This window comes from Acinetobacter sp. YH12126 (assembly GCF_013418745.1).
In the GTDB taxonomy this organism is placed as follows: Bacteria; Pseudomonadota; Gammaproteobacteria; order Pseudomonadales; family Moraxellaceae; genus Acinetobacter; species Acinetobacter amyesii.
Genome location: NZ_VPBM01000010.1, coordinates 1 through 57671 on the forward strand (window position 1 = coordinate 1; position 57671 = coordinate 57671).

The window sequence follows — 57671 nt, forward strand, 5'->3', positions numbered from 1 at the left end:
AAACTCTTCAGTTTAAAATCAATAGTACATATAGTGTACCAATCTTGGCTCATCAATTACTGACAAAAATTTGCTCAAATAAACTTCGAGTAATTTCTACCATCAATCAATGAAAATAATTTCGATCGATCAATCAGTAAAAATCCACACAAGTTGTTCTTCATAATCTCTTAATGATCTTCTTAATGCTTCGTCAGCAAATAAGAAAACAACATCAAACAACTAAAAACCTTACGTTTATCGCTGTCTGCGTTGGTATGCAGCGTATTCTATAGAGTTTCAAAACAAACACAAGCCCCTATCATAGAAATTTCTATAATATTTTGCTTGAGTGTATATTTTTTAAACTAAAAGCAATTTATTGCTTATTTAAAGATCAATATATCCGTATATTTTGCTTTATGAAAGACGAATTTTATAATTCTTGGTGATTTTTATATTCTTCAATCTAAAAAGCCCGTAATTCAACGGACTTTTCGAATATCACGGATTTTAAGAAAACTAATGAAGTTACAAAAGTGACTTTAGTTTGCTTGCTCAGCCAACCAACTCATAAATTTTTGTCGTTCAGCTTTACTAGCCTTCTGCCAAAGCTGAATTAATTGTTGATCTGCCCCATTTTCATTAATAGTCACATTTTTCGAAGCCGCTACAGGAGATACTACATTCGTTGGCTTTACTGCTACGGATTGTGCATAAACAGGTGCCGGTTGATTTTCTGGCACAGCTTCTTTCTTCGTAAAATCTACAGCATTACCCAATACACCATTAGAGAAAATCAATTTTTGTTCTTTCTTCGCCCCCGCTTGCTGCACAAGTAATTGATTAGATTTGTCATACAAACCAAATATTGGTTGGTCTTTATATTTTTGCGCAGCATCAAAATCTTTTGGTGCATTGACTAGACCCAAACGATACTCTTGACCATCAATCAGTGATGGAGTACGAATAGCGGCAACACCTGACTTTAATATATCGTGCGAATTATCAGCATGTTGAAAAAATTCGCTATAACTTACCGTTAATACGTTTTCACCTGCATCTAGCTTATATTTCTCGGTAGATCGAAATAAACCACCTGTAACTTCTTGATCATTAACTGCAACTATTTTGATTTCTTCCGGAACAGTCAAAGTTACAGCTGCAAATCCTGCACTACTTAACATCAGCGCTGCAGCAGCAACAGTTAATCTTAAAGTCATCATTATCACTCTTTTATCAATTATTTAGTTTCGATTGCACTATGCAATGCATATGTGACAATCTTATGACATCTCACAATCACTGTATATTTAGTTTCAAGACATTATTTTGATATTCATTCAAGAATTTTGCATATAAAAAAAGGATGCTTAATGCATCCTTTTTAATTCAACACACCATCATTACTTGAATGTTTTGAATCGTTCTTCATCTGCAATAAAGGTTTTTTCACCTGCAGGCGCTTCAATCGAACCGAAAACAAGTTGTGCACGTAGTTTCCATTGATCTGGCACATCAAATGCCGCAGCTGTTTCAGCATCAACAATTGGATTGTAATGTTGTAATGACGCACCAATATTTTTTTCAGCCAAAGCAGTCCAAGTAGCAAATTGAGCAATCGCCGTTGAATGTTCAGACCATACTGGGAAATTATCTGCATAAAGTGCAAATTGTTCTTGGAGAGCTTTGACTACAGCCTGATCTTCATAAAATAATGCTGTACCAAAACCTGCTGCAAAACTATTAATCTTGCCATTAGTTCCTTCAAATGCATCTGCAGGTACAATTTTACGTAAAGTTTCACGTACGATATTCCAGAATTTTTGATGTGCATCACCAAACAGAATAACGACACGAGACGTTTGAGAGTTAAATGATGAAGGACTTAAACGTACAGCATCTTTAATAGTTTGCTCAATTTCATCTTGCGATAAAGTAACGTTATTACCAATAGAATAGATTGTGCGACGTTGTTCGATTTGATTCAAGAATGACATTACAAGACCTCTTTTTATTTTCAATTAGCTGACTAAGTTGAGATTTATAATAGGTGAAGTTTTTAACCGTTGCATGACTATATTTACAACATTGTGTCTTATTTCCAGAACAATCAGTTGTAAACATCTAAATACCCACAACTCATTTACATACAGATTTTAGTTTACTGCTCTAAAAGCAGAGATCAAAGCAACTTACAGCACATAAAAATTACTCATAAATTCTAAACTGATCTTGATCTTCTGGTTCTAAACGTTCAGGCGCTTGGCCTTCAATTGAACCAAAGACCAACTGCGCACGTAGCAGCCATTGTTTTGAAATATCAAAGTGTTCGGCAACAGCATAATCAATGTGTGGATTATAGTGCTGTAAACATGCGCCTAGACCTGCATCTGCGATCGAAGTCCATACTGCGAATTGGGCCATGCCAGACGTTTGCTCCGACCACACTGGAAAATCTTCTGCACTTAATGGCACTTTCTTTTGTAATTGTTGAATCACAGCTTGATCTTCATAGAAAAGTACAGTTCCCAGGCCAGCTGCACATTGATCTATTTTGAGCGCCACACCTTCAAAAATATAACTCGCAACATTCTTGCGTTGTACGTCTTTTACAATGTCCCAAAATTTTTGATGAGATTCGCCAAATAAAACCACAATACGTGTGCTTTGCGAATTATATGCAGATGGACAACTTCTTACAGACTCTTGAATCAGTTCCGCCAAATAAGCCTGACTATAATGTACCTTCTTTCCAAGCTCGTAAATACTGCGACGTTTCTTTAGTTGGTCGACAAATGACGCTTCTACTTCTTGGTCAGTATTTTTCTTTTTTAATTTAAAATCTTTAGTGATATCCGCAGTCAATACATGACCAATTTTATCGAGTAACGCCACCCTAAACACCCCAAAGCAATTTTTATATATAAACAACAATTCCTTACTTATTCTAAGGGTTTATTAGGCTGAATTTTGACTATGATTTATTCACATGTTGCTTTTTAAATCAATCAGTAAGCTCAAAAACAAAAAACTCCGCATTTTGCGGAGTTTATGTGACATTTAACACATTTTATTTATCAGTTTCAAATAATGCTGCGACAAATGATTTAGCTGAGAATGGACGTAAGTCATCAATTTTCTCACCTACACCAATAAAACGAATTGGCACATGGGTACGGCTTGCAATATTAAATAACACACCACCTTTCGCAGTACCATCCAGTTTAGTAATGGTTAGACCTGTAAGCCCTACTGCCTCATCAAACATTTCAACTTGGTTAATGGCATTTTGACCTGTACCTGCATCAACCACCAACATCACTTCATGTGGAGCTGTAGCGTCAATTTTTTGCATTACACGTTTTACTTTAGACAACTCTTGCATGAGGTGTCCTTTGTTATGTAAACGACCTGCGGTGTCTGCAATCAGCACGTCTACGCCTTTTGCACGAGCACTTTCAAATGCATCAAAAATAACTGAAGCAGAATCTGCACCATGACCTTGAGCCACAACGGCAATATTATTACGTTCACCCCAAATTTGTAATTGTTCTGTGGCTGCTGCACGAAATGTATCACCAGCAGCCAACATTACTTTTTTACCTTCACCTTGTAAGCGTTTCGCTAATTTACCAATCGTGGTGGTTTTACCCACACCATTCACACCAACAACCAAAATCACATACGGATTTTTATTGCTGTCGATATGTAGCGGTTTAACACGTGGTGCAAGTAATGCCACTAGTTCTTCTTGAAGCGCTTTATATAAAGAGTGCGAGTAAATTAAATCGCCACGTTCAGTACGTTCAGTTAAGTTCGCAATAATCGTTTTGGTTGCATCGACACCAATGTCAGCAACCAAAAGTTGCTCTTCAACTTCCTCTAAAAGTTCATCGTCAATTTCCTTCCCACCGATCAGGATATTCACCATGCCGTCTGCCAAGTTCTTACGTGACTTTGCTAGACCTTCTTTCATACGACTAAAGAAGCCGCCTTTCACCTTCGAATCTTCAGTTTTTGACTCTGTTTCTTGTAATGGTGCAGCAACTTCTTGCTGTACTTTCGGTGTCTCGATAATCGGCACATTTACCGCAGGTAAACTCGGTAGCGTGACATCGTCATCACCGATATCAGCATCAATCAAAAATTTATTCTGCCCATGAGATTGCTGTTGCATGCCGAATCCTTGAAAAGCACTGCGTTAAAAAAACCGATTCTATCATAAGTTATCTTAAATTGAGTCGCTACACGCCTGTCAGAGCAAAGCACACTAAAAAACAACATGTTGAACTTGCAATCAAAATTAACTTTAGGAAAACTAGATAACTATAAAATGCATTTTAATGGATTCCTTTGTGTCCCATAAAAACAGATTTTCTCCTTGTTTTTTTAAAACTTTATTTCGCTCAGTGCTTCCTATCTGTGTCATCACTAGTTGCCTTTGGTGTGCACCCAATCTACATGCAGACACACGTACCCAATTAACACGTAGCACCTTTGAAACCACCCTTAAAAATGGCTTAAAGGTCATTATCCGTGAAGACCACCGTGCGCCGATGGTAATGACCCATATTTGGTATCGTGTTGGCAGTAGTGATGAGTCGGGCAATCTATTAGGGATCTCTCATGCACTTGAACATATGATGTTTAAAGGAACCACCAAAGTTCCTAATGATGAATTTACACGTCTCAGCCGTATCTATGGCGGCAGCATTAACGCCGCAACCTTTACCAATTACACCAATTATTATCAGTTGTATCCTAAAGCCTATTTTCCTATGGCGCTGGAGCTCGAAGCGGATCGTATGAGTAATTTACGATTACAACAACAAGATTTCGACCCTGAAATTAAAGTGGTTATGGAAGAACGCAGACAGCGCACAGATGACAATCCTCGTTCTTTGGCTTATGAACGTTTCAAATGGATCTCTTATCCAACCAGTCACTATCGTCAACCCGTCATTGGACACATGAAAAATCTGCAAAACATCACATTGGCAGATTTAAAACAGTGGTATAAAGATTGGTATACCCCGAACAATGCCATTTTGGTGATTGTCGGTGATGTCGATGCCGAAGCAGCCATTCGTCAAGTTCAAAAATACTTTGGTGATATTCCATCACGTAAAACACCTGATCGTAACGATGTGAGGGAATTCGAGCGTGTGGGCTATCGTCATATGGAACTAAATTTACCCGTACAAGTGCCCAATTTGTATATGGCGTGGAATGTACGCTCACTGGCTACCGCAAAAAACCCACAAGATGCTTATGCTCTCAATATTATTCGCAATATTTTAGACAGCGGCATCTCATCGCGCCTACAAGACAAACTGGTACGCGATAGAAAATTACTTACTGCTGTAAGTGTTTCTTATGATCCATACAATCGTGGAGACAGTTTGTTTACCATTTCAGCACTCCCTGCCGATGGCGTCAAAATGGAACAAGCGCAAAAAGCCATACAAGATGAAATCGACACTTTAAAAACAGAATTAGTCAAAACACCTGAAGTTGAACGTATCACCACACGTTTTGTCTCCAATTTAGTCTATAACCAAGATGACATCAGCAGCCAAGCCAAGACGATCGGTAACTTAGAAGTCAATGGGCTCAGTTTCAGGCTAATGGACGAATTACCAAAACTATATGAAAACGTCAGCGCACAAGATATTCAACGTGTCGCAAATGCGTATTTTGTCAAAGAAAATTTAAGCACCATGTATCTACTTCCAGAACAGACGGAGGTTCCAACAACCTCAAATAAAGCAGATCAAACTACAAAACCAGCTCAAACGGAAGTTGTTACTCCAGAGCAACAGACTAACTCAACCCAAAACACAGAAAGCGTCTTGTAAGGATTAGTGATGACTATTACGAAAATTTTATCTCTAAGCTTACTCACTGCGTTTGGCTCAATCCTTCATGCAGAAACTTATAAGGAAAATGTTCCCGACCTCAACGATAATCCGAGCCAATTACAATCTATCCCCATGCTGCAAAGTTTAAAGAATTTACAGATTGATAAAGACTACCGTGCTCCGCTTGTTCAAGTGCTGAAAAACCGAAATGGCGTAAATAGCCTGTTTGTTGAATCACAAGATCTACCTATGGTGGATATTCAACTGACCTTTAATGCAGGTTCTGCTCGTGATGAAGAAGTCGGAAAAGGCTTGTATGGTGTTGCCAACATGGCTGCACGTTTAATCGATGAAGGCACAGAAAAATACAATGCAACGCAAATTGCCTCGGTTTTTGACCAAACAGGTGCTCAATTTAGCGCACAAGCACATCGAGATATGTTTGTCGTTCGGCTACGCGTATTGTCAGACCCTAAAAAATTAGAACCTGCTTTAAGTATGATGATGGACGTGATTAAAAATGCGACTTTTAAAAACTCCAGCCTCAACTTAGCACTCAGCAATAACCAAGCTGGTCAAAAACAACTCCAAGAAAGTCCAAGTCGCTTAATGAATATTCGTTTCTATCGGGCTGTTTACGGCACACATCCTTATGCAGAACCAATTACAGGAACCAATGGCAGTATCAAAAAAATCACCCCAGACATTTTAAAGAAGTTTCGTAATCAATTTTTAGTTGCTCAAAACATGAATATTGCCATTACAGGTAAACTAAGCAAAAAAGAAGCACAAAACCTTGCAGAACGTATTTCCGGAAACTTAAACCAAGGTGAAAAAGCTAAGGCACTTGCACAACCAGAAGAAAAACAAGGGTTTGATATCATCCATCTTCCCTACAATTCCACCCAAGCCAACGTCATGTTTGGACATTTAGGGACGACACGCGATAACAAAGATCGATTAGCCCTAGAAGTAGCCAATCGAATGTTTGGTGGTGGAGGTTTTAACTCGATCCTCATGCAAGAGCTTCGCGTTAAACGTGGCTATACTTATGGTGCCTATAGTGCATTTAGCTTTAGCCAAGCACCCGGTATCTTTAGTTTTAGCTATGGAACACGTCAAGATCAGCTGATAGATAGTATCCGAGTGGCACATAAGGCTTTTAATGATTTTGTCAAAATGCCTATTGATCAAAGACAAATGGAAGAAACCAAAGCAGGCATGCTGCGTGCTTTTCCAAATAATTACAGCAGTAATGCAACGATCAATGCACAGCTTGGTCTATTGGGCTTTTATCAACAAGATCCAGATTATTTGACCCAGTACCCAAAATTATTAGAAAAAATAACTGTAGCTGATGTACAAAATGCGGTTCGTACCTACATGCACCCTGAAAATATGACGGTGATTGTGGTGAGCAAAACCTTAGATAAAAATGAAGTACAGCAGATATTAGAGGATAATGTACAAGCAACTCCAACCAAGATAATCCCTGCAACTAAGGCTGTTCCTCTGCCAAAGCCGGAAGTTGATGTGCCCGCACAGATTCCATCTGATAAGCATGCATCAATTTAAGATAAGCACCCACACGAATGCGATCTTGCTGTCTCAGCAGCATCGCCATTTCCTGTGTTTCAGGATAACTTTGCTGCAACGCAAGTCGTGACACGTTTTGGTATTGCTGTACAGAAATAGGACGATATAAGGCAATTACAGCCAATACCAAAATCACCACGATCATGACTGAAACAAAGATATTATAAATTTGCTCGAGCTGTATTTTAGATTTGAATTGAATAATTTTTTCTAAATCAATAGTCATACACTACCTCAGGTTCAAAGTAGTGTATGGCTGACGTTCAAGAAGTTCAAGTCACAGCGCTTAAAACTGCATCAGTCCACTGTTTCAGTCTGTGAGTTAGCTAAACAATTTAATGAATAATGGTACGTATCACCGCAAAATAAAGAATCAATGCAATAATCGCCAAAACGATAAATACTGCAAAAATACTCATTCCACCTTCTGCATGCGCAGGATGTAAATCATCATCATCGGCGATTTTGAGTAATTCGCCATTATATGCATTGTAAAATTCTAAGCGCTGTCCCTTATCTAAATCCCGTGTGAAATCATATACACGTTTGCGCTGTGCCAAACCAAAATCCCCCAAATGAATTTCATGATGAAAAATTGCTTCATCAAGATTGCGACGATGTAGATGTGCCAACTCCACAATTTGCGCTAATGTCGGAGGATAATCTAAAGTTAAACCGTCTAAAACTCTTGTCATTTTACTTCTCCTTATTATCTACAACTTCTTATGATAGTATTTTACTCACGAAAACAATTGTCCATTGTTTAATCATGTAAACTATAGCAAATTAGAAATATTTACGTGAATAGTTGACAATTCAAGATAATTGTAATATTAGTTTAATAATACTTAGTTAAATTAGTTAATAGGGCTAAAGAATGGGCCCTTAATGATCATAATTAGAATAAGGAGTTAAATATGATTCAACAATTCTCTCAACATGAACTCGAACATGTATACGCAAATGCGGTAAACACAATTCAATCTCAAATGAACTTCAGCGATGCAGTTCATGAATTGGAAGATGCAGCTCGTGCTGGACATGGTAAAGCAGCGTTATTTTTGGCTGAACTTTATTATCAAGGCTTCCGCGTAGAACGTGACTCACTCAAAGCGCAATATTGGCAGAACATGGCCACTTTGCAAGCATAACAAAACGTCACTAAGGTGGCGTTTTTTACACCCTTCAACTTTTAACTACATAAATTCTTACAATCAAGTTCAAAGCTTACACAGCTTTTTCATAAGAATTTTCTACAATAGGAGCAACATCAACAACACGCTGCATATGATGTCTAAATTAAAGCAATATAAACCTATTCCAAAAGATTTATTTTATAAAATTAGTATTTTAAAAACCATGATGTACTGTGGAGTCCTTTGGGGTCTCTACCACCAACAAGGTTGGGCAATGACCAGCGATCAAGATCATATTATCTTCCCGTTTTGGTTAAATGGCATTCAAGCGCATAAATATGCCAAAAAGCATTGGCCCAACTACACTCCACGACGCATTACACCACAAGATTTTGAGGCATCGCTATTACCGACATTAACACGCCTTAAAGTCATCCCTGCGTTGCATAGCTCTAGCCACATCCGTCTCAAGCTCACAACCTCGCAAATGCGTTTATTCTTTTTTAACCAAGATAAGATTCAAATGGCATAAAACCCTCAGTGCATGTTTGACCTCTGCATGCACTGAAAAGTATTTGCTTTTTTCAAATTTCGCGCTAATTTAAATTAAACAAAAACTACTATAAAGGAATGAAAATATGACTACAGTTGCCCAAGTACTTAAAGACAAAGCTTATCAAGAAATCTACACCATCACTCCAGATGCGACTGTACTCGAAGCCATTTCCCTGATGGCACAAAAAGGCATTGGCGCCCTCGTTGTGACCCATGAAGGCACAGTCGTTGGGATTTTGTCTGAGCGTGATTACACACGTAAAATCGCCCTGATGGAAAGAACCTCTTTCGATACCTCTGTCAGCGAGATTATGACGGGTAGCGTAATCACCGTGACAAGTGCAGCGACTGTCGAAGAATGTTTAGAACTCATGACAGATCGACATTTACGTCATTTACCTGTCGTTGAGGGACAGAAATTAACCGGCTTAATCTCCATCGGTGACCTTGTAAAAGCAGCAATGGATGATCAACGCAAACTGATCGAACAACTTCAACAATATATTTCTGGCTAAACTCAAAAATCCCCCCTTGATAAGCTTTAAGGGGGAATTCCAAATATCAATAATTTATATAACTCACATTTTGTAATGACATACACATTACAAATTAATTACTTTTCTCAATTTCCATTCTTATGTTGAAACCTGCTTTAGATAAATTAGACCACCTTGATGCCATCATTTTAGAATTGGAACGCTTAATGGTTTCGATGAAAGAAGATGAGCTGCTGCAATACCACCGACGTACGATTAATTTGGAGATTGCTACTTCTATCGTTGAAATTTTAGATGCAAAAGCTATTATTTATGCGCTACATCCTGAGTTAATTCCAATTACATCAAGCATTAACCACACTTTTTATAAAAATTATGTCAAAAAAAATATCCCAGTTAAAAACTGGGATACTTCGAATATAGATCGGGCTATACAACTGCAAAAGATTTTTGCACCATCAACAGATGATGAGCAACTTAGTCTTTTTTAATGGCAGTAATTAATTTAAACCTAATTTTTCAGCCACATAGTCTGAGTCTTTATCGCCACGGCCTGAAACGTTAACGACAATCTTCACATCTTTGGCAAGTTTTGGCGCTTCACGAATTGCCCAAGCAACCGCATGTGAACTTTCTAGTGCAGGAACAATACCTTCCACACGTGAAAGCGTCATGAATGCATCTAAACACTCTTGGTCTGTCGCTGTTGTATATTCAACACGGCCTAGGTCTTTTAACAAGCTATGTTGTGGCCCCACTCCTGGATAATCCAAACCCGATGCAATTGAATGCACTGGCAATGGCTCACCTTGTTCATCTTCAAGGACATAACATGCCATGCCATGAATTTGACTTGGCTTACCCAATGTCAACGTCGCAGAGTGCATATTGGTATCTAAACCATGACCTGCAGGCTCTACACCTACAAGTTTAACATCGGTGTCATTGAGGAATGCTGTAAATGCACCAACGGCATTGGATCCACCACCCACACATGCAACCACATAGTCAGGATTTGCACCAAATCGATCATTGGATTGAACTTTAATTTCATCTCCAATAATGGACTGGAAGTCACGAACCATTTTCGGGAATGGATGTGGGCCAACCACTGAACCAATCGCATAAATAAAATTGGTTGGATCTTTTAAATACTCTTCAAAAGCGCTATCTACTGCATCTTTAAGCGTAGCTGTACCACGTGTAACAGAGATAAGGTTGGCACCTAAAATCTTCATTTTCACCACGTTTGGATGCTCTTTTTCAATATCCACTTGCCCCATGTGAATTTCACATGGAATGCCCACTAAGGCACAAGCCGTTGCCAATGCTACACCATGCTGACCTGCGCCAGTTTCTGCAATCACTTTGGTTTTACCCATGTATTTTGCCAACAAAGCTTCGCCAAGGCAGTGGTTAATTTTATGCGCGCCAGTATGGTTGAGGTCTTCACGCTTGAGGTAGATTTGTGCACCACCTAATTTGTCAGACAAGCGCTTCGCATAAAACAATGGGCTTGGACGTCCAACATAGTGTGCAAACAACTCTTTCAATTCATTTTGAAATTCTTCTGTATGACGAATTTGCTCATAAGCAACATTAATGTCATCCATTGCCTGTTTTAAATCTGGTGGAATGAACTGCCCACCGTATTCACCGAAGAAACCTTCTTCATTAGGTAATGCGATACCATTAATTTGATGATCCATCATATTTCCTTCATGTTGTATGCAAAACAAAGACTTTTAAATACTATCCAATTTTGAAAATAAGAAACAATGCAAAATTGGAGTAAGTAATATAAACATCATTGATAAGAAAAAGTATCGTTTTTAACGCTTTAGCGCGCTAAATATTTCGTCATATCTTCCACACCTTTTAGGGTCATTGGGAACATATGATCTTCAAAGATGTGTTTTATCGCAGCTATGGTTTGGGTGTAATGCCAATAACTTTCTTCTTCGGGGTTTAACCATGCTGTTTTATCAAAATGATTGCGTAAGCGCTGTAACCACACCTGACCCGCTTCATCATTCATATACTCCACAGAACCACCTACAGAGTTCAATTCATACGGTGCCATACTCGCATCACCGACCACGATGACGCGGTAATCTCGCCCATAGGTATTGAATAGATCCCAAGTATTCATACGCGTGCTTGAACGGCGAATATTATCTTTCCACACATAGTCATATAAACAGTTATGGAAATAGAAATACTCTAAGGTTTTAAATTCAGTTTTAGCCGCGGTAAAGAGCTTCTCACATTGGGCAATATGTGAATCCATCGAGCCCCCAACATCAAACAGCATCAAGACTTTAATGCGGTTACGTCGTTCAGGAACCAACTGCACATCCAAAATTCCTTGTTTGGCTGTTTCACGAATGGTTCCGTCGATATCTAGCTCTTCTGCTGCACCTTGGCGAGCAAATTTACGCAAACGACGCAAAGCCATCTGCATCTGACGACTACCGAGAATCTGCTCATCATCTAGGTTTCGGTATTGACGTTGTTCCCAAACTTTCACCGCAGATCGTTTACGACCAGGCCCACCGATACGCACACCTTCAGGATGGTCACCATAGGCACCAAAGGGCGAGGTACCGCCCGTACCGATCATCCGATTACCACCTTGATGCTTTTTATGCTGTTCGCGTAAACGCTCTTCAAGCATTTTCATCAATTCTTCTAATGATCCGGCTTTTTTTAATTCTTCTCGTTGTTCAGGTGTTAGATGTTTTTCGATGAGTTCAAGATCAAACCAATCCTTTGGCAATTTATGCACCTGATTTAATAGTTCATCCAAATCAAAGGTCGATATACCGTCAAAATAGTCTTTCATTGCGCGGTCGAACTTATCAAAGTAACGTTCATCTTTGACCATGACGGTTTTTGCAAGCTGATAAAATTCATTTTGATCTGCAAAGACCAGCCCTGCTGCCACTGCTTGGTTCAAGTCAATCAATTCACGAGTTGAAACAGGAACACCGTATTTTCGAAGGGTATAAAACAATCGCACAAACATAGGCGAATAAAATCCAATAAAAATTAAATATCAGGAGGTCAAATCCAGTGTGAATGCATGTGATCTTGTTATTTCATCTGCAACTGAGTCTTGCCTTACATCCACCATTATGAAAAATTGATCCCTACAAGTAAAGCCAAAAGCTTTTACTGCGTGTTCATATACGTTGCCCTACTACCCAAAGAAACACATACAGCATGATTTATTCGCAAGTCGCATTTCTATTATTAAGCGATTGTTTAAGAGTTTCATATTTGTGTTGAACATTGAGGCGATCTTGCTGCAAATGTTCAATAGATACGATTTTATGAAAACCTTGATGGTTTCTATAGCGGTTAAAGTCACTTAGATGCAAGATCACAAAATCATAGTATTTCAGCTCAAGTACAGTTGCAGCACAGGCCTTTTGCTGAATGGCCGTTTGAGCTGCGAGATGATCTGATTGATCAATGAGCTTTTCTTTAAGTTGATGTTCTGCAACTTGCGCCCAATACGCATCCTGGAGTAGCTGTTGATGCTGCTGTTCAAACTGAGCATCATCCATCGCATAGCTAAAACTAGAAAAATAAAAACTCGCAACCAACAAGAGTGCTGCCGACTTAAACCTCCTAGGTACAGCAATGTGTACACAAGAAACGTATGCTCTTGTCTGCATAATTCACCCTTATATTTTTTAATACTCAAAATAAAAGCCGGATAACCGGCTTTTAAATCTTTGATAGAATTGATATCAATTAACGACGTGACATAAATGCTAGACGCTCAAGTAATTGCACATCTTGTTCATTCTTAATCAAGGCACCATAAAGCGGTGGAATTGATTTTGATTTATCCCTATTGCGTAAAATATCTTCTGGCATATCATCCGCCATCAACAAACTCAACCAATCAATCAACTCAGAGGTTGAAGGCGGTTTCTTTAAACCCGGAATTTGACGTAATTTAAAGAAAATTTGTAATGCTTCAGAGACCAAGGTACTTGAAATATTTTCAAAATGTACATCGATGATTTCACGCATGGTTGCTTCGTCAGGGAATTCAATATAATGAAAGAAACAACGACGCAAGAAGGCATCTGGAAGTTCTTTTTCATTATTTGAAGTAATGATCACGATTGGACGTTGTGTTGCCGTAATCGTTTCACCCGTCTCATACACAAAGAAGGACATTTTATCGAGTTCATGCAGCAAATCATTAGGGAATTCGATATCTGCTTTATCAATCTCGTCAATTAGAAGTACACAACGTTCTTCACTAGTGAATGCTTCCCAAAGCTTACCCGGCTTAATATAGTTTTTGATGTCATAAACACGGTCATCACCCAACTGACTATCACGCAGACGAGATACGGCGTCGTACTCGTACAAACCTTGTTGAGCCTTGGTCGTCGATTTGATATGCCAAGTAATGAGCTTAAGGCCTAAACTTTCAGCCACTTGTTCGGCTAAAAGTGTTTTACCTGTCCCCGGCTCACCTTTAACCAAAAGTGGCTTTTGCAATGAACGTGCAGCTTTTACTGCAAGTTTTAAGCTATCGGTCGCAATATATTGATCTGTACCAGTAAATTGTTGAGTTTCAACAGACATGACATAACCTTATTTTTTTATTTAAAGCGGTGAAATTTTCTTGTTTACAACGTGCTGTGGTTTCGCTGCATTGTATTTTGTCCAAAAATAGCCGAGGACTAAACCAATACCCACCACAAAGAGAATCAGCGATAGATTCAACCAAACCAATGGCTGATCTTTTGTTAATACACCAAAAATCAAACCAAAAATCGCAGGTGCGATTGCTGCATTTGAACCTTCAGAAACGGTTGGTGTTAATAAAATAGCAAATACAATAAGCCAACCAATGGCACCGATCGTTTTGGGTAAGCGCTTCATCAGCCCATACCAACACAACAAAGCAATTACAGCCCCACCTAGGTAAACCGTAATTGCAATACTGCTTTCAGGAATTGAGTCCAATACCGATACTACACCATTCATTATCACAACTCCTGAATTAACTTAAGCGCCGCGCAAGCCTTCTGGCTCAACTGCATTTGGGTCAATTAAACCTTCTGGAGGCATTTGAATAAAGAACCCTTTTGTTTCAATAGAATCTATGACGTGTAATACGTTCACACGTGCAAGTTTGCGTGATTCACTGAGTTCTAGATCCATGACAAATGTGGCACGACCAAATGCTGTACGTAATGCATCAGGCATTACTGCAAGCGGATCTGTCGCTTCAGTTTCGTTTTCATTAACTTCAGGACGAGCAATATAAAGATACATTTCATCTTTTTTGCTCGATTTGTAGATAGAACAGTACATAATTAAATCAATACTCATTAAACGCAAGGCAAAGGATACATCAAAAAAAAGACTGATACATTAGTGTTTATTAACGCATCAGTCGTGAATTTGTATAAGTGATAGTTCTTTAATCAATCAGAACTTATTCCATCACTTTCATTTGACCAGAAAGATAGCTTTCATCGGCATGCAGCACTTCAATTAAAGGCTTCGTCAGTAATTCATAGCGCCAACCCAATAGGTAGCTCGGTAAATCCTGTTCATCATTGTGAAAAACCACATGTTGATACAAAGCATTTAACCATTTTTTGCGCATTAAAACTTCTTTAGGTACAGAGGTTTCTTGTACTGCACGCTGAATGACTGTATCGACGCGCGAACCAATATCCTGAGACGAATGACGAATTGGACGTGCCATACGCAGCGGCCATTCAGCTTGTTCTGGTAAAAACTTCAACAAATCTAAAATAATTTTACCATGCTCACGCACAATGTTCGGACGAATGTCTTTTACTGCACTCAATTGAAAATTATTTTTTGGATTTTTTTCAACCATATCAATGATGGTTGAGTTTTTAAGAATAAAGCTACGTGGCTGATTTAAGGCTTTCACCATTTGCTCACGCCAAACGGCCAATTGCTGAATTTGCATGAGCTGACGACGTGAATGTCGATAATTACCAATATCGTGATACAGCATATGGATCGGCGTTTCAGTGCCAATTTCATAAGTTAAATTTTTGCAGTCCTCAAGCACACAATTTAATAAACTTTTCGCAGCCAATTCATTCTGAATCGTATGGCTTAAATTCATTAAATAATGTACATCATTCGCTGCATAGTTCAATTGCTCGGCACTGAGTGGACGAGCTAACCAATCTGAACGTGTCTGATCTTTATCTATATCTACATCGAGCATAGTTTTTAAGGCATTTTGATAGCTAACTTGTAAGCCATGCCCTAAAAATGACATCCCAACTTGGGTATCAAAGACATTTTCTAAAGACTTATGCTGTGCATAGTGATAAATCAGGTCGATATCTTCACTACAAGCATGAAAAATGTTTTGCTGAGCCGCAAATAATTTTTGCCAGAATTGGGTTAAATCGAGGGTTGTACCATCAAGTAAATACACCTGATTTTGTACATTAATTTGGAAAAGTCCAAGTTTGGGCCACAGGGTATCTACTTTTATAAACTCGGTGTCGAGTCCGTAAATCGAGCTTTGGTCCATAAGATTTAAAACAGAATTTAAATCTGGCTGATTTTGAATGAATTGATACATAAGTTGCTGAGTCTAATTTTAGATGCTCTATGAGCTTATATTAACTGATATATATTATTTATCTATAAGGAAAAACGTTATTTTAGTGACTTATTTCCTTTAATTGGCTTTTTTATTCATTGTAAACAAAAACTTTAATCGTTATTAAGTATAAATAATTAGGTGAAAATTATACAAAGCGAAACGAGTTTCGCTCTATAGTTACTTCATTCGCATTCGGTTATGCACGGCCTGACTTAAGGTATGACTATCCACATATTCAAGCTCACCACCCTGTGGTACTCCCTGTGCAATACGGGTCATTTGTATTGGTAAATGTTTAGTCGCTTCAACCAAATAATGTGCTGTCGCTTGACCTTCAACTGTTGCATTGGTCGCCAAGATCACTTCCTGCACTTTACCTTCACTTAGTCGTTGAATTAAATATGGAATACCAATTTCGTCGGGGCCAATACCATCGAGTGGTGACAAATGTCCACCCAATACATGATATTTCCCTCTAAAACTGCCACTTTGCTCGATTGCCATGACATCTGCGGGAGATTCAACCACACAAAGCAGTTGATCATCACGTTCTGACGAGACGCATATGTTGCACACTTCATCTTCAGTCAATGAATGGCAAATTGAACATTCATGAATATAGTTGGTTGCTTCAGTCAAGGCATTTGCCAGACCAACAGCACCTTCCCTATTTTTCATGATTAAATGCAGTGCCATACGTTGAGCCGACTTTGGCCCAACGCTTGGCAAAATACGCAATGCCTGTACAAGTTGATCAAAACGATCACTAAACATTCAACGTATTCCTTAGAATAAACCTGAAAGGCCTGGTGGAAGACCCATACCAGAGTTTGCAGATTTCAGTTTTTCTTCTGAAATCACTTCAGCTTGACGTGATGCATCATTCATTGCTGCTGCAATTAAGTCTTCAATCATATCTGCATCATCTTGAAGTAGTTCAGGATTGATTTCGATACGTTTCACTACATGACGTGCAGTCATAGTAACTTTAACCAGACCACCACCTGCTTCAGCGTGAACTTCAACTTGTGCAAGCTCTTCCTTAGCTTTTTTTATGTTGCTCTCAACTTCTTTTTGCATGCGTTGAGCTTGCTGCATGAGCATATTAATGTTCATAAAAATCTCCGAACAAAACTGATGAATTCACTTTAGATAAGATCTAAACCGCGTGAAAGATCGCGAATAATATCATTAATATCTTCTAAACCAACAGATACACGAATTAAACCTTCGCTAATCCCTGCTGCTTTTTTCGCTTCTGCTGACATTCTGCCATGAGAAGTGGTTGCAGGATGAGTAATTGTTGATTTTACATCACCCAAGTTACTTGTAATAGAAAGGAACTTGGTATTATCAATCACGGTCCAAGCACCTTCACGTTCGCCTTTCGCAACAAACGATACGACACCGCCAAAGCCTTTTTGTTGCTTTTTCGCCAACTCATGACCTTCGTGATTTGGAAGTCCAGCATAGTACACTTTTTCAACTTTCGGGTGTGCATCTAACCATTCAGCTAAAGTTTGAGCACTTGCACAGTGGGCTTTCATACGTAAGCTTAAAGTTTCTAGGCCTTTCAGGAAGATCCATGCGTTGAATGGACTCATCGAGTTACCCAGTGTACGAATAACACCTGTAATCTCTTCCATCAATTTTGCACTACCTACAACAGCACCACCGAGCGCACGACCTTGACCATCAATATATTTTGTTGATGAGTAGATCACGAGGTCCGCACCGAATTTAATCGGTTGCTGTAACACCGGTGTACAGAAAGTATTATCGACTGCAAATAATGCCCCATGCGCATGTGCAATATCAGCAATGGCTTGTAAATCCCCTACTTGAGCTGATGGGTTTGACGGTGTTTCAATAAACAAGAGGCGTGTCGTTGGACGAATCGCTTGTTTCCAAGCATCTAAATCTTCCAAATCAACAAAAGTAACGTCAACGCCAAATTTGATGACATATTTTTCAAACAGAGAAATGATCGAACCAAAGACAGCACGTGAACACACCACATGATCGCCAGCTTTCAAATATGCCAAAGTGATCGCGTGTACGCCCGCCATACCTGAACTTGTCGCAACAGCGGCTTCAGCACCATCCAAAACAGCTAAACGTTTTTCGAAAGCTTGTACAGTTGGATTGGTATAACGTGAATAGGTATTGCCTTCAATTTGACCTGAAAATTTTGCTGCGGCATCTGCTGCACTTTCACAAACAAATGATGAAGTCAGGAAAATTGGCTCGCTATGTTCACCCTCAAAAGTACGAATATGACCTGTACGAATCGCTAAAGTCTCTAATTGGTATTCGATGTCGTCTTGTTGGCTCATCTGTATTACTCAGTCGCGAAGGACTGCCTTTGTGAAGAATTGCCAATATTTTGAGCGTCTAAGCTATTTAAGGTCAAGGTAAAATACGAAATTATCGCTTAGACTTCGACCAATCCTACAAGGACTTAGGCAATTGACAGTTATGCACCCTTTCAAACAGAAATTTCTGGCGCAGCAAAAGAAAATTAAACACCTGTCTACACGTGTGTTTAATGCAAAATCGTTGGTCCTTTCTCAATCGACACCCTATGAAGTAATTACTGAATATAAACATGCAAAAGTTCGGTATTACGCTTCGCCTGATCGTAAATACAAAGAACCCTTAGTGTTTGTTGCTCCACTGGCCATCAATATGGCGATTTATGATTTGTATCCATATCGCTCATTGGTGAAACATTTTCAACATAGTGGATTTGATGTCTATTTGTTGGAATGGGGAAAATTAAACTATCAAGATCGTTTCTTAAATTTTCTATCGTTTATTGATGATGTGATTCCACATTGTATTGATCAAATTTGTAAACATGCAGATAGTCGATACATCTCGCTACACGGTTGGAGTATGGCTGGAGTCTTTGTCACGCTGTATACCGCATTACATCAACCTGAACATGTTAAAAATCTAATGGTGATGGGCGCACCGATTGATAGCTATGCCTCAGGTCGTATCGGAAAGTTATTTCAAAAAACTAATCGCTTGCTTTCACGTAGTAAGAATTTACAAGATACGGTCTACACTGGGAAAATTCCTAAACATTTTATCCATACACCGGGCGTACTCAATGCGATTGGATTTAAAATCGTTGATCCAATGGGTTGGTTCAAAAGCCAAAAACAATTTTTATCTAACTTAGACAATCTACATGACCTGTATGAACATGCAACCATGGGCGATTTTCTCAATCACATGATTGACTATCCGGGTGGTATTAGCCAAGACATGGTGTTCAATGTTTGGCTACAAAATCCACTTAAAAACGGCATTATACAATTGAAAGATAAAGTTATTAAATTAAAAAATATCCACTGCTCTTTGTTGATTGGCGCGGGTTCTACCGATCAAATCGTTACTGCTGATGCAGCAAGTCCTTTAGGCGAATTGACAAGTAGTCAAGATGTCACGTTTACTCTCATTCCCGGTGGTCACCTCGGCCTGATGTCGAGTCAAAAAAGTGCCAATCAATTTTGGCCAACTTTGACCCAGTGGCTTACACAAAGATCCAGTTTATTGAAATAAAAATTTAGAGGGTAAAGATGATTCAGTCAGTTGCATTTATCGGATTGGGCGCAATGGGTTACCGTATGGCAGCGCACCTACCAAAACAGTTCGACACGGTTTATGTCTGGAATCGAAACTTTACCAAGGCAGAGCAACATGCTGCTGAATTTGGTACGCAAGCGGTTGCATTAGAGCAAGCAATACAAGCGGACATTATTTTTTCATGCCTACCCATCAGCCAAGATGTTGAAAATTTAATTGCGAATGTGACGCTGAAATCAGGCTCGATTTGGGTCGACTGTACCAGCGGTGTGCCAGAATCTGCAAAAAAACTCGCTGCTGCCTTAAAGCAGCAAAATGTTGCATTCTTAGATGCCCCTGTGAGTGGACAAACCATTGGCGCTGAAACGGGAACATTAACCGTCATGATTGGTGGTGACGCAGCAGCCTTTGAACGTGCATTACCTGCGATCCAAACATTTGGCAAACTGATTAAACATGTGGGTGAACCGGGTGCGGGTTTTGCCGTTAAAGCTGTAAACAACATGTTAATGGCTGTAAATCTTTGTGCAGTTGCTGAAGGATTCACCACCTTAAAAGCGCATGGCGTGGACTTACATGAAGCACTCGATTGTATTAATGCGTCGAGCGGTAAAAGTAATGTGACTGAAACAGTTTTACCGCAGCGCGTACTGAATCGTAGCTTCCCATTAACCTTTGCACTTCCATTACTTGCAAAAGATACGGGAATTGCTGTTGATCTGGTACGACAAGCAAAACTTTCAGCCCCTGTGCTCTCTTTGACGCAAAATTTAATCCAAGCAGCAAGCGATCAAGCTGAAGAAAACAGTGATTTTTCAAGCGCTATGATTATGTATGAAAAATGGAGTAAAATTACAATTGAGTAATAACTCGCCATTGAATAACGATAAATAACCATCATATTGTACTCTAGTGTCATAACACACATTGTTACAAATGACAGAGGAAACTCGCATGAACAAATTTACTCTCGCAACTTTGCTAGGTGCTGTAACTTTAATCGGGGCTTCTACTGCTGTTTTAGCATCTGAGCAAGAATGCCAAAAGTTGAAAAATGACCATGACGTGATTTATGCATCGAAAGGTTTCTGCTTTAAAGATCCTGATGCTAAAGCGAAGTTTGGCAATGACAATTGCTACACAACTAAGCCTAAATTTTCAGAAAAAGAGCAACAACGACTTGACGCGATCAAAGATCGTCAGAAAGAATTGAATTGTAAATAATTACGATTCAATTCGCACAAGGAATTTAGCAATGACTTATGATGATCAAAATATTTTTGCTCGGATTTTACGTGGAGAACTTCCTGCGTTTAAAGTCTATGAAGATGATCAAGTACTCGCTTTTATGGATGTCATGCCACAGGCCGAAGGTCATACGCTCGTAATTCCTAAAACCCCTGCTATTACGCTGCTTGATTTAGATCCAGAAGCGGCTGCTTATACCATTCAGGTAGCTCAAAAAGTTGCGAAAGCAATGGAAAAAGCCTTAGACGTGAAAGGTATCGTATTGATGCAGTTGTCTGGCGCTGCTGCGGGTCAAACTGTTCCGCATGTGCATTTCCACCTGATTCCGACTTCAGTGCATGAACTAGGTAAACATGCCGCACAAATGGGCGATATGGAAAAAATCAAAGCCATTGGCGAAAAAATCAAAGCAGCACTTTAAGTTCAATTGAATTTAAAGTGATGATCAATGGAGCTTCGGCTCCATTTTTTATGTCTCGAATATTATCCCAAGAACTTTTAGCTGCAAAATTTACTGTTCAATACAACTCTAAGCATTTAATAAATATTAATTTTTATAAGTATAAAAGCAATTTAAACCAAAAATCACCTTTCACCGTTTTGAAATATTTCCTTAATAGAACTGTCTTAATTGTAATGAATACTTAGCGCCATTAGATAGCGAAATTACTTCTAGCCAAGCTACTGATAAAACATATTGATATGACTGGAAAAGTCTTCTGGAGCTTCAAATGAAAAAAACTCTATGTGCATTAGCAATCGGGGCAACAATTCTTACACCAATGATGGCGTCTGCTGCAGATGTAAAAATTTATGGCCGTGCACATGTCTCTCTTGACTATCTAGATGATGGTAAAGATTACAACGAAGTTGGTCTTTCTTCTAACGCTTCACGCTTAGGCTTCAAAGTAGATCAAAAAATTAATGATGACCTCAACGTATTCGCTCAAATTGAGCAAGAAGTAAACTTTGCAAGCGGTAGCCAAGACAGCAAAGGTGTAGATTTTTCAACACGTGACACCTTCGTGGGTTTAAAAAGTTCAACTTATGGTCAAGCACGTGTAGGTCGTTTTGACAGCCCATTTAAAGTCGCACGTAGCCCTGTGAACTTCTTCGGCGACATGGTTGGTGACGTTCGTAACGTAACACGTGTAGGCAACTTAAAATTTGATGAGCGTAATGAAAACACCATTGAATATAAATCGCCAAAATTTGGCGGTGGCTTCAATGTATTAGCTGCAATGTCGATGCATTCAGGTACACAAATTGACCGTGAAGCAGATGGCGAAGGTAAAGATGACAACAAAGCCTATGACCTTGCTCTAACTTATAAAGAAGGTCCAATTGATTTTGCAGCAGCATACGAAAAGTATGATGAAAATGCAGCAAACGCAGCAGGTGGCGCAAGTCGAGATGCATTCCGTATTGCCGGTGCATATAAGTTAACTGAAGAATTTAACTTGGGTGCTTTATACCAAATTGCTAAACACGACAACGATACAGCCAACCCAGATGCTCAAGTTTTCGGTGTTGCTGGTGAATATAAAGTAACGCCTAAAACCTCAGTACGCGGTGAATACTTCTACCGTGACGTAGATGCTGATGATGCTAATGCAAGCTTGATCGGTGTGGGTGTAGAACATAAGTTGGATAGCACTTTACGCGTATACGGCAACCTAGCAACTGTGCTTAACGACAAAAACTCTAAACTTAACCCTTGGAAAGAAGGTCGTAGCTTCGGTAACGGTATCGCAGGGATCGGTGATGAAAATGCAACTGCACTTTCTCTTGGTCTGCGTTACGACTTCTAAGCTGCAATATCTCCCCCAAAAGACATACTCCGGTATGTCTTTTTTTACTCAAATATAGTGTCCCAAGACTAAAATAAGCTAAGTTCATCATGTATCAAATATTTAAAAAGTATTTAAAAAACTTAGTCCAACCTCTTTAACATTAACCATATAGAGATCGTTTAACAGCACTACATGAATAGCCCATTTTTTTAGCAAAACTTAAACATAACGAATAAAAATCTTATTCACTCAATAAGGATTCTCATTATCAATAATGTAACTTTTAGTAAATGTAGTAAATTAGTCAGAATTTAAAATATAAATATAAGCGTTTTAGTCGGATTTAAAATAATTAAACACAAGTGTTTTAGTCAAGTATTTAAAATAAAAAAATTAGTTTATTTTTTAACTATTAAACACTATAAGTAATTGTATTTAAATTACTTAATAATATATTTTTATTTTAACTGTTCAACCTATTTGCTTTTTGTATATATTTGTTAATAATATAGTACAAGTTTAAAGAATAGGCTTATCTCCATGAGCTTAAAATTCAAAGATTTAAATCGTCGTGTGGTCAGAGAAATAACCGCAATACTAATAATTAAAGTGATTATTTTAATGATCATTAAGAACATCTGGTTCGACGCCCCTACTATCCCTAAAAACTTTGACAATCAAGTTGCCGAGCATATTGCTGGCAGTCCTTCCCAAATCAAGGAGACACGTTGATGATTTCTGAAAGCGTGGTCGATCTTTCGCGGTTCCAATTTGCAATGACCGCGATGTATCACTTTATTTTTGTTCCACTGACTTTAGGTCTGGCTTTTATTCTTGCCATCATGGAAACCACTTATGTGATTTCTGGCAAAGAAATTTATAAAGACATGACTAAATTCTGGGGAAAACTCTTCGGTATTAACTTCGCATTAGGTGTTACTACTGGTTTGACCATGGAGTTTCAGTTCGGTACTAACTGGGCGTATTACTCACACTATGTCGGTGATATTTTCGGTGCACCATTAGCCATTGAAGGTCTGATGGCATTCTTCCTTGAATCAACATTTATTGGTTTATTCTTCTTCGGCTGGGATCGCCTATCTAAAGTTCAGCATTTGGCAGTCACTTGGTTAGTTGCACTTGGCTCGAACATGTCTGCACTATGGATTTTAGTAGCCAATGGTTGGATGCAAAACCCAGTCGGTTCCGCTTTTAACTATGAAACTATGCGTATGGAAATGGTGGACTTCGGTGCACTGATTTTCAACCCTGTAGCTCAGGTTAAATTCGTACATACCGTATCTGCAGGCTATGTGACTGGCGCAATTTTCGTACTAGCCATTTCAAGTTACTACTTATTAAAAAAACGTGACTTGCCATTTGCTCGTCGTTCATTCGCTATCGCTGCAATCTTTGGTTTAGCTTCTACACTTTCGGTGATCTTACTGGGTGATGAATCTGGTTATGAAATTGGTGATGTACAAAAAACTAAACTTGCTGCGATTGAAGCTGAATGGGACACTCACCCAGCTCCAGCGCCATTTACTTTGTTTGGTATTCCAAATAAAGAAACTATGTCTACTGACTACGCGATCAAAATTCCTTATGTCATGGGGATTATCGCAACACGTTCAACTGACAAAGAAGTAACAGGTATTAAAGACCTGATCGTACAACACGAAGCGCGTATTCGTAACGGTATGGTGGCTTACTCACAATTAGAACAACTTCGTGCAGGCGATACATCTCCTGAACTTAAAGCAGCATTTGCTGAGTCTCAAAAAGACTTGGGCTATGGTTTGCTTCTGAAAAAATACACAGACAAAGTGGTCGATGCTTCTGACGAACAAATCAAAGCTGCTGCAAAAGACACTATTCCACATGTTCCAAGCTTGTTCTGGGCATTCCGTGCAATGGTTGCTTCTGGCTTCTTAATGCTCCTTCTGTTCGTACTGGCTACCTTTGCTGTCGGTAAACGTAATGCAGAAAACAAACCATGGTTATTGAAATTTGCCTTGTTTGCACTTCCACTCCCTTGGATTGCTGCGCAAACAGGTTGGTATGTTGCTGAAGTGGGCCGTCAACCATGGACCATTGGTGAAGTCCTACCTACACACCTTTCAGCTTCTAGCTTAAGTACAGGTGATGTATGGGGTTCTATCCTTGCATTGGCAGCGTTCTACACTGTACTGCTGATCATTGAAATGTACTTAATGATTAAATTCTCACGCCTTGGCCCAAGTTCTCTACATACTGGTAAATACCACTTCGAGAAACTTGAAGCTGCAAAAAAGGCAAATGAGGAGGCTCAAGCATGATCGAATATGAATTACTCAAAATCATTTGGTGGGTTTTAGTCGGTGTCCTACTGATCGGCTTCGCCCTCACCGATGGCTTCGATATGGGCTCAATGGCGATCATGCCATTCGTAGGTAAAAAAGACGAAGAACGTCGTGCGGCAATCAATACAATTGCCCCACACTGGGACGGTAACCAAGTTTGGTTTATTACTGCCGGTGGTGCGCTGTTTGCAGCATGGCCAATGGTATATGCGACTGCATTCTCAGGCATGTACTGGGCACTGTTACTGGTACTCTTCGCCCTTTTCTTACGTCCAGTCGGTTTTGATTACCGTTCTAAACTCGAAAATACCAAGTGGCGTAATTCTTGGGACTGGGGTTTAGCAATTGGTGGTGCCGTTCCTGCCCTCGTATTTGGTGTTGCGTTTGGTAATATGTTCCTTGGTGTTCCATTCACTATGGACGAAACTGTTCGCTCAACTTATACAGGTAGCTTCTTTGCGCTGCTTAACCCATTCGCTTTAGTTTGCGGTATCGTGAGTTTATCTATGCTTTGCGCACACGGTGGTGCATGGCTCATGCTTCGTACAGACGGCGACCTACGTGCTCGCTCAGCAAAAGCGACTCAGCTTATGGGTATCGTATTCTTGGTTTGCTTCTTACTTGCAGGCGCATGGTTATACTTCGGTAATATCCAAGGCTACACATTAGTGCAACCATTTGACACGAATGGCGTTGCTAACCCATTGGCTAAAGAAGTGATCACCAATGCCAATCCAGGTTGGATGAACAATTATAGTATTTATCCTATTACTATGATTGCGCCAATCATGGCAATTTTAGGTGCTTTGATCATTATCCTTGCCGCAGGTAAAGGTAAAGCAGGTTTTAGCTTCCTTGGTTCAAGCTTGGCAGTCATTGGTTCAATCTTAACTGCTGGTTTTGCATTGTTCCCTTTCCTTATGCCATCGAGCATCAACCCAACTGTAAGTTTGACTATGTGGGATGCGGTATCAAGTAAAAACACCCTGACTGTGATGACAGTTGCCGCGTGTATTTTTGTCCCAATTATCCTGTGCTACACAACTTGGTGTTACTACAAGATGTGGGGTGTGGTCACAAACAAACATATTGAAGAGAATTCACACAGCCTATACTAAGGCTGTGTCTAAGGAGAAAAGACGATGTGGTATTTTGCTTGGATTCTCGGTATTTTGATGGCATGTTTTGCAGGTGTACTTAGTGCGCTTTACATCGAACATCATCAAGATCTAGATGAGGAATAACAAATGACTGATGCTGCTGTAGAAAAATCACTTGTAGAAAAGAAGCCAAATAAATTTGCAATGGTCATTTCCTGCCTGTTAGCTTTTCCTTTGGCAGCCGTGTTACTTGTACATCCTGCTGCCATGCTGGATGACAATGGTGGATATAGCCATCGAGCGCTGATGTTCATCATGATAGGTATTTCAGGTGGTTTTGTGCATGGTGTGGGTTTTACACCACACCATTGGTTCTGGAAATGGCTTTTTAGCCCCTTCCTCGCTTGGCCACTAATGTTGTGGGGCTATTACACGTGGTTCCTACATTAATTAATATCTAAATAAAGCCCTCAATTGAGGGCTTTTTTTATGTTTGCCTTAAAGCGCTGATTTTTCAATGCAGATTAATAAAACAAAATATTATAAATTTTTATTAAAAATTAAACATTTTCTAACATTTGATTATACATATTAGCGCCCGCAAAGTTGCATCGCCGCTGCATGGCCTTTAGCATGCTCTGCACCTGAATTGGAGTTATATAATGAAAACTAAAACCTTTTTAGCTACAGCATGCATTATTGCCAGTACTTACGCATCTGCAGAAGAAGCAAAAAAAGGATGGCTGTCAAAAGCTATTGATAAATGGAATACCTTGGGGCAGCTGACAGATAAGGATTTTGAACAGTATCCGACGGTGCAGGAATTTTTCCAAGCCAAGTATAAAAATCCGCGCACCATCACCATGAATAACGTATCTTACGGTGCAGGCACCATTATGTGGGAACGCGCAAACACCTATTGTGCGCGTGACGGCGGTGAATTTGTACAAATTAAAAGCCATCCATCACCGCTGATTCCTTATAAAGGCTCTGAGGTGCTGTCTACGCCGAATCTGCAAAAATACTACGGCTTATTCCAGTGCAAAAATATCAAAAACAGCTGGAAAGTTTACTTTGACCATCAGAACGAGCGTATTTTCCAGCATCCGTCTCCAAACACGGCTTCTGACGTCAGCTTCAATTTCGAATAATCGTTATCTATAGAAAAAATCAAAATATGCAAAAAACATTATTGTTTCTTGCCGCAGCAGCCGGGCTATCCGGCTGCCAAGTCACAGGGGAACGCGGCAGCCTCTATCAAAATGTGCTGGGCGGCTTCGGGCCTAAAACCCAGCATATCCAGCTCAACCCAGAACTGAACAGTTTTTCCCTGACAGTACCACTCTCGGCTTATAATGAATTGGATTTAAACAAAGGGCTGATCAGCAATGCCCCGTTCTTCAACCAGTTAAAACAAGACCGTTACTGGAGTGTGCACCATATTTATGACGCGCAATTCCGGCGCCTGGCGCAAGACCGGGTTAAAATAAAAGTCTGCAATACGGTCAGCGCTGATCACCGCCGCAGCGCCAACGATTCCAGTTCCTGCGCAGATATACAGATGCGCGTCGCATACGACAGGCTGAGTGATGGCGTACGCATGACCTTCAAGCCTATTACGGCCGATATCAGCACAGAAGACTTCGGCTTCTTTATCAAAAACTCAGCGCCGGAATTATTTAAAAATGCCGAGCAGCTGAACACTGCAACCCTGATTAAAACCTTCGGCTATGAAGATGCGCTGACAGTCAGCAGCAAACGCACGATTTCCAGCCTCAGCAATGTGCTAGTAAAAAATGGCTATACCGTTACTACTCAGGATATTGCCAATGAAAAAATTTACTTAAGCTCATTTGAGCTTAAATCGGCTGACGCGAAGGTCTTTTCCATCTTGAACTGTCGCACCGCTGCCGCCAAAAACGGTTCCAGCACCAGCTGCAAATATGCCCTGTTCAGCCCCTATGCCATCAGCGACTATCGAATTTACAACAAAGAAATAGCCAGAAAAATCAATCAGCTATTCAACTAAACCCAAAGCCGGCATGAAGCCGGCTGTTTTTATCCGCTTAGCCGGCGCCAGCCCAGATACTGACAGATTATGCTTGCGGGCGCTTATGAGCGCTGGCCGGCCAGTCCGCCATAGCTTAAACAACTACAACCAAGGCATTCGACCTGCCAATCATCTGCACAGAAACATTGATTTACGGCCTGACGGACTGCTCAATACATTCTGCTACAGCATTTTCCCGTATGTCCAGCGCATAAAAAAAGCCGGACATTGGTCCGGCTTGATTATTCCGTTTACATTAATGCTTAGCGATGCGTATGAATAGACATCACAATCCCCATCCCTGCGAGCATTGCAATCACGGCTGTACCACCATAACTCATGAGCGGTAAAGGGTCACCTGTTACCGGTAAAATCCCACTGACCATACCCGAGTTTAAAAATACAAAAAAGAAGAAAGTTAATCCTATCGCTCCTGCATAGAGTCGTCCAAAATTATGGAAGCAATTTAGTCCAATAATCAAACAGCGAACAATAATTGCTGTAAATAAACTAAATAAAAGAAATACACCAATAAAGCCAAACTCTTCAGCATAGGTCGACATGATAAAGTCAGTATGATGCTCTGGCAGATAGCCCAAGTGCGACTGCGTCCCTTCGGTATACCCCTTACCCATTAAACCACCTGATCCAATGGCAATTTTAGACTGAATAATATTCCAACCTGCACCAAGTGCGTCAGACTCAGGGTCAAATAAGGTCAGTACACGTTTTTTCTGATATTCCTGCAAAAAGAACATCCAGAGTACAGGTGCTGCAATTGCAAAGGCTGTTAAAGCAGCTGCAATTAAACGCCAAGACATACCACTTAAAAATAAAACAAAAATACCTGGAATAATCAAACCTATATTCAAGTCGGGCTGTAAAGCGACCAATGCAAATGGAATCAATAATAAAATTAACGCACCGACAATTTGTAAAAATTTCGGTGGAAAAGGTTTTCGCGCAAAATACCACGCCATCATGAGTGGCATGGCAAATTTCATAAACTCACTCGGCTGCATACTGCCGATACCTGGCAAGCTAATCCAGCGTTTCGCCCCCATCCTTTTTTCACCAATGACCAGAACCAACAACAGTAAAAATATACCGATGGCATATAAGTACGGACTCATAGATTGGTAAACTTTGGGTGGAATTTGCGCGCAGATCAACATCACAATAAAGCCCACACCAAAACTTGTGGCTTGGCGTAGTACCATTCCAGAATCTTCCGCGGTCGCACTATAGACAACCATCAGCCCCAATATTGCATTGAGTACCAAGAAGCAAAGTAACCACGGGTCTAAATGAAGTTTAGCCCATCGAGAAGAATCGTGTTTTATACTGCGGCCATCGCGTAATGACTGACGTAAAAAACGATACTGTTGAGAAGGGATCATTGCGAAACAGATCTAAAAAGAATGCGGGAATTATAAATTAAAGCGACAGTAAAAATCACTGTCCCTTAAATATTCCTTGAAATAATCATCTATTCACTTGAGACGCTAAAATTAAACGTGCCAATTCCAAGTCATCCGGATAGGTAATTTTAATATTGTCCGAACGACCTTGCACGACATTAACTTGCTCACCGATAAATTCTAAAGCACTAGCCTCATCTGTGATGGTCGCACCAGCGGCAAGCGCTTGTTCAATGGCATTTTTAAGCACACCCAATTTGGCAATTTGTGGTGTCTGCGCTTGCCATAAAGTTGAACGATCTACCGTTGTTGATATAAGTGGCGCCGTTTCAACTCGCTTTAAAGTATCGCGTACGGGAATTGCGAGAATCGCACTTAGCTCTGAATCGACTGCCGATTGAACTAAATCTTCTAAACTCAATTGTGAGACACATGGTCGTGCTGCATCATGAACAAATACCCAATCATCATCATTGGCAATCGCAGATAGATATTGCAATGCATTGAGCACAGAATGCACACGCTCTGCTCCGCCTAAACAAAAATGTGCCTTATCTTGATTTGCTAGTGCCAAGGTCTGAGCAACATTATCTTGCTCTCCTATTGCCAACACATAGCCTGTCAACGGCAATTGGTTAAGACGCGCAACTGTGTGTTCAAGCACAGTTAGACCCGCAATGTTTTGATATTGTTTTAGTTCAGTTTTAGAAAATCGACTTCCTGAACCAGCAGCAGGAATAATAGCCCACAATTTAAGGTGCGGGTGGAAGTTCGGATGGTTCTGACTCATTGGTACGTAGGTCTACTTTTGCATTTGGATCAATATAAATTGGTTTGTACTGAGTACTGATCGTACTCATCTGTACGAAAGTCTCATGCGGTTTAATTAAACCTAAATCTAGACGAGCATGCTCTTCAATAGCTTCAACGCCATTTTTTAAATCGTATACTTCAGCGGCAAGCACGCGATTTCGTTCTTTTAATTCATCATTGAGTTCGACTTGTTGTTGTATTTTCTGACTCAGTTGTTGATGTTGATGATAACCACCTTCACCGAACCAGTACAAATATTGAAACCCTGCGATCAAAAAGATCGCAAGGCCCAACAATACTTTACTCGCTTTGGAGTCAAATACATTTAACATAGATAGCATGATCTGCTTAGTTCAAACCTTTGAACTCAGCTTTACCGCGATATGCAGCATTAGTCAATTCTTCAATACGAAGTAATTGGTTATATTTCGCTACACGGTCAGAACGGCAAAGTGAACCAGTTTTGATTTGACCCGCTGCTGTACCCACTGCAAGATCTGCAATAGTTGAATCTTCAGTTTCACCAGAACGGTGTGAAATTACTGTAGTGTAACCATTTGCTTTTGCAAGGTAGATTGCATCTAGAGTTTCAGTCAACGTACCGATTTGGTTGTACTTGATCAGAATAGAGTTACCCACTTTTTCGTTGATACCACGTTGAAGAATCTTAGGATTCGTAACGAATAGGTCATCACCAACCAATTGGATTTTGTCGCCAAGGATTGAAGTAAGGTAAGACCAACCTTCCCAATCAGACTCGTCTAAACCATCTTCAATTGAGATGATTGGGTATTGTTTTACAAAACCAGCAAGGTAGTCAGCAAATTGGTTGCTTGTGAATGCTTTATTGCCTTCACCTGCAAGGATATATTGACCATCTTTGTAGAATTCTGAAGATGCACAGTCAAGCGCAAGCATAATATCAGAACCTGCTTTGTAGCCAGTTTTTTCAATTGCTTCAAGAATTACTGTAATTGCTTCTTCGTTAGAACGAAGGTTCGGTGCAAAACCACCTTCATCACCAACTGCAGTATTTAGACCTTGTTTCTTTAAAACTGATTTTAAAGAATGGAAAATTTCAGCACCAGCGCGTAAAGCTTCAGAGAATGAAGTGAAGCCAACTGGCTCAATCATAAATTCTTGAATGTCTACGTTGTTGTCTGCATGTGAACCACCATTTAGGATGTTCATCATTGGAACAGGCATAGTCAAAATGCTGTTATTACGAAGGTCTGCGATGTATTGGAAAAGTGGAATTTTCTTTTCATCAGCAGCAGCGCGTGCAGCAGCTAGCGATACCGCTAAAGTTGCGTTCGCACCTAATTTTTCTTTGTTTTCAGTACCGTCAAGCGCGATCATTGTGTTATCAATGTCTTTTTGTTCGAATACTGATTTACCCAACAATGCATCACGAATTACTGTGTTAACGTTGTTAACCGCAGTTTTAACGCCTTTACCTAAGTAACGAGCTTTGTCGCCGTCACGAAGTTCTAAAGCTTCACGAGAACCAGTTGAAGCACCAGATGGTGCACATGCACGGCCTACAACGCCAGAGGCTAAGATTACGTCTGCTTCGATGGTAGGGTTACCACGAGAGTCCAAAATTTCACGTGCACGAATGTCAACGATTTGGCTCATGAACAATTCCTCAGTTGATTAATAAAAATGATGCGTCAAAAGTGACGCATCAATGTGTATCGAATTAGTGTGTGTCTAACTTTGCGAAACCTTTAACTAAGGTATCGAGCTCTTTTAACTGTGCCAAGAAAGGTTCCAACTGTGACATGCGTAGCGCACATGGACCGTCACATTTGGCATTTTCTGGATCTGGATGAGCTTCTAAGAACAAACCTGCTAAACCAGTCGCCATACCTGCACGTGCCAGTGTCGTGATTTGCGCACGACGACCACCAGCAGAATCCGCACGACCACCCGGCGTTTGAAGCGCATGTGTAACATCAAAGAACACCGGGACATTCATTTCTTTCATGATGTCAAAGCCCAACATGTCTACAACTAAATTGTTGTAACCAAATGCTGAACCACGTTCACAAAGAATCAGTTTGTCATTTCCTGCTTCCAAACACTTATGCAAAATATGACGCATTTCGTGTGGTGCGAGGAACTGTGCTTTTTTAATGTTGATGATGGCATCAGTTTTCGCCATCGCTTCAACAAGGTCAGTTTGACGGCTTAAAAATGCAGGAAGTTGGATAATATCCGCAACTTCAGCAACAGGCGCAGCTTGGTATGGTTCATGTACATCAGTAATAATCGGCACATTAAAGTGTTTTTTAATGTCAGCTAACCACTCGATTCCTTTTTCCAGGCCTGGGCCACGGAAAGAGTTCAAGCTTGAACGATTGGCTTTATCAAAACTTGCTTTAAACACATACGGAATATCCAAGCGTTTGCAGATATCCACATAGGTTTCAGCAATTTCAAAAGCAAGGTCTTTTGACTCAAGTACGTTCATGCCGCCGAATAGTACAAATGGCAAATGATTTGCCATTTGTATATCGCCTAAACGTACAATTTCCTGTGGTTTTAATTGTGACATTTAAACTCTTCCTGGTTTAGTCAAAAACACATTATTTCGCTTTTTGGTACTGCTTTTTAGCAGCATCAATAAAGCCTGCGAATAATGGGTGTCCATCACGTGGTGAACTTGTAAATTCCGGATGGAATTGTACAGCAATAAACCAAGGATGTTCAGGAATTTCAACAGTTTCAACAAGACGCTGTACTGGAGAATAACCTGAAATCTTCATGCCTTTTTCTTCAAGCACTGGGATATAACGGTTGTTCATTTCATAACGGTGACGATGACGTTCAACGATCTCTTCAGAACCGTAAACTTGTGCAGTTTTTGTTCCTGCAACCAATTCAGATTTTTGAGCACCAAGACGCATTGTGCCGCCTAAGTCAGAATCTGCATTACGTTGTTGAACTTCGCCGCGCTCATCTAACCATTCAGTGATTAGACCAATCAATGGTGATTTTGTAGAACGGTTAAATTCAGTTGAAGTTGCATCACTAATACCCGCAACGTTGCGCGCATATTCGATCACAGCCAACTGCATACCTAAACAGATACCAAGGAATGGCACACCGTTTTCACGTGCAAAACGAATCGCTTTCATTTTGCCTTCTGTACCACGTTCACCGAAGCCACCCGGCACTAAGATTGCATCCGCGTCTTTTAATACGTCGTTTACATCTTGGCTTTCAAGTTCTTCTGCATTGACGTAGTCGATTTGAACTTTCACACGGTTTTGAATACCCGCATGTAAAAGTGCTTCGTTTACAGATTTGTATGCATCTGGAAGTTCAACGTATTTACCAACCATCGCTACACGAACTGTATATTCAGGGTTCAGTAATGCATCTACAACGTTATCCCAGTCTGTAAGGTCAGCTTCTGGAAGATCGTTATAACCAAAACGTTCACAGATTAAATCATCAACGTTTTGTTCATAAAAAGTACGTGGAATTTGGTAAATTGAACGCGCATCTTTACATACCACAACTGCGCGTGCTTCAACGTTCGTAAATAACGCAATTTTACGTGTAGTGTCAGCATCAACATCATGTTCTGTACGGCAGATCAGGATGTCTGGTTGAATACCAATCGACAAAAGCTCTTTTACAGAGTGTTGAGTTGGTTTAGTTTTTAATTCAGCAGCTGACTTAATGTATGGGAGTAAAGTTAAGTGCATTAACATTGTGCGCTTATGACCTAGTTCGACCATAAGTTGACGTACAGATTCCATGAATGGGAGAGATTCAATGTCGCCTACTGTACCGCCGATCTCAACGATCGCAACGTCATAGCCTTCACCTGCGCGAAGAACACGTTCTTTAATATTGTCAGTAATATGTGGAATAACTTGAACTGTACCACCGAGGTAATCACCACGACGTTCTTTATTCAAGACATCTTGGTACACTCGTCCTGAAGTAAAGTTGTTCAGTTTGGTCATTTTCGCACGACGCAAGAAACGTTCGTAATAACCCAAGTCTAAGTCAGTTTCAGCACCATCCTCTGTGACAAAAACTTCACCGTGTTGGAATGGACTCATAGTCCCTGGATCGACATTAATGTATGGATCCATTTTTACCATGGTTACTTTTAAACCACGGGCTTCTAAAAGCGCAGCCACTGATGCAGCTGAAATACCTTTACCTAGTGATGATACAACACCACCAGTAACGAAAATAAAATGGGTCATTAAGTTTCTCGTACAATGGAGCCTAAATTGGCCTACAATGTTGTGCGATTTTACTTTACTCTGTACCAAGAAAGCAAAGTCATTCCGCATCAATTCATAGAACAATTAACAATTGGCTATTGTAACAGCAATTATCATAAAAATTTAGAGTAAGTTCTTATCATTTCTATATTCTTATTTGCTGTTATAATGCAGTTATCCAATCCACACTTTTTTGTTTTGTGTAATTATGAATAAGAAACTTTTAATCTGCGGTGCAATCGCAACAGGTCTACTTCTTACAGCATGTGTAAAAAAAGAAGCACCAAAAGAAGAAGAACAGGAACAGGTTGAAGTTGCAGCATCTGAACCAACAGCATCTGTACCTACACAATTAGAACCAGTTGAAGAACAACCAGTTGTTGAAGAAACGACTCAGCAGCAAGTTGAAGTGATTCGTGAAGAAACACCGAATACAACAACTGAAATTCGTCGTGAACCTACTCCTCCTGCAGAAGCTCCTGCTCCAAAAGCAGAAGCACCTAAAGCAGCAGAAAAACCTGCGCAAGCTACTCAACCTAAACAAAACTCTGGTTCTGCACAGTCTGAAGATGACGCCGTTGCCGCTGCCATTGCTGCTGCAACACCAGCTTTAGAGAACTAAGATCGAAGTTTTATCAAACAAATGATCAAAAAACCCGGCAATTGTCGGGTTTTTTATTGTTTCTATGTAAATAAAAATATGTACCCAACAATGCACTGTTTTTCTCACAACTATTCTTGTAATTTTTCAGCTAAATATTCAATAAATAAACGAACACGTTTCGGTAAATGCTCTTGTTGATAATAGACAGCATGAATAAGCTGTTCATGTGGCTCAATTTGATCGTCTAAAAGTTGTACCAATCGTCCTTCTGCAATATCTTTTTCTAACATAAAAATCGATAGACAAGCGATGCCCATCCCATGAATCGCAAGCTCACGAATGGTTTCACCATTTGATGCCTTAATATTTGGTCGGATCGTCAAAGGTTTCCCTGCGACTTGGATCGGCCAAGTATTCATATGGGTAATTTGACTAAATCCAAGTAAAGCATGTGCGGTTAGCTCATCAGCATTTTGCGGACATCCATGCTGCTGAAGATATTCAGGACTCGCCACCAAACACAGTCGACTCTTGTAGATAAGTTTTGCGTGCAAACTGGAGTCGTTTAATTTTCCAAAGCGAATTGCAACATCCGCTTTATGCTCTAATAAGTCAATCACTTGATCATGATTTACTAATTCAATCTGTATATGCGGATAACGTGCATTAAATTCTGGAATCAAGGGAACGATCATATGCAGAATAAAAGAAATTGCTGAATCGACTCGCACTAACCCCGAAGTATCTGCATCTAATTTCAGCAGAGAATCTTCCGCTTCGCTCAAATCATTCAATATCCGCCGTGTTTTTGCTAAAAACAATTGCCCCTCTTGCGTCAGCTTAATTTTGCGGGTTGTTCGTTCTAACAGGGTTACATTTAATTTAGATTCCAGACGCTGTAATGCGCGGCTGACACCAGATGCTGTTTGATCCAGCCTTTCTGCTGCTTTGATAATAGAGCCGCTATCTACAATAACAGTAAAAGCCTGCAGCTCCTCAATGGTCGATTTCATTGCTTATTCGATTCGTGATTTTTAATCAATAATATATTCCAAACTCATGCATTTTTCTTCATTAAAATTAGCAGCACAATAGCATCAATTCAAAAAAGAGAATTCCTGATGATTGTTCCCCAATTTGGTGTCGGTACCTTCCGTTTGACAGGTGACACTGTCATTCATTCTGTTAAAACTGCCTTAGAAGTTGGATATCGTGCTGTAGACACCGCACAAATTTACGCTAATGAAGCAGAAGTAGGCCAAGCAATCCACGAAAGTCAGGTCAATCGAGCTGATATTTTCTTAACTACGAAAATTTGGACTGAAAATTATGCTGCCGACAAACTGATACCCAGCCTAAAGGACAGCTTAATTAAATTAAGGACGGATGCAGTTAACCTCACACTTATTCATTGGCCAGCACCTGCACTTGGAGTCAATATTCCAGAATTAATGGGACATTTACTTGAGGCAAAAAAACAAGGTTTGACTGAACATATTGGTGTATCTAATTTTAATATTGAGCTCACTCAACAAGCCATTGATCACATCGGGCTGGAAAATATTGCAACCAATCAAATTGAACTCAGTCCATATTTGCAAAATCAAAACTTGGCCAATTATCTGCAAGCGAACAATATAGATGTCACATCCTATATGACTTTGGCCTATGGCAAAGTTTTGCAAGACCCAACGCTGTTAAACATCGCGACCGAACACCAAGCTACTTCAGCTCAAATTGCACTCGCATGGGCACTGCAAAAAGGTTATGCCATAATTCCATCGTCAACCAAACCTGAACATTTAATCAGTAATTTAAAAGCTCAAGAGATTCATTTAACACCTGAACAGATGCAGGCCATTGCCATACTCGATAGAAATGCGCGTGAAGTGAACCCACCTGAACTTGCTCCAGTGTGGGATATTTAATATGAAATTCAATTTTCCATTAATTGCATTAGCCGTAGGTGCTTTTGCAATTGGCACAACAGAATTTTCACCGATGGGTTTTTTGCCTGAAATCGCAGCAGATTTATCGGTTTCCATTCCTCAAGCGGGCTTACTGATTAGTGCCTATGCCGTTGGCGTCATGATTGGTGCACCCGTTATGACTTTATGGCTTGCACGTTTTTCAAAACGTACATCACTCATGTTATTAATGACAATTTTCACCCTTGGCAATCTGCTTGCCACAGTTGCGCCAGATTATTTAGGTTTAATGGCTGCGCGTTTAGTGACGAGTTTGAACCACGGCGCCTTTTTTGGCTTAGGCTCTGTCGTCGCAGCAAGTGTTGTTCCAAAAGATAAACAAGCCAGTGCTGTAGCCATGATGTTTATGGGGTTAACCATTGCGAATATTGGCGGTGTTCCGCTCGCAACGTGGGTAGGGCAAAATATAGGTTGGCGTATGTCTTTTGCGGCCATTACCTTACTGGGCATCATCACCATGTTGGCATTATGGAAAGCACTACCCCATCAGCAACAGACCGAAAAACCTGATGTACGAGCAGAGTTAAAAGTATTAACACGCATTCCTGTTGTTTTAGCACTGCTGACCACGGTCATGAGTGCTGGAGCTATGTTCGCGCTCTATACCTATATCGCACCGAGCTTAAAAGTCTTTACCCATGCAAGCCCTGAGCTTATCACTTTCATGTTGGTCTTAATCGGGATCGGATTTTCAATCGGCAACCATTTCGGTGGTAAGTTTGCAGATCAATCCTTAGATAAAACCTTGATTGGCTTTTTAGTCTTACTCATGCTGATGATGCTGTTATTTCCAATTTTAGCAACCACCACCATTGGCGCGGCGATTGCATTAATCATCTGGGGAGCAGCCGCCTTTGCAGTCGTGCCACCTTTACAAATGCGTGTTATGACAGTCGCTCACGATGCCCCTGGCCTTGCTTCTTCAGTGAATATTGGTGCATTTAATCTTGGAAATGCATTGGATGCAGTCGCAGGTGCCGCAGTGCTAAATCTAAACTTAAGCTATGCTGCAGTATCTTATGCAGGCGCGACACTGAGTGCTGTAGCGTTAATTTTAGTATTGATTCAAATGAAGCTTAAACCTCAAACATCTGCATGTTGCGCACAAGCTGAGTAACATACAAAAATAGCCTATCAACAATAGGCTATTTTGTTTCTAGTTCGCATATAACTTTAAAAAATCTGCCATCAATTTGGTTGCCCATGAATGGGTGTCGACTAAACCCTCATAATAACCACAGTGACTGCCTTTTTTGGTGATCACCACCACAACATTCGGCAAAGAACGGATTAATTTTTTATAGGGTTCAAAGTTTTGAATGTGGCAAACTGGATCATCTTCCGCATTTAAAATCATCAATGGAATTTTAAGATTTTCAAATACATAAATTGGGTTGGTGGATTTGGCATAACTTTCATAATCAGTAAAACCCGCCATTTGAAAATATGTACGTTCAAACTGCGCCAGATCTTTACTTTTTAGGACTTCAATTATAGATGGAGTCGTTGACCATATTGCAGAATAGGGTTCTACAAATTTCTGAAAGAGCTTTTTCGTCATCATTTTACTGTAAAAAGGATGTACATTTTTAAAGCCAAGCTCAGTGTCATAGCCCGGACATAAAGCAAAAGCCGCTTTAAGTGGTGTTTCCTCACCTTGTTCGCCTAAATAGCGGACCAATAACCCCGTTCCTGCAGATGAACCGACGCCAAATAAATTCGATTCGGGAAATTTCTGCTGAATAAAGGCAATCTGTTCACGCAGGTCATCGGTTGAACCAAATAAGTTTATTTTGGCAACAGGCATAGGTAAATTGGCATGACCACGTCTTAAACACAGTGCAATGCGCCAACCTGTATATAGATGAAGATCCCGAACCACTTCTCGCATACTTTCAGGCGTTCCCGTAATCGTATGCATGAGCACCACCGTTGGTACATCCACAGGTAAATCTAAACCCACCCATGCAATGGCTGTGATCCCTCCATCAGCCATGGTCAACTGCTCTATGGCATCGTATTTGAGCTTCACTTGGCGCTTTTTAATGACATCAAAATACAGTAAATGTGCATGTGTATTCGACAGCCAAGGCGTAGGACGATATTTTTCATGTAGTTGCTTTAACTTCGGCAGCACATGTTGCATTTGCCCTTCAGGATGATAATAAAGCTGTGGTAATTCCGCACCAATTGCATGATCTACAAAATTTAAGAACGCCTGACGCCCTTTATGAATCACATTATTCATTGACCTTACATTCACCTCGCTTCGCACCACAGCAAATCATTTCAATCTTTTCACTTTGACTAACAATGCCCAGTAAAAAAATGTATCTACAAAACCATATCTCGCTAGCAATATTTGTTTGCTTAAGCCTCAAAAGCAAAAAGCATGACAATATCCATCATGCTTTTTATCATTCTGTGATGAGCATTTAAAATCAGCAGATTTAAGGCTGATATTGCATAATGCGCTCACCCATTTTCGCCGCCAATGCTTCCAAGCCACTTTTTGGACGAAGCATGACTTCAAAATCAATCATCTGACCTTGTTCATTAAACTGAATCATGTCGATCCCTTTTAACTTTTTCTCGCCAACATTGGCAGAAAACTCAAGTACAATATTGAGGCCATCCTCACTATAAAACTCACGGTGGTAAGTAAAATTTTCAAAAATTTGAATCACATTGGTCAAAATAAAAGTTACTACAGGCTTACCTGGATATGGGTTAAACGCGACAGGTGAACGAAACACCACATCCTCTGCCAAGAGTTCATTTAAAATATTCATATCCCGTGTGTTAAGCATTTCGTGCCAACGTGCAACAGATTTTTTTGTTGTTTCAATAGTCATGTTTATGTCCTTTTTTTTGATGAATCATTTCCCTTTCCTCAAACTCCTCTCCCAAATGGAGAGGAAGCACGACAACTGCATATTAAATTGAATGAAGTTGTCGTGGTTTAGTATGAGGCTGATTAAATCACCGCAGCCAAATCTGCACCTTGACGAATGGCACGTTTAGCATCTAACTCACCTGCTTCTTTCGCACCACCAATCAAATGCACATTTTTCCCATCTGCTTGTAGCTGTTCATACATCGCGGTATAGGATTCCTGACCTGCACAAATAACCACATGATCAACATCTAAAATACGTGATTGACCATCAACGGTAATATGCAAACCTTGATCATCAATTTTGTCGTAGCTTGCACCCGCAATCATTTTCACATCGCGGTGTTTCAAACCTGTACGGTGAATCCAACCCGTGGTTTTACCTAAGCCAGCACCAACCGATTTAGCCTTACGTTGCAATAAATACACTTCACGCGGCGATTCTTCGACGTCTGGATGTTTCAAGCCACCGACTTGCGCATAAGTGGTATCAATACCCCATTCATCATAAAATTTCTCAGGATTGAGGCTACCGCTTTCACCTTCATGCGTTAAATATTCAGCCGTATCGAAACCAATACCGCCTGCACCAATGATTGCTACACGTTTGCCAACAGGTTGACGTTCACGTAATACCTGTAAATAGCTCAATACTTTTGGATGATCAATGCCATCTATATCTAACTGACGCGGTGTTACACCCGTCGCCACCACGATGTCATCAAAATCAGACTGAGCTAATTCTTCATACGTTGCCGTATGGTTCAATACCAATTTAATCTGAGGCAATAGTTCTATTTTACGTTTGAAATAACGCAGCGTTTCATAAAACTCTTCTTTACCAGGAATCGTTTTCGCAATATTAAACTGCCCACCAATTTGGCTCGATGCTTCAAAAATAGTTATGTTATGACCACGCTCTGCAGCATAAGTTGCAAAGCTTAAACCTGCAGGTCCCGCACCAATCACAGCAATATTTTTCACCTGTGCAGATTCTTTAAAAATCAGTTCAGTTTCATAGCAAGCTTGAGGGTTAACCAAACATGTTGCAATTTTCATCGAGAAAATATGATCTAGACAGGCTTGGTTACAACCAATACAGGTATTAATTTCATCACTACGCCCTTGTTCTGCTTTTTCTACAAAACGTGGGTCAGCCAGCATTGGACGTGCCATAGACACCATATCTGCATCACCCGAAGCAAGTACATGCTCAGCCATTTCAGGAGTGTTAATACGGTTTGAGGTGATTAAAGGAACATTCACTATGCCTTTTAATTTCTTGGTCACCCATGTAAATGCAGCACGTGGCACTTTGGTTGCAATGGTCGGAATACGTGCTTCGTGCCAGCCAATACCGGTATTGATAATAGTTGCACCGGCTTTTTCAATGGCTTTTGCAAGTTGCACAACTTCTTCGAAAGTCGAACCACCTTCAACCAGATCCAGCATAGAAAGACGGTAAATAATAATAAAATTTTCACCGACTAATTCACGCGTACGACGCACGATCTCAATTGGAAAACGAATACGGTTTTCATAACTGCCGCCCCATTCATCATCACGGTGGTTGGTACGTGCAGCAATAAACTCATTAATTAAATAACCTTCTGACCCCATGACTTCTACACCGTCATAACCCGCTGTCTGTGCTAACTGAGCACATCGAGCAAAATCATTGATCGTGCGTTCGACGTCTGCTGTGCTTAAAGCTTGCGGTTTTACTGGGTTAATTGGTGCTTGAATAGATGAAGGTGCAACATTATTGGCCTGATACGAGTAACGGCCTGTATGCAAAATCTGCATCGCAATTTTACCGCCAGCATCATGTACCGCCTGCGTAATCACTTTATGTTTTTCTGCTTCTTCTAAAGAGTCTAATTTTGAACCACCAGCAAATGTCACTCCATCATCATTGGGAGAAATACCACCGGTTACAATCAGACCTACACCACCTTTCGCACGTTCTGCATAAAAAGCAGCCATGCGTTCATAGCCACCCGGTGCTTCTTCAAGGCCGATATGCATAGAACCCATCAATACACGGTTCTTTAGCGTTGTAAAACCTAAATCTAGTGGTGCCAATAAATTTGGATAATTTGACATTTTTTCTCCTTAGCGTGCTGAAAAGCTGGCTATTTTTATCTTCACTTGTATACGAGCTTTCTCTTTCCATCTACGTATACAATATTTTTGCAACTTGTTGCACTAATTTATATGCGAGATTTGATTTTTATGCAACATGTTGCATAATAAAAAGTACAAAACTATTTTGACTGAGCCATATATGTCTTTAGCCCATGTTTTACTGACGAGCTTACTTGAAAAACCGAGTACAGGAATCGACCTTGCACGCCGTTTTGACCGCTCTATGGGCTTTTTTTGGAATGCAACACATCAGCAAATCTACCGTGAACTCAATGGCATGCTGCAAAAAGGCTGGATCAGCACCATTGAAGATGAGCACAGTACAACCCGTAAAAAAACCTACCAAGTTGAACAGCTTGGACGTGCTGAATTAGCCAATTGGATGGTTGAGCAAAGCCCTCCGGCTCAATTACGTGAAGAGTTGATGGTTCGTTTACGTGCAGAAGCTCAGCTGGGTACAAATGGCGTATTACCCGAATTAGAACGTCACCTAGAAATTCACAAAGAAAAACTAAAAGTGTACCAGTCTATTTTTGCAAAAGACTTTGCACATGCGCATGATGAAGACCGTACTTTGTACATTCATAAAATGATTTTACAGCTTGGGATAGATTTGGAAATCGGTTGGATCAAATGGCTCGAAACCATCATTCCACAGTTGCATAAATTTAATCGCTAAAACAAAAAAATAAATAGGAAGCCGCATGCCGCACTACACAATGCCAGATCAACAACAACTGTATGTTCGTGAATATGGTCAAGGAGAACCCATCCTGGTTTTATCTGGACTCGGCATGCAAAGTTGGCAATGGCACCCTTTTCTATATCAACACCGAAAACACTTTAAATTTATCATTCCAGACTGGCGTGGATTTGGCGGCTCTAAACTTTGTCAAATTCCCAATATGGATACCATTTCAAGCCATTGGCGAGATATTGATAGCTTAGTTTCCCAACTTGTTTACGATAAAATCACGGTCATTGCCTACTCCATGGGGGCAACGACCACCATGCACGGTTTGAAATACGGTCAGTTTGCCGAAAAAATTAAACGTTATTTGCACATCGATCAAACGCCTAAAATTAGAGTAGATGAAGATTGGCAATATGGTTTATATGGCAAACGCCACACTGAGTTTTTGAGTATTTTAGAAGACCTCTCGAAGGTACTTGCAACTAACCTCTCCGTGCCATTTGCACAGCAGATGAATAAACATGATCGTCAAAGTCTGGTCGATGCTTGGTTAAGGTTCATAGACTTACAAAATAGCAATCCTTATGCATTATCCGCTTTCCGTTTCGCATACCAAAAACCAACATTACAGAAGCTGATGTTACCCTCACAAAGTGTGGCCTATTTATATTGGTATATTCAAAATTATTTGAACCATACTGAAGATTATCGTGAAGCCATTGCAGCACTCACCGCTCCGACGACTTTTTTCACAGGGGCAAAATCGATCCTCTATCCTGCTCAAGGTCAAAAAATTATTGCTGACAGCCTAGTCAATGCTGAGCAGATTATTTTTAAAAAATCGGGACACACTCCATTAATCAGTGAACCGGTCAAATTTAGCCGTGAAATCACCAAGTTCTTAAAACAAGTAACCCTATAAGACTGAAAAAAATAGGCTCAAAACTTTCAAGATTGAGCCTATATTTGTATGAAGGTAAACGTTACTTAACTGTTTGCTTCAAAATTGAATTTCAAAATTAACTTCATAATTACTTTTAAAATAGACCCTAGAAAACCCGACGATCGTATTCAATTGCTTCCAAGTCATACACTTGGTAAACACAGTCAAATAAAGGACGCGCCAATTCCCCTTCATCATCATTCCGCACAATCAAATAAATTTGGCTAATGGCAGCACTATCCGATAATTTCACATAATTCACATGCCTAAACTGCATAATTTGTACAGATTCAGGAACAATACAAATGCCTTCGCCTGCGGCAACCATGCCTAGCGATTGCTGCAAATCAGCTTGAGTGTTAAAGCGTTTCGGCTCCATACCATATTCTAAAAACAACGACTTGATTAGCGTTGCATAACTTTGACCATCCGTTGCTGGATAGATAAAAATCTGCTCATCTTTGAGATTATTTAATGCAATCTGCTGCTGTGAAGATAAAGGATGACTCGAATGCACCGCAACAATTAGTGGCTCTTCACGCAATAGCACACGTTTAACCGCCTGATCCGACACCCGAACTCGGCTAAAGCATGCATCAACCCGACCTTCTTTTAATGCCTGAATCTGATCGACTGCACTCAGTTCAATTAAATTTACATTTAAGTGTGGATATTGCTGACGGAACAAATAAACAATTCGAGGTAATAAACCACAGAGTAGCGAACCGCCATACCCAATATTAATAGTACGTTCAGTAGCACTGGCCCGCTGCGTAATGAGCTTAATTTCTTCTGCATTGGAAAGTAATTTCACGGCTTGCTGATAAAAGAAACGGCCAATGGTGGTGGTTCTCAAAGGACGGCTGCCACGCTCAAAAAGCTGCGCACCCAACTCTTCTTCTAAATTTTGAATTTGACGACTTAAAGGAGGTTGAGCAATAAATAGCTTTTCAGCAGCCTTCGTAAAACTCTGTTCTTCTACAACGGCGACAAAGTAACGTAAATGTCTTAATTCCATGACATTGTCCTATAATGTCGAATTTCTTTCATAATGGTCTTTTATTTGAATATATCAGGACGACACTCAAATCACATCCTTCAAATTCGGTTATTTAAAAGATGTATACACCACATTTATTGTTTGGTCATGCTAATGTGAAACGATTATAAGGTTAACCCGACTTTAGTCTTGGCAATTTTGCTCAACCTTCTCACATGAAAAACTACAAAACGTGATTGACTTCATGAAACAATTCAAGTTAATTAGCTAAATCGTTGCAAATATGGAATAAGAACAGTGCTGAGTGATCTAGATGATTTTTATTGTTTTGCCCAAGTGGTCGAACATGGTGGTTTTAGTGCAGCCGAACGTGCAACAGATATTCCAAAATCAAAACTGAGTCGTCGGGTCTATAACTTAGAAGAACGTTTAGGTGTCCGCCTGATTCAACGTAGCTCACGACATTTTGCTGTTACAGATATTGGTATGAATATCTATCGCCATGCACAAGTCATGATGAATGCCGCTCAAGCCGCACACGATTTGGTTGATCATCTCAGCACACAGCCGCGCGGCTTAATTAAAGTCAGCTTACCTGTTTCCATCGCGCAAAATGAAATGACCAAAATTTTGCCTGAATTTTTAAAGCAATATCCAGAAATTAAAGTGCAAATGATGGTGACCAATCGCCGCGTAGATATCATTAATGAAGGCTTCGATCTTGCGCTACGTGTACGTTCAAATCTAGACGACGACCCCAATTTAGTCATTCGTAAATTTGAAACGATTGAGCAGCACTTATTTGCCAGTCAGGCGTATCTGAATAAATTTGGTGAACTCAAACAACCTGAAGATTTATCTCAGCATCAAATATTAAGTATGGCGGATGAGCATCTCGATCAACATATTATTGTGACCGATGCACAGCATCATCAGAAAAAAATCAAAGTTAACCCAACCGTGATGGGCTCTGACCTGTCTATGTTAGCTGCACTGGCCTGCCAAGATTGTGGCGTGGTGTTATTACCCGACAGTATTGTGTCCGATCACGTGAAATCAGGTGCTTTGGTTCGTGTACTACCTGAATGGAAAGCTGCACATGGTATTTTCCATGCAGTTTATCCATCTCGTCGTGGCTTACTACCTGCTGTGCGTGTATTCATTGATTACTTAGTTGAAAAACTCAGCCAACATGAACACGCTAAATTTTAAGCAAAAAAAAGCTTACCCATGTGATGGGTAAGCGAAAACTTAAAAACTAAGTAAAATCAGAAACTACAGCAGAATCTGTAGGGCTATTGTATAAATAAAATACATCTTTATTAAATCGTTAATAGCTCTAATTGATTTTTTGAGCTATAGACAAAGCCTTACAAATTAAGACTTAGAGAAATGTAGTTAGTCTTAAAAACGATAATACCCATAATCACCACGAACACCTAGACTAAAGTCAAAAAATATACAACTGTATAACTTTATTTAACTTCAATCATTTGGACACAGCAGATATGGCATTAACAACACTACAGAGCTTAGATCGCGGGATATTCGCCTGTACCCTCTGGCCATGGAGATAACAACTCAAAACCAGTATCGGTTACAACAACCATATGTTCCCACTGTGCCGATAAAGAACGGTCTGCGGTAATTACTGTCCAACCGTCTTTTAACTCTTTAGTACGCGCTTTACCGCTGTTGATCATCGGTTCAATGGTAAAGACCATGCCTTTTTTCAGAATGACACCTTGACCCGGTTGACCATAGTGTAAAACGCTTGGTTGCTCATGATAAACTTTACCAATCCCGTGACCACAGTATTCACGTACAATGCTGTAGCCTTCACGATGAGCAACTTGTTGAATGGCATAGCCTACATCACCCAATGTTGCTCCCGGTTTAACAGCATGAATCCCTGCAACCATCGCTTCGTAGGTAGTTTCGACTAACTTTTTAGCCGCAGGCGAAACCTCACCCACATAGTACATACGACTGGTATCACCAAAATAACCATCTTTAATGATGGCAACATCAATATTGATAATGTCACCATCTTTCAATACGGTTTCTTTCGAAGGAATACCATGACAAACCACTTCATTCGGTGAAATGCAGGTGGTTTTGGTATAGCCATAGTAGCCAACGTTGGCAGGAATCACTTTAAGTGTGTTGACGATAAAATCATTACAAATATCGTCCAGATATTCAGTGGTCACGCCCGGCTTGACATACTCCCCGATCATCTCTAAAACCTGAGCAGCTAAACGACCTGAAATGCGTAATTTTTCAATATCTTGCTCGGTTTTAATCGTGATTTTGGAAGCTTTCATCTGAATATCCTCAAATTTGAATACACCGAATTATAGACCTTTTAGATTTTTTTTGTTTTATTCAGCCAATATTTCTGCATTTATTCGGCTTATAGCATCCTATTTAGTGCTGAAAATTAGAACAATTGATTTATATCTGATAAATCTTAATAGCTAAACATATTCCTATAAAAAATTTATATACAATAAATTTCTTTTATTTATCATAAACATAAATAAAACATTATTTTATCTGTCAATATATTCATAATTCGTATTATAAAAACTATCTATACGATTTATAAATTTTGCTCCAAAAACGAGCTTAATTGCACTAAAATTGCCTTTTTTCACAGTTCATCTCCCCTTTATGACAAGTCTTCGTACACGGGATATTGTTGCCTTAGGTTTTATGACCTTCGCACTGTTTATTGGTGCAGGTAACATTATTTTCCCACCAATTGTCGCACAGCAAGCGGGTGAACATGTTTGGTTAGCTGCATTTGGTTTCTTAATCACCGCAGTTGGTCTACCTGTCATCACGATTATTGCTTTGTCGCGTGTTGAAGGTTCTATTCAAGTTTTAAGTTCGCCTTTGGGTAAAGTAGCCAGCATTATCCTTACTGTCGCGTGTTACTTAGCTGTTGGACCTTTATTTGCAACACCTCGTACAGCTACCGTTTCATATGAAATTGGTTTCTCTTCTTATTTTGGTAACGGCGCAAACAGTCTGCTGATTTATAGCGTGATTTATTTTGCATTAGTGACCATTGTTTCACTTTATCCAAACAAAATTTTGGATACTGTGGGTTATTTCCTTTCACCACTCAAGATTTTAGGCCTCGTTATACTGGGTATCTCTGCGTTCTTTATCCCAGCCGGTGTGATTTCACCTGCAATTGATAACTACGTGGCTGCACCAGTTTCAGAAGGTGTGGTAAATGGTTATTTAACCATGGATACATTAGGCGCTTTAGTTTTTGGTATTGTGATCGTCAAAGCCATTACTTCACGCGGCGTAACGGATAGTAAGCTCGTCACCAAATATGCTGTCATTGCCAGTATTATTTCTGGTATTGGTCTTACCCTGGTTTATATCAGCTTATTCAAACTCGGTATGGGCAGCCATGATATTGCTCCAAATGCAACAAATGGTGCAGTGATCCTGCATGCATATGTACAACATGCTTTTGGTGATATGGGCGCTTATTTCCTATCTGCAATGATCTTTGTTGCATGTATGGTGACTGCGATAGGCTTAACCTGCGCATGTGCTGAATATTTCTCAGAATTGACTAAAATTCCATACAAAGTTTTTGTGTTCATTTTAGTTGGTTTCTCACTACTGATTTCAAACTTAGGTTTAACCAAACTCATTGCAGTTTCAGTGCCTGTTTTAAGTGCGATTTATCCACCTGCGATTGCCGTTATCCTACTGAGCTTCTGCTCTAAATGGTTTATTTCACCATCAAGAGTTATTGCGCCTGTTACCGCATGTGCGTTTATTTTCGGTATTTTTGACGGTTTAAAAGTGGCTGGTTTCGAAGATGCACTTCCAAGCTTTATTGCCAATCTACCGCTTGCTCAACAAAATTTAGCATGGCTGATCCCTTCTGCGATTGTGCTGATTATTGCTGCTGTAATTGACAAAGTTAAAAAATAACCTTTTTTGACCTGTCTAAAATCGGAGTTTTACCCGAATGACGATTTTACCTGTGACCAATAATTGTCGAGTTTTACCCAAACTGACATTTATTTGTCCTACTACAGCGCAATAACCCTAAGTCATTGAACTTTTAAATAAAGTTTTATTTTCATGATGAGAAAAAAAGCCAGCCCTTTGGCTACAAAATATAATAATAGTTAAAATACAAATACTTTCTGCAAAATACACCGTACACAAACTCCATGATTAAGCCCGATTCAGACTGTAAGCTAGGCGGTTTCTTGTCATAAAGCCGATATACCCGTGTTGGTATATATATTGCTTATTCATACATAGATATTATGCATCGACCATTTTACTCACCAGTCAACACCTTTAGATTCATAATATTTAGTATATGAATAAAATGATTATTCTTATATGATGATCTAACATAGTTTTATGACAAAATAATGACATTTACTATTGAAATACTTCTAGTTTCGAAGTACAACAGTAGTTCAAACCTGACCAAAATCATGGGTTTTGGCTAAACAACAACACGGAGGGGTGGAGATGTTATCAGTACATTTCAAAAAGCAATTCTTCATTAACGCTCTGAAGGCAAATAAGAACATGGTGACCTATACAAGCACCACTATTGCTCTCATGCTGACACTACTTATTCAAGGCTTAATACAAGGAAATTTAAGACCTGAATACTTTGCTTATGCGCTTATTGTCTCTGTAGCCTTTTATTTATGGGCAGTCATTGACCACAAATATCGAAAGCAAAAATCAACAGAATTTTAAGTTAGAAGATGGATGAGGCATCATCCATCTTGAAAAAAGAAAAGATGCCAATCCCCCACCTTCTCGTTCATTCAATCCTTTTTAAATAACAATAAAAATAATCCTTAAAATAACCAGAAAATCATCAGCCTTTTCTCATAAATTTTCAATTCTGCAGAACTTAAAATTTTGTTTATATAAATTCTTCTACCGAACAATCGTCTGCACTTTAAAAGCTTTTATCTCCTGATTAGCCTCCAATTTAATTGGTACTATTTCTAATTGGTACTATTTATGATTGATACTACTTTGCTTAAAACCAAAATTTAATGATGACTCCAAAGAGCAATCCGAGTGTTGCAATTAACTCACCAATCACCAATCCAAGCATTGCCATACTCATCATCCATTTAGGTAAATGCCATTTACCCAAGACGTGAGGGACTTTAAATTGATTGGTGGTATCAGCTAAAAAGCCATGCAGTATATAGCTTAAAATCGAAAAGCTAAAAAAGAACAGATTGATGATTACAAACAGTAAATTGAGTGTATGTGGAAGTGCTGAAAAATAGGCCAATACCGCTAAAATAAGCGTCGCTGGGGCGTATAACAAACTGCTCCGATGTGCAATATCGACATAATAATGCGCACGTGCCAGTTCAGACTGCCTTATTTGTGTATATTTCCACACACCCGTGAGCATACCTACCCATAAATAAATCCCACTAAAGACTATCGCAATTTGTACTGCACTCGAAAGTTGAAGCATGTCCATTTTTAATTTACATCCATTGTTCAATTACACGCATTATTTTTATCTGTATTTCTACTGCAATAGTACTTGCTTCAAACCTGTTATGACATGACTTTAGAGTCATACTCTTTTCAGGTTTCTTTTTGGAACTTGTGTAAATTAGAGTCATCGGAACACACCCATGAAGTTTGAATCATGTCATCATCTGAAAAACTCACGATTCATTGCCAAGACGGCTATTCGCTGAGTGCGCGCTTTTATCCGCACCAGACAGAGCTCAAACAGGTTTTACCTGTGTTGATTTGTCCAGCCACAGGCATTACCAAGCAATTTTATAATAGCTATGCAACATGGTTGAGCCAACAAGGCTATGACGTTTTAGTTTTCGATTTTCGTGGTATTGGTGAGTCGCTACATAGCCCTTTAAAACAATCGACAGCAAGTATTGTGCAATGGGGGCAGCTCGATATCCCTGCGGCAATCGACGCCTTGATCAGTAAAACGCAAGCGCCTAAAGTCATATTACTCGGTCATAGTGCAGGCGGGCAATTATTAGGTATCGTTCCAAATTATGACAAAGTTGCCAAAGTGGTTGCTGTTTCTGGCTCTACAGGACATGTTAAAGAACTTAAAGGTCGCACCAAGCTTTTAGCTCCGGTGATGTTTAATGTGATCTTCCCGATTGCACGCTATACCATTGGCTATGGGCCGACCAATGCAATTGGCATGGGTGAAAATTTGCCAAAAGATGTAGCTCGTGAATGGGCTGAATTTTGTAGCAAACCTGGTTATGTCATCAATGCCTTAGGCAAAACTGTTCAGCATGATTTTCATCAAAAAGTGAGCTGCCCGATCACTGCCGTATGGAGCTCTGATGACGAAATCGCCACGGAAGCCAATGTCAAAGACTTGCTACGTTTATACCCGAATGCTTTGACTCAAATGATTGAGTTAAAACCGAAAGAAACAGGTCATAAAGCCATCGGACATATGTTGATGTTTAAATCATCACATCAAAACCTATGGCCGATCATTGAACAACAGTTACACGCTTAAGTTTTTGCCACTCAGTCAGTAATCCGGCTGAGTGGTCTTTTTATGGACTGCACAATAATTTCTACTTTTAGATTCATTCAAACTGCCTGACAGCTTACATATTCTATTTTCTATCTTTAAAATCTGCACTGAACGTCCAAGTGTACTTATTTTCATCAGCCGACTATTGCAAAAAATGATATAACTATTTTTTCTCAATTATATTCTATTTTGGCATGAGTGAAGCACGACACAACCTCGACAGAATTGATCGTTTAATATTATCCGCATTAAGAGAAGATGGACGACTCACCATAGCCCAGCTTTCTGAACGTGTTGGTCTCTCCTCTTCGCCGTGTTGGACACGCTTAAAGCGTCTAGAAAATTTAAAAATTATCGACGGCTATACAGCCAACATCAACCCAAAATCGATTGGGATCAATGAATTATTCTTTATTGAAATCACATTAGAACGTCACGACGATGAAATTTTAGATCAATTTAGTGAAACTTTAGCCAATATGCCAGAAGTAGTAGAAGCACATTTAGTCACTGGCGATTATGATTATTTGGTGAAAGTTGCAGTTAAAAATGCTGAACACTATGAGCGTTTTTTACGTAAAAATTTATATTCTATGAAAGGTATACGCCATACCCGCTCTATTTTTGCGCTACGACAATTAAAATCTGCCAGCAGTGCTGACCTCATGATGATTGAGTAATGAGCCAATATAGATCTAATCTATAAGATGACTTTAAAATTTAAGGGCAATTGAGTTCAGCACTCAATTGCCCTATTTATGTGTTCTAATCTATATAGCCATCTTTTTTCAATTTTTTATCTGTCAAATACTCACGTATGACCAATGTTGCAATAATAATGATGGCTTCTAAGATCGCTACTGTGACGGTTAGTTTGGTAAATACTTCGACACTGAGCAACTCAAACCATAATTGAGCGATGGCTAATAAACCCCATAAAACTGAAATAATAAGTGCACTAAAGACACCGTATTTCATTTTTCTCTCTCCAAAACAACTACATAAGCTTCGCGCTTCCAAAAAAGCAGCATACGACGGATATCCTTTTCCATCGTAATCACCGCCCAACCTTGCTGTGCATTTTGATTTAAAAAATTGGTGAATTTAACAGGATCAACTTTTGAAGAGCCAAGCAGCAAAGATCCCAGCATACCTTCTTGATAGATAACAACTTTATATTCTTTCATCAATATAGTTCTTTATGGTTATAGTGAAGTGAACAAATGTTCATGGCAAAGTATAGCGATCGCTTTTTCCTAAAACAACAAAGTTTTAACTGTCAATTTACTCAGCATTTTTTTCAATTTTATGCTTTAATATACACAGTATGAGATGAGCCTTATATGAGTATCACGCGAGTGATACGACTAGCCCCAACCATGGGGCTTTTTATTGTTTTGTACTTAGCTCACATTGTTGTATTTCATTGTTCAATTTTGACAAAACAAGACTGTGAATTTCACATGTTTTCACAGGGTCTTGCTCATAAGCCGAATTAAACCATGCAGCAGCTTTTTCAAAATCTCGCTGTACGCCTAGCCCACCTAAATAAAAACTTGCAACGCTAATTTTTCCGTTCAAATCATTTGCTTCCGCAGCCTTTAAAAACCACGGATAAGCCTTTTTATAATCAGGCTTTGCATCAATACCTTGATAATAAATCATACCCAAACGGGACTGATATTGAGCCAAGCCTTGTTCAGCCAACAACATCGTTGGCTTTTCAGCAAGCTGCATATTTTGCTTCGTATAGTAATAATAGTCGGCCAATTGTTCGATATCTTCTTGCTTGCCTTTATTTGCAAATTCAATTAAAAGACTTTCCAATTTTTTCTCATTCCTTGGAATGAGTTCATATTTATTCATGATCAAAAGCATACGCTTTGAATCTTCTAAATTTCTTTCAGCACCAATCTCAAACCATTTTGCAGCTTCCACATAATCTACTTTTACACCGACACCTTTGTAATATATCAATCCCAAATTTTGATTTGCAGAGCGGTGCCCTAAGGCAGAAGCACGTTTATACAACGCTATGGCTTCGGGCAGATTAATCTCCACACCTTCTAGCCCCATATGTTTCAGTACAGCCAAATCATACAGCGCCTGCTTTTCGTTATTTTGCGCTTGAACTATGGTCTTTTGGACATCAATTTCAGCTGAATAGGTTATAGAAAATGGAAGTGCTGTTAATACAAATAGCATGAACAATTTGATGTAAGGCAAATGATATTTTAAAACTTTCATTGTTTATTATTCTTGATCAATAAGATGGTGAAAAATGAAATGCTAAAACACTCTATCTAGATGCTTTAGCATTTTTTAAAGCTATATATAGTATTAACCAAAGAAGCCTATCGTTGCCTGAATGACCACAGCATTGACAATATCTACAAAGAATGCCCCAGTCAAAGGTATGATTAAAAAGGCTTTATGTGATGGCCCATAAGTATTGGTTACTGCTTGAATATTAGCAATCGCTGTCGGTGTTGCACCCAAATTTACACCACATTGCCCTGCACAAAGTACTGCTGCGTCATAGCTTTTTCCCATGATCCTAAAAGTTACAAAGTACAGATACAGTGCTAAAACGAGGGTTTGTACCAGTAAAATAATCACCAGCGGGCCTGCAAGATCTGCCAATAACCAGAGCTGCAATGACATCAGCGCCATGGATAAAAATAATGCCAAGGATGCGTTACCAAATACATCGATACAGCGATCAAACATTTCAATTTTAAAGCCAAGTTCAAGGGTGTTTCTTAAAAATACACCACACGCTAAAGCCCAAACGAAGGTAGGTAATTCAAACCACTGTCCACGAGCAAACTCTGTCATGAAATAAGCAAAGCTGATACAGATGGCAAACATCCCCATCGTTTTGACGGCATCATCTGCGGTAATTAAACGAGTTTTTTCAGGATATTCGAAAGGCGCCGTTTCAGATGCAGGCGGTGCTTCATTACGTCCTGATGTGGGTACAAGTTCTTCTGCCAACTGAAAACGGCGGATGAGGAATTTCGCCACTGGCCCGCCCATCATGCCGCCAATGACCAAGCCGAAGGTTGCACTTGCCATACCGAGTACGACTGCACCTTGTATACCATGATCTTGTTCAAAGACTGTACCCCATGCGCCTGCTGTACCGTGACCGCCAGTTAATGTGACTGAGCCTGTAATTAAGCCGATGAGCGGATCTAATCCTAAAATTTTGGCTAAACTGATACCAACGATGTTTTGCAGCATGACAAATATAATGACACAGCCTAAAAACAGCACTAACGCCTTGCCACCCTCTTTGAGTTTTCCAAGACTTGCACTCAAGCCAACAGAGGTAAAGAACATCAGCATGAATATTTGCTGAATTTTGGCATCAAAATTTACGGTGATATTAAAGTTTTTAAATAATATAAAAGTAATTACCGCTGCAACTAGACCACCTGCCACTGGTTCAGGAATGTTGTATTTTTTCAGGATAGAAATTTTATGTACAAAGAAATACCCGATAAATAAAACCAAAACCGCCACGACAATTGTCAAATAAGCATCTAGCTCATAATTCATAATTTAATCTTAAGTGCTCAATTTTATTTATCTTTTTACATAATTATTTGATTTTTTCAGCTAGAAAAATGTAAATAAGTTATTTAGCCCCTTCTTCTACTACACATTTCTGAAGCCTAATAAATGAAATAAATAAAAATGCTCAGCGTATGTGATGTGCTGAGCATTTGCTGTTTATGACTGAAAAGCAGGAATTTTGAGAGATTATTTGATATCGAATACCCAGTTATGCGCCTCTTTATCACTGGTGGTTTCACAGACATAGTAATCTTGATCCCAAGCATCTTGGTTAAAGATTTCTTTTTTGTGGTAAGTCATCTGTTTGCCATTTTCGACACAGACAAAGCTTTCGCCTTGGTCTTTGACTTGGGTTCCGTTGAGGAAGCCACCAATACAGAGGAATCGGGATTGTTTGGGCACTGATCTATGCTACTGTAAAATAATATTAGTTGTGATTAAACGTTGTATTCTTAGAACTGTAAATAACATTTATAAATAAAAGCCTCCAATTAAGAGGCGATTATTTCTATTTTTGACAGTTATTCAAACTATTTTCTATATAGCTTTTTTCTAATTGTCCTTGTTTAAAGGATTTTAATAACCGTTCCAACCTCACTCTATTCCCAGGATAAGAGCAATACAATTTTTGCACATCATTTATTTTACTCAAAGAAGTAAGTTTACTTAAAGAATCTACGGCACCTTGCTCAACCCTAGCCCAATTTACATTTAGTTTTTTCAAATCATACTTATTGTTATGTACTGTATATAGAATATGATAATAATGAAAATCTTTTTCTGCAGGATTCATTTCCTGTATATCATTAATAATCATTTGAATAGCATCATAATTTTCTCCAAACCACTTTGGCTCAAAACTCTCCATAAATGTATTATAAATAACTCGCTGTTTTGGATATTTTACAATTCCATCTTGATAAGCTTTTAAGTAGTTTTCTTCAGCCCCCAGATCACGTAGGGTCATTAACAGTATGTAGTAATAAAAAGGATCTTTAGATGCAACATCATAATTTTCTAATAAAAAATTTAAATTTTTAATTGATTGATCACCAAAATATTGCATATTTTTTTTCGATACTTGTGAAGTATAACTTCCCCCTCTAATGCTCCAAGCATGTTTTCTAACCCAAAGCGTATAGTAAATATAACCTAATGGTGACTCTGGTTCAGCCTTAATCCATTTCTGTGCGATTGCTATATTTTCTTTATAATAATTTGGAGAAGTTACTCGATGTTTATTTACAATCCCAAGAAAAGAATCTAAATAACTAGTATGTTTAAACTTACCATCAAAATTATATTCTTCACTATTTAAAAGCTGTTGTGCTTTGTTTGAAATATCTTTGAACTTTTTCTCTCTAATCAAATTTTCCACTTCAGACTGAATGTCATATCCTGTGGGATATATACTTTCATCAACCAATTTTATGTTTGCTAACTTCGTATACGACACTTCTGCAAAAATTTGTGTAGAACAAAATGTTAATAATATAAAAGATAAATTCTTTAGTTTCATAAGGCCAATTTCTAAATTACAGTTTTATTATTAGTAAGATTCTATTAAATAAAGAAAATCCCACATGACGTGGGATTTTCTTATTAACTACTTAATCAATTAAGACAATTGAGCAGCAGCAATTTTCTTAGTATCAACGTCTTTAGCAGCGTCAGTATAGTCGCCCATTTTGTCGAAGCTTAAGTATTGGTAGATGTCTGCAGACATGCTATCAATTTGAGCTGCGTATTCTTGGTACTCAGCTGGAGTTGGTAATTTACCAAGTACAGCAGCAACAGAAGCAAGCTCAGCAGAAGCTAAGTAAACGTTCGCACCTTGACCTAGACGGTTCGGGAAGTTACGAGTAGAAGTCGATACACAAGTAGTGTTCGGAGCTACACGTGCTTGGTTACCCATACATAATGAACAACCTGGCATTTCTGTACGAGCGCCAGCTTTACCATAGATGTTATAGAAACCTTCTTCCATCAATTGACGTTCGTCCATACGAGTTGGAGGAGCCAACCATAAACGAGTAGATAAAGAACCACCAGGAACTTTGTCTAGAAGTTTACCAGCCGCACGGAAGTGACCAATGTTAGTCATACATGAACCAACGAATACTTCGTCAATTTTTGTACCAGCAACGTCAGAAAGCAATTTAGCGTCATCTGGGTCGTTCGGGCAGCAAAGAACTGGTTCAGTAATTGTAGAAAGGTCAATTTCATACACTTTAGTGTATTCAGCATCTGGATCTGCTTTGATTAGGCTTGGGTTCGCTAACCATTTCTCCATGTTTTCTACACGGCGCGCCATTGTACGAGCATCGCCATAACCTTCAGAAATCATCCATTTCAACA

General features: G+C 39.5%; 63 protein-coding genes and 1 pseudogene (1 of these 64 running past the window's edge). 28 read left to right on the forward strand and 36 right to left on the reverse strand.

Annotated elements, in window-relative coordinates; genetic code table 11:
• Nucleotides 1-524 precede the first annotated feature (524 nt).
• From FTU62_RS08840 to ftsY, 4 genes are all read right to left on the reverse strand, one after another.
• Nucleotides 525-1202, reverse strand: coding sequence for a DUF2057 domain-containing protein (locus FTU62_RS08840; RefSeq protein WP_180102521.1), 678 nt, complete (start codon nt 1200-1202; stop codon nt 525-527).
• 183 nt (nt 1203-1385) lie between these two features.
• On the reverse strand, nt 1386-1979 hold the full coding sequence (locus FTU62_RS08845) for a nitroreductase family protein (protein ID WP_180035761.1): 594 nt from the start codon (nt 1977-1979) through the stop codon (nt 1386-1388).
• Between the two features lie 211 nt (nt 1980-2190).
• Nucleotides 2191-2877 carry a nitroreductase family protein gene (locus FTU62_RS08850; protein ID WP_180056124.1) on the reverse strand — a complete coding sequence of 229 codons (687 nt, stop codon included), beginning with the start codon at nt 2875-2877 and terminating at the stop codon, nt 2191-2193.
• A 175-nt stretch (nt 2878-3052) separates the two neighbouring features.
• The gene (ftsY, locus tag FTU62_RS08855; RefSeq protein WP_180023557.1) at nt 3053-4159 is read right to left on the reverse strand and encodes a signal recognition particle-docking protein FtsY; all 1107 of its coding nucleotides are present in this window, start codon (nt 4157-4159) and stop codon (nt 3053-3055) included.
• A gap of 166 nt (nt 4160-4325) precedes the next feature.
• Between ftsY and FTU62_RS08860 the strand changes: the two are divergent.
• Both FTU62_RS08860 and FTU62_RS08865 read left to right on the forward strand, forming a co-directional pair.
• Nucleotides 4326-5723 (forward strand): annotated as a pseudogene (locus FTU62_RS08860) (M16 family metallopeptidase); the annotation flags it as partial.
• Nucleotides 5724-5849: 126 nt separating this feature from the next.
• Complete coding sequence (locus FTU62_RS08865; protein WP_180102461.1) at nt 5850-7418, forward strand: pitrilysin family protein; 1569 nt, start codon at nt 5850-5852, stop codon at nt 7416-7418.
• On the opposite strand, the gene FTU62_RS08870 is transcribed toward FTU62_RS08865, so the two are convergent.
• Nucleotides 7342-7665, reverse strand: coding sequence for a hypothetical protein (locus FTU62_RS08870; RefSeq protein ID WP_111884935.1), 324 nt, complete (start codon nt 7663-7665; stop codon nt 7342-7344). The genes FTU62_RS08865 and FTU62_RS08870 overlap by 77 nt on opposite strands.
• A 109-nt stretch (nt 7666-7774) precedes the next feature.
• Entirely contained in the window at nt 7775-8134 is a 360-nt protein-coding gene (locus FTU62_RS08875) for a hypothetical protein (RefSeq protein ID WP_078193899.1), read from the reverse strand.
• 222 nt (nt 8135-8356) lie between these two features.
• Here FTU62_RS08875 and FTU62_RS08880 point away from each other — a divergent pair, with 222 nt between their 5' ends.
• The 4 genes from FTU62_RS08880 to FTU62_RS08895 all read left to right on the forward strand — a co-directional run bounded on the left by FTU62_RS08880 (nt 8357) and on the right by FTU62_RS08895 (nt 10118).
• Nucleotides 8357-8590, forward strand: a complete 234-nt coding sequence (locus FTU62_RS08880; RefSeq protein WP_078188494.1) for a hypothetical protein — start codon at nt 8357-8359, stop codon at nt 8588-8590.
• 139 nt (nt 8591-8729) lie between these two features.
• Nucleotides 8730-9107, forward strand: coding sequence for a DUF2750 domain-containing protein (locus tag FTU62_RS08885; protein ID WP_180102462.1), 378 nt, complete (start codon nt 8730-8732; stop codon nt 9105-9107).
• A 106-nt stretch (nt 9108-9213) separates the two neighbouring features.
• Nucleotides 9214-9645 (forward strand): CBS domain-containing protein, encoded by a 432-nt coding sequence (locus FTU62_RS08890; protein WP_180102463.1) that lies wholly within the window; start codon nt 9214-9216, stop codon nt 9643-9645.
• 122 nt (nt 9646-9767) lie between these two features.
• Nucleotides 9768-10118, forward strand: coding sequence for a hypothetical protein (locus tag FTU62_RS08895; RefSeq protein WP_180102464.1), 351 nt, complete (start codon nt 9768-9770; stop codon nt 10116-10118).
• Between the two features lie 9 nt (nt 10119-10127).
• Here the strand turns inward: FTU62_RS08895 and trpB are convergent, their stop codons facing one another.
• The 10 genes from trpB to FTU62_RS08945 form a co-directional block, all read right to left on the reverse strand.
• Entirely contained in the window at nt 10128-11336 is a 1209-nt protein-coding gene (trpB, locus tag FTU62_RS08900) for a tryptophan synthase subunit beta (RefSeq protein ID WP_180102465.1), read from the reverse strand.
• A gap of 131 nt (nt 11337-11467) precedes the next feature.
• Nucleotides 11468-12655, reverse strand: coding sequence for a VWA domain-containing protein (locus FTU62_RS08905; RefSeq protein ID WP_180102466.1), 1188 nt, complete (start codon nt 12653-12655; stop codon nt 11468-11470).
• Nucleotides 12656-12857: 202 nt separating this feature from the next.
• Nucleotides 12858-13310 (reverse strand): hypothetical protein, encoded by a 453-nt coding sequence (locus FTU62_RS08910; protein ID WP_180102467.1) that lies wholly within the window; start codon nt 13308-13310, stop codon nt 12858-12860.
• 79 nt (nt 13311-13389) lie between these two features.
• On the reverse strand, nt 13390-14241 hold the full coding sequence (locus FTU62_RS08915; protein WP_180102468.1) for a MoxR family ATPase: 852 nt from the start codon (nt 14239-14241) through the stop codon (nt 13390-13392).
• Nucleotides 14242-14262: 21 nt separating this feature from the next.
• Nucleotides 14263-14646 (reverse strand): hypothetical protein, encoded by a 384-nt coding sequence (locus FTU62_RS08920; protein ID WP_078193907.1) that lies wholly within the window; start codon nt 14644-14646, stop codon nt 14263-14265.
• Nucleotides 14647-14667: 21 nt separating this feature from the next.
• Complete coding sequence (locus tag FTU62_RS08925) at nt 14668-14976, reverse strand: YcgL domain-containing protein (RefSeq protein ID WP_180011296.1); 309 nt, start codon at nt 14974-14976, stop codon at nt 14668-14670.
• A gap of 124 nt (nt 14977-15100) precedes the next feature.
• Complete coding sequence (locus tag FTU62_RS08930; protein WP_180102469.1) at nt 15101-16243, reverse strand: HRDC domain-containing protein; 1143 nt, start codon at nt 16241-16243, stop codon at nt 15101-15103.
• 201 nt (nt 16244-16444) lie between these two features.
• Nucleotides 16445-17041, reverse strand: a complete 597-nt coding sequence (gene recR / locus FTU62_RS08935) for a recombination mediator RecR (RefSeq protein WP_180102470.1) — start codon at nt 17039-17041, stop codon at nt 16445-16447.
• A 12-nt stretch (nt 17042-17053) separates the two neighbouring features.
• A complete protein-coding gene (locus tag FTU62_RS08940) occupies nt 17054-17383 on the reverse strand; it encodes a YbaB/EbfC family nucleoid-associated protein (RefSeq protein ID WP_078188506.1) in 330 nt (109 codons plus the stop codon).
• Nucleotides 17384-17415: 32 nt separating this feature from the next.
• The gene (locus FTU62_RS08945) at nt 17416-18603 is read right to left on the reverse strand and encodes an O-succinylhomoserine sulfhydrylase (RefSeq protein ID WP_180102471.1); all 1188 of its coding nucleotides are present in this window, start codon (nt 18601-18603) and stop codon (nt 17416-17418) included.
• A 142-nt stretch (nt 18604-18745) separates the two neighbouring features.
• Here FTU62_RS08945 and FTU62_RS08950 point away from each other — a divergent pair, with 142 nt between their 5' ends.
• From FTU62_RS08950 to FTU62_RS09005, 12 genes are all read left to right on the forward strand, one after another.
• Nucleotides 18746-19840, forward strand: coding sequence for an alpha/beta fold hydrolase (locus FTU62_RS08950; protein ID WP_180102472.1), 1095 nt, complete (start codon nt 18746-18748; stop codon nt 19838-19840).
• A gap of 17 nt (nt 19841-19857) precedes the next feature.
• Complete coding sequence (locus tag FTU62_RS08955) at nt 19858-20730, forward strand: NAD(P)-dependent oxidoreductase (RefSeq protein ID WP_180102473.1); 873 nt, start codon at nt 19858-19860, stop codon at nt 20728-20730.
• 88 nt (nt 20731-20818) lie between these two features.
• On the forward strand, nt 20819-21088 hold the full coding sequence (locus FTU62_RS08960) for a YARHG domain-containing protein (protein WP_078188510.1): 270 nt from the start codon (nt 20819-20821) through the stop codon (nt 21086-21088).
• A 31-nt stretch (nt 21089-21119) separates the two neighbouring features.
• Complete coding sequence (locus FTU62_RS08965) at nt 21120-21533, forward strand: HIT family protein (RefSeq protein WP_078188511.1); 414 nt, start codon at nt 21120-21122, stop codon at nt 21531-21533.
• Nucleotides 21534-21843: 310 nt separating this feature from the next.
• Nucleotides 21844-22923, forward strand: a complete 1080-nt coding sequence (locus FTU62_RS08970) for a porin (protein ID WP_111884950.1) — start codon at nt 21844-21846, stop codon at nt 22921-22923.
• Between the two features lie 522 nt (nt 22924-23445).
• Complete coding sequence (gene cydP / locus FTU62_RS08975; RefSeq protein ID WP_078188513.1) at nt 23446-23637, forward strand: cytochrome oxidase putative small subunit CydP; 192 nt, start codon at nt 23446-23448, stop codon at nt 23635-23637.
• Nucleotides 23637-25223: a cytochrome ubiquinol oxidase subunit I gene (locus tag FTU62_RS08980; RefSeq protein WP_078188514.1), complete on the forward strand. Its 1587-nt coding sequence runs from the start codon at nt 23637-23639 to the stop codon at nt 25221-25223. Before cydP ends, FTU62_RS08980 begins: the two co-directional genes overlap by 1 nt.
• Nucleotides 25220-26365 (forward strand): cytochrome d ubiquinol oxidase subunit II, encoded by a 1146-nt coding sequence (gene cydB / locus FTU62_RS08985; protein ID WP_180102474.1) that lies wholly within the window; start codon nt 25220-25222, stop codon nt 26363-26365. The genes FTU62_RS08980 and cydB overlap by 4 nt, the downstream gene beginning before the upstream one ends.
• Nucleotides 26366-26389: 24 nt before the next feature.
• Nucleotides 26390-26491 carry a cytochrome bd-I oxidase subunit CydX gene (gene cydX, locus FTU62_RS08990; protein ID WP_002120988.1) on the forward strand — a complete coding sequence of 34 codons (102 nt, stop codon included), beginning with the start codon at nt 26390-26392 and terminating at the stop codon, nt 26489-26491.
• A 3-nt stretch (nt 26492-26494) separates the two neighbouring features.
• Complete coding sequence (locus FTU62_RS08995; protein ID WP_078188516.1) at nt 26495-26797, forward strand: cyd operon YbgE family protein; 303 nt, start codon at nt 26495-26497, stop codon at nt 26795-26797.
• A 212-nt stretch (nt 26798-27009) separates the two neighbouring features.
• Nucleotides 27010-27498: a hypothetical protein gene (locus tag FTU62_RS09000; protein WP_111884952.1), complete on the forward strand. Its 489-nt coding sequence runs from the start codon at nt 27010-27012 to the stop codon at nt 27496-27498.
• Between the two features lie 26 nt (nt 27499-27524).
• Complete coding sequence (locus tag FTU62_RS09005) at nt 27525-28376, forward strand: hypothetical protein (protein ID WP_111884953.1); 852 nt, start codon at nt 27525-27527, stop codon at nt 28374-28376.
• Between the two features lie 284 nt (nt 28377-28660).
• Here the strand turns inward: FTU62_RS09005 and rodA are convergent, their stop codons facing one another.
• The 6 genes from rodA to FTU62_RS09035 all read right to left on the reverse strand — a co-directional run bounded on the left by rodA (nt 28661) and on the right by FTU62_RS09035 (nt 34863).
• Nucleotides 28661-29797, reverse strand: coding sequence for a rod shape-determining protein RodA (gene rodA, locus FTU62_RS09010; protein ID WP_111884954.1), 1137 nt, complete (start codon nt 29795-29797; stop codon nt 28661-28663).
• 85 nt (nt 29798-29882) lie between these two features.
• Nucleotides 29883-30608: a 2-C-methyl-D-erythritol 4-phosphate cytidylyltransferase gene (ispD, locus tag FTU62_RS09015; RefSeq protein ID WP_180102475.1), complete on the reverse strand. Its 726-nt coding sequence runs from the start codon at nt 30606-30608 to the stop codon at nt 29883-29885.
• Nucleotides 30571-30963, reverse strand: a complete 393-nt coding sequence (locus FTU62_RS09020) for a septum formation initiator family protein (protein WP_180102476.1) — start codon at nt 30961-30963, stop codon at nt 30571-30573. Before FTU62_RS09020 ends, ispD begins: the two co-directional genes overlap by 38 nt.
• A gap of 16 nt (nt 30964-30979) precedes the next feature.
• On the reverse strand, nt 30980-32269 hold the full coding sequence (eno, locus tag FTU62_RS09025) for a phosphopyruvate hydratase (RefSeq protein WP_111884957.1): 1290 nt from the start codon (nt 32267-32269) through the stop codon (nt 30980-30982).
• 64 nt (nt 32270-32333) lie between these two features.
• The gene (gene kdsA / locus FTU62_RS09030) at nt 32334-33191 is read right to left on the reverse strand and encodes a 3-deoxy-8-phosphooctulonate synthase (protein ID WP_078188522.1); all 858 of its coding nucleotides are present in this window, start codon (nt 33189-33191) and stop codon (nt 32334-32336) included.
• Nucleotides 33192-33222: 31 nt separating this feature from the next.
• The gene (locus tag FTU62_RS09035; RefSeq protein ID WP_078188523.1) at nt 33223-34863 is read right to left on the reverse strand and encodes a CTP synthase; all 1641 of its coding nucleotides are present in this window, start codon (nt 34861-34863) and stop codon (nt 33223-33225) included.
• Between the two features lie 229 nt (nt 34864-35092).
• Between FTU62_RS09035 and FTU62_RS09040 the strand changes: the two genes are divergently transcribed.
• On the forward strand, nt 35093-35506 hold the full coding sequence (locus tag FTU62_RS09040) for an internalin (RefSeq protein WP_111884959.1): 414 nt from the start codon (nt 35093-35095) through the stop codon (nt 35504-35506).
• Nucleotides 35507-35616: 110 nt separating this feature from the next.
• On the opposite strand, the gene FTU62_RS09045 is transcribed toward FTU62_RS09040, so the two are convergent.
• Nucleotides 35617-36501 carry a LysR family transcriptional regulator gene (locus tag FTU62_RS09045; protein ID WP_180007873.1) on the reverse strand — a complete coding sequence of 295 codons (885 nt, stop codon included), beginning with the start codon at nt 36499-36501 and terminating at the stop codon, nt 35617-35619.
• Between the two features lie 108 nt (nt 36502-36609).
• Here FTU62_RS09045 and dkgB point away from each other — a divergent pair, with 108 nt between their 5' ends.
• Complete coding sequence (gene dkgB / locus FTU62_RS09050; RefSeq protein ID WP_180102477.1) at nt 36610-37416, forward strand: 2,5-didehydrogluconate reductase DkgB; 807 nt, start codon at nt 36610-36612, stop codon at nt 37414-37416.
• Nucleotide 37417: 1 nt separating this feature from the next.
• A complete protein-coding gene (locus tag FTU62_RS09055; protein ID WP_180102478.1) occupies nt 37418-38593 on the forward strand; it encodes an MFS transporter in 1176 nt (391 codons plus the stop codon).
• A 39-nt stretch (nt 38594-38632) separates the two neighbouring features.
• Here the strand turns inward: FTU62_RS09055 and FTU62_RS09060 are convergent, their stop codons facing one another.
• The 3 genes from FTU62_RS09060 to FTU62_RS09070 form a co-directional block, all read right to left on the reverse strand.
• Nucleotides 38633-39724, reverse strand: coding sequence for a YheT family hydrolase (locus tag FTU62_RS09060; RefSeq protein ID WP_180102479.1), 1092 nt, complete (start codon nt 39722-39724; stop codon nt 38633-38635).
• A gap of 202 nt (nt 39725-39926) precedes the next feature.
• On the reverse strand, nt 39927-40331 hold the full coding sequence (locus tag FTU62_RS09065) for a nuclear transport factor 2 family protein (protein WP_180102480.1): 405 nt from the start codon (nt 40329-40331) through the stop codon (nt 39927-39929).
• Between the two features lie 122 nt (nt 40332-40453).
• Nucleotides 40454-42478, reverse strand: coding sequence for an NADPH-dependent 2,4-dienoyl-CoA reductase (locus FTU62_RS09070; RefSeq protein WP_180022123.1), 2025 nt, complete (start codon nt 42476-42478; stop codon nt 40454-40456).
• Nucleotides 42479-42659: 181 nt separating this feature from the next.
• Between FTU62_RS09070 and FTU62_RS09075 the strand changes: the two genes are divergently transcribed.
• The gene (locus tag FTU62_RS09075; RefSeq protein WP_180102481.1) at nt 42660-43199 is read left to right on the forward strand and encodes a PadR family transcriptional regulator; all 540 of its coding nucleotides are present in this window, start codon (nt 42660-42662) and stop codon (nt 43197-43199) included.
• Nucleotides 43200-43224: 25 nt separating this feature from the next.
• A complete protein-coding gene (locus tag FTU62_RS09080; protein WP_180102482.1) occupies nt 43225-44136 on the forward strand; it encodes an alpha/beta fold hydrolase in 912 nt (303 codons plus the stop codon).
• A gap of 127 nt (nt 44137-44263) precedes the next feature.
• Here FTU62_RS09080 and FTU62_RS09085 read toward each other — a convergent pair whose 3' ends face one another.
• The gene (locus FTU62_RS09085) at nt 44264-45175 is read right to left on the reverse strand and encodes a LysR family transcriptional regulator (RefSeq protein ID WP_078188530.1); all 912 of its coding nucleotides are present in this window, start codon (nt 45173-45175) and stop codon (nt 44264-44266) included.
• Between the two features lie 279 nt (nt 45176-45454).
• On the opposite strand from FTU62_RS09085, the gene FTU62_RS09090 reads away from it, so the two are divergent.
• Nucleotides 45455-46369 (forward strand): LysR substrate-binding domain-containing protein, encoded by a 915-nt coding sequence (locus FTU62_RS09090; protein WP_078188531.1) that lies wholly within the window; start codon nt 45455-45457, stop codon nt 46367-46369.
• A 320-nt stretch (nt 46370-46689) separates the two neighbouring features.
• Here the strand turns inward: FTU62_RS09090 and map are convergent, their stop codons facing one another.
• Nucleotides 46690-47484 (reverse strand): type I methionyl aminopeptidase, encoded by a 795-nt coding sequence (gene map / locus FTU62_RS09095; RefSeq protein ID WP_078193926.1) that lies wholly within the window; start codon nt 47482-47484, stop codon nt 46690-46692.
• A 349-nt stretch (nt 47485-47833) separates the two neighbouring features.
• Here map and brnQ point away from each other — a divergent pair, with 349 nt between their 5' ends.
• A complete protein-coding gene (gene brnQ / locus FTU62_RS09100) occupies nt 47834-49126 on the forward strand; it encodes a branched-chain amino acid transport system II carrier protein (protein WP_180102483.1) in 1293 nt (430 codons plus the stop codon).
• A 558-nt stretch (nt 49127-49684) separates the two neighbouring features.
• Nucleotides 49685-49921: a hypothetical protein gene (locus FTU62_RS09105; RefSeq protein WP_078188534.1), complete on the forward strand. Its 237-nt coding sequence runs from the start codon at nt 49685-49687 to the stop codon at nt 49919-49921.
• 292 nt (nt 49922-50213) lie between these two features.
• Here the strand turns inward: FTU62_RS09105 and FTU62_RS09110 are convergent, their stop codons facing one another.
• Nucleotides 50214-50675: a hypothetical protein gene (locus tag FTU62_RS09110; RefSeq protein WP_180102484.1), complete on the reverse strand. Its 462-nt coding sequence runs from the start codon at nt 50673-50675 to the stop codon at nt 50214-50216.
• A 174-nt stretch (nt 50676-50849) separates the two neighbouring features.
• On the opposite strand from FTU62_RS09110, the gene FTU62_RS09115 reads away from it, so the two are divergent.
• Nucleotides 50850-51710 carry an alpha/beta fold hydrolase gene (locus FTU62_RS09115; protein ID WP_180102485.1) on the forward strand — a complete coding sequence of 287 codons (861 nt, stop codon included), beginning with the start codon at nt 50850-50852 and terminating at the stop codon, nt 51708-51710.
• A gap of 215 nt (nt 51711-51925) precedes the next feature.
• Nucleotides 51926-52411, forward strand: coding sequence for an Lrp/AsnC family transcriptional regulator (locus FTU62_RS09120; protein WP_078188537.1), 486 nt, complete (start codon nt 51926-51928; stop codon nt 52409-52411).
• An 85-nt stretch (nt 52412-52496) separates the two neighbouring features.
• Here FTU62_RS09120 and FTU62_RS09125 read toward each other — a convergent pair whose 3' ends face one another.
• The 7 genes from FTU62_RS09125 to FTU62_RS09155 form a co-directional block, all read right to left on the reverse strand.
• Nucleotides 52497-52709: a hypothetical protein gene (locus FTU62_RS09125; RefSeq protein WP_180004964.1), complete on the reverse strand. Its 213-nt coding sequence runs from the start codon at nt 52707-52709 to the stop codon at nt 52497-52499.
• Nucleotides 52706-52918 carry a DUF4177 domain-containing protein gene (locus FTU62_RS09130; RefSeq protein WP_078193931.1) on the reverse strand — a complete coding sequence of 71 codons (213 nt, stop codon included), beginning with the start codon at nt 52916-52918 and terminating at the stop codon, nt 52706-52708. Before FTU62_RS09130 ends, FTU62_RS09125 begins: the two co-directional genes overlap by 4 nt.
• 202 nt (nt 52919-53120) lie before the next feature.
• Complete coding sequence (locus tag FTU62_RS09135) at nt 53121-53978, reverse strand: tetratricopeptide repeat protein (RefSeq protein ID WP_078193932.1); 858 nt, start codon at nt 53976-53978, stop codon at nt 53121-53123.
• Nucleotides 53979-54071: 93 nt separating this feature from the next.
• The gene (gene gltS, locus FTU62_RS09140) at nt 54072-55295 is read right to left on the reverse strand and encodes a sodium/glutamate symporter (protein WP_180102486.1); all 1224 of its coding nucleotides are present in this window, start codon (nt 55293-55295) and stop codon (nt 54072-54074) included.
• A gap of 204 nt (nt 55296-55499) precedes the next feature.
• Nucleotides 55500-55715 carry a hypothetical protein gene (locus tag FTU62_RS09145; protein ID WP_078193934.1) on the reverse strand — a complete coding sequence of 72 codons (216 nt, stop codon included), beginning with the start codon at nt 55713-55715 and terminating at the stop codon, nt 55500-55502.
• Nucleotides 55716-55821: 106 nt separating this feature from the next.
• The gene (locus tag FTU62_RS09150) at nt 55822-56832 is read right to left on the reverse strand and encodes a DUF4034 domain-containing protein (RefSeq protein WP_078193935.1); all 1011 of its coding nucleotides are present in this window, start codon (nt 56830-56832) and stop codon (nt 55822-55824) included.
• A gap of 99 nt (nt 56833-56931) precedes the next feature.
• Nucleotides 56932-57671 carry the 3' portion of a bifunctional aconitate hydratase 2/2-methylisocitrate dehydratase gene (locus tag FTU62_RS09155; protein ID WP_180004960.1) on the reverse strand. The gene runs 1900 nt beyond the window's last position, so 740 of the gene's 2640 nt are visible here — the last part of the coding sequence; its start codon lies off the right edge, out of view; the stop codon is at nt 56932-56934.

Excerpts from the sequence above, each read along its gene's own strand:
- FTU62_RS08840 (WP_180102521.1), bottom strand. The coding sequence starts at position 1,202 with ATGACTTTAAGATTAACTGTTGCTGCTGCAGCGCTGATGTTAAGTAGT.
- FTU62_RS08845 (WP_180035761.1), bottom strand. The coding sequence starts at position 1,979 with ATGTCATTCTTGAATCAAATCGAACAACGTCGCACAATCTATTCTATT.
- ftsY (WP_180023557.1), bottom strand. The coding sequence starts at position 4,159 with ATGCAACAGCAATCTCATGGGCAGAATAAATTTTTGATTGATGCTGAT.
- FTU62_RS08865 (WP_180102461.1), top strand. The coding sequence starts at position 5,850 with ATGACTATTACGAAAATTTTATCTCTAAGCTTACTCACTGCGTTTGGC.
- FTU62_RS08870 (WP_111884935.1), bottom strand. The coding sequence starts at position 7,665 with ATGACTATTGATTTAGAAAAAATTATTCAATTCAAATCTAAAATACAG.
- FTU62_RS08875 (WP_078193899.1), bottom strand. The coding sequence starts at position 8,134 with ATGACAAGAGTTTTAGACGGTTTAACTTTAGATTATCCTCCGACATTA.
- FTU62_RS08880 (WP_078188494.1), top strand. The coding sequence starts at position 8,357 with ATGATTCAACAATTCTCTCAACATGAACTCGAACATGTATACGCAAAT.
- FTU62_RS08885 (WP_180102462.1), top strand. The coding sequence starts at position 8,730 with ATGTCTAAATTAAAGCAATATAAACCTATTCCAAAAGATTTATTTTAT.
- FTU62_RS08890 (WP_180102463.1), top strand. The coding sequence starts at position 9,214 with ATGACTACAGTTGCCCAAGTACTTAAAGACAAAGCTTATCAAGAAATC.
- FTU62_RS08895 (WP_180102464.1), top strand. The coding sequence starts at position 9,768 with ATGTTGAAACCTGCTTTAGATAAATTAGACCACCTTGATGCCATCATT.
- trpB (WP_180102465.1), bottom strand. The coding sequence starts at position 11,336 with ATGGATCATCAAATTAATGGTATCGCATTACCTAATGAAGAAGGTTTC.
- FTU62_RS08905 (WP_180102466.1), bottom strand. The coding sequence starts at position 12,655 with ATGTTTGTGCGATTGTTTTATACCCTTCGAAAATACGGTGTTCCTGTT.
- FTU62_RS08910 (WP_180102467.1), bottom strand. The coding sequence starts at position 13,310 with ATGCAGACAAGAGCATACGTTTCTTGTGTACACATTGCTGTACCTAGG.
- FTU62_RS08915 (WP_180102468.1), bottom strand. The coding sequence starts at position 14,241 with ATGTCTGTTGAAACTCAACAATTTACTGGTACAGATCAATATATTGCG.
- FTU62_RS08920 (WP_078193907.1), bottom strand. The coding sequence starts at position 14,646 with ATGAATGGTGTAGTATCGGTATTGGACTCAATTCCTGAAAGCAGTATT.
- FTU62_RS08925 (WP_180011296.1), bottom strand. The coding sequence starts at position 14,976 with ATGTACTGTTCTATCTACAAATCGAGCAAAAAAGATGAAATGTATCTT.
- FTU62_RS08930 (WP_180102469.1), bottom strand. The coding sequence starts at position 16,243 with ATGTATCAATTCATTCAAAATCAGCCAGATTTAAATTCTGTTTTAAAT.
- recR (WP_180102470.1), bottom strand. The coding sequence starts at position 17,041 with ATGTTTAGTGATCGTTTTGATCAACTTGTACAGGCATTGCGTATTTTG.
- FTU62_RS08940 (WP_078188506.1), bottom strand. The coding sequence starts at position 17,383 with ATGAACATTAATATGCTCATGCAGCAAGCTCAACGCATGCAAAAAGAA.
- FTU62_RS08945 (WP_180102471.1), bottom strand. The coding sequence starts at position 18,603 with ATGAGCCAACAAGACGACATCGAATACCAATTAGAGACTTTAGCGATT.
- FTU62_RS08950 (WP_180102472.1), top strand. The coding sequence starts at position 18,746 with ATGCACCCTTTCAAACAGAAATTTCTGGCGCAGCAAAAGAAAATTAAA.
- FTU62_RS08955 (WP_180102473.1), top strand. The coding sequence starts at position 19,858 with ATGATTCAGTCAGTTGCATTTATCGGATTGGGCGCAATGGGTTACCGT.
- FTU62_RS08960 (WP_078188510.1), top strand. The coding sequence starts at position 20,819 with ATGAACAAATTTACTCTCGCAACTTTGCTAGGTGCTGTAACTTTAATC.
- FTU62_RS08965 (WP_078188511.1), top strand. The coding sequence starts at position 21,120 with ATGACTTATGATGATCAAAATATTTTTGCTCGGATTTTACGTGGAGAA.
- FTU62_RS08970 (WP_111884950.1), top strand. The coding sequence starts at position 21,844 with ATGAAAAAAACTCTATGTGCATTAGCAATCGGGGCAACAATTCTTACA.
- cydP (WP_078188513.1), top strand. The coding sequence starts at position 23,446 with ATGAGCTTAAAATTCAAAGATTTAAATCGTCGTGTGGTCAGAGAAATA.
- FTU62_RS08980 (WP_078188514.1), top strand. The coding sequence starts at position 23,637 with ATGATTTCTGAAAGCGTGGTCGATCTTTCGCGGTTCCAATTTGCAATG.
- cydB (WP_180102474.1), top strand. The coding sequence starts at position 25,220 with ATGATCGAATATGAATTACTCAAAATCATTTGGTGGGTTTTAGTCGGT.
- cydX (WP_002120988.1), top strand. The coding sequence starts at position 26,390 with ATGTGGTATTTTGCTTGGATTCTCGGTATTTTGATGGCATGTTTTGCA.
- FTU62_RS08995 (WP_078188516.1), top strand. The coding sequence starts at position 26,495 with ATGACTGATGCTGCTGTAGAAAAATCACTTGTAGAAAAGAAGCCAAAT.
- FTU62_RS09000 (WP_111884952.1), top strand. The coding sequence starts at position 27,010 with ATGAAAACTAAAACCTTTTTAGCTACAGCATGCATTATTGCCAGTACT.
- FTU62_RS09005 (WP_111884953.1), top strand. The coding sequence starts at position 27,525 with ATGCAAAAAACATTATTGTTTCTTGCCGCAGCAGCCGGGCTATCCGGC.
- rodA (WP_111884954.1), bottom strand. The coding sequence starts at position 29,797 with ATGATCCCTTCTCAACAGTATCGTTTTTTACGTCAGTCATTACGCGAT.
- ispD (WP_180102475.1), bottom strand. The coding sequence starts at position 30,608 with ATGAGTCAGAACCATCCGAACTTCCACCCGCACCTTAAATTGTGGGCT.
- FTU62_RS09020 (WP_180102476.1), bottom strand. The coding sequence starts at position 30,963 with ATGTTAAATGTATTTGACTCCAAAGCGAGTAAAGTATTGTTGGGCCTT.
- eno (WP_111884957.1), bottom strand. The coding sequence starts at position 32,269 with ATGAGCCAAATCGTTGACATTCGTGCACGTGAAATTTTGGACTCTCGT.
- kdsA (WP_078188522.1), bottom strand. The coding sequence starts at position 33,191 with ATGTCACAATTAAAACCACAGGAAATTGTACGTTTAGGCGATATACAA.
- FTU62_RS09035 (WP_078188523.1), bottom strand. The coding sequence starts at position 34,863 with ATGACCCATTTTATTTTCGTTACTGGTGGTGTTGTATCATCACTAGGT.
- FTU62_RS09040 (WP_111884959.1), top strand. The coding sequence starts at position 35,093 with ATGAATAAGAAACTTTTAATCTGCGGTGCAATCGCAACAGGTCTACTT.
- FTU62_RS09045 (WP_180007873.1), bottom strand. The coding sequence starts at position 36,501 with ATGAAATCGACCATTGAGGAGCTGCAGGCTTTTACTGTTATTGTAGAT.
- dkgB (WP_180102477.1), top strand. The coding sequence starts at position 36,610 with ATGATTGTTCCCCAATTTGGTGTCGGTACCTTCCGTTTGACAGGTGAC.
- FTU62_RS09055 (WP_180102478.1), top strand. The coding sequence starts at position 37,418 with ATGAAATTCAATTTTCCATTAATTGCATTAGCCGTAGGTGCTTTTGCA.
- FTU62_RS09060 (WP_180102479.1), bottom strand. The coding sequence starts at position 39,724 with ATGAATAATGTGATTCATAAAGGGCGTCAGGCGTTCTTAAATTTTGTA.
- FTU62_RS09065 (WP_180102480.1), bottom strand. The coding sequence starts at position 40,331 with ATGACTATTGAAACAACAAAAAAATCTGTTGCACGTTGGCACGAAATG.
- FTU62_RS09070 (WP_180022123.1), bottom strand. The coding sequence starts at position 42,478 with ATGTCAAATTATCCAAATTTATTGGCACCACTAGATTTAGGTTTTACA.
- FTU62_RS09075 (WP_180102481.1), top strand. The coding sequence starts at position 42,660 with ATGTCTTTAGCCCATGTTTTACTGACGAGCTTACTTGAAAAACCGAGT.
- FTU62_RS09080 (WP_180102482.1), top strand. The coding sequence starts at position 43,225 with ATGCCGCACTACACAATGCCAGATCAACAACAACTGTATGTTCGTGAA.
- FTU62_RS09085 (WP_078188530.1), bottom strand. The coding sequence starts at position 45,175 with ATGGAATTAAGACATTTACGTTACTTTGTCGCCGTTGTAGAAGAACAG.
- map (WP_078193926.1), bottom strand. The coding sequence starts at position 47,484 with ATGAAAGCTTCCAAAATCACGATTAAAACCGAGCAAGATATTGAAAAA.
- brnQ (WP_180102483.1), top strand. The coding sequence starts at position 47,834 with ATGACAAGTCTTCGTACACGGGATATTGTTGCCTTAGGTTTTATGACC.
- FTU62_RS09105 (WP_078188534.1), top strand. The coding sequence starts at position 49,685 with ATGTTATCAGTACATTTCAAAAAGCAATTCTTCATTAACGCTCTGAAG.
- FTU62_RS09110 (WP_180102484.1), bottom strand. The coding sequence starts at position 50,675 with ATGGACATGCTTCAACTTTCGAGTGCAGTACAAATTGCGATAGTCTTT.
- FTU62_RS09115 (WP_180102485.1), top strand. The coding sequence starts at position 50,850 with ATGTCATCATCTGAAAAACTCACGATTCATTGCCAAGACGGCTATTCG.
- FTU62_RS09120 (WP_078188537.1), top strand. The coding sequence starts at position 51,926 with ATGAGTGAAGCACGACACAACCTCGACAGAATTGATCGTTTAATATTA.
- FTU62_RS09125 (WP_180004964.1), bottom strand. The coding sequence starts at position 52,709 with ATGAAATACGGTGTCTTTAGTGCACTTATTATTTCAGTTTTATGGGGT.
- FTU62_RS09130 (WP_078193931.1), bottom strand. The coding sequence starts at position 52,918 with ATGAAAGAATATAAAGTTGTTATCTATCAAGAAGGTATGCTGGGATCT.
- FTU62_RS09135 (WP_078193932.1), bottom strand. The coding sequence starts at position 53,978 with ATGAAAGTTTTAAAATATCATTTGCCTTACATCAAATTGTTCATGCTA.
- gltS (WP_180102486.1), bottom strand. The coding sequence starts at position 55,295 with ATGAATTATGAGCTAGATGCTTATTTGACAATTGTCGTGGCGGTTTTG.
- FTU62_RS09150 (WP_078193935.1), bottom strand. The coding sequence starts at position 56,832 with ATGAAACTAAAGAATTTATCTTTTATATTATTAACATTTTGTTCTACA.